The sequence below is a fragment of the Pseudoflavonifractor capillosus genome (assembly GCF_016902575.1).
Classification (GTDB): domain Bacteria; phylum Bacillota; class Clostridia; order Oscillospirales; family Oscillospiraceae; genus Enterenecus; species Enterenecus capillosus_A.
In genome coordinates this window covers 1-55670 of the sequence record NZ_JACSNZ010000011.1, presented here as the reverse complement: position 1 = coordinate 55670, position 55670 = coordinate 1, and the positions used below count along the sequence as shown (strand labels likewise).

Sequence of the window (55670 nt, the reverse complement as noted above, 5' to 3'; positions counted from 1 at the left end):
CCTGCGCTTACAGGCCCTGGGGGCCCAGGTGTGCATTCTGGCCCGCAGCCCCGCCCAGCGGGCCTTGGCTGCCAGCCTGGGACTGGAGGCGGAGCCCATCCGGGGCATGAGGGAGTGGCTGCACTGTCCCCATCTGGTGGTGAACACCGTGCCCGCACCCCTGCTGGGGGTGGAGGAGCTGTCCGCCCTGCGGGAAGGCGCCTGGGTGCTGGATCTGGCCTCGGAGCCGGGGGGCGTGGATGAAAAGGCCGCCCAGGCCCTGGGGGTGGAGGTGGTTTGGGCCCGGGGTCTGCCTGGCAAGGTGGCCCCCCACACGGCGGCGGAGTACCTCAAAGACACCGTCTATCACATTATGGAAGAATTGGGAGTGTAACGATGGAAGCAAAAAACATTGGGGTTGCCTTTTGCGGCTCCTTTTGCACCATGGCCCGGGCTCTGGACACCCTGGAGCAGCTGGCGGCAAGATACACCCAGATCTGGCCCATTGTCTCTGAGACGGTGGCCAATACAGATACCCGTTTTGGCAACAGCCACGACTTTATGCGGGAGATGGAGCGCATCTGCGGCAGGCGGGTCATTGGCAGCGTGGCAGACGCTGAGCCCATTGGGCCCAGAAAGCTGCTGGATGCTCTGGTCATCTGCCCCTGCACTGGAAACACCCTGGCCAAACTGGCCCACGGCATTACCGACGGGGCGGTGACCATGGCCGCCAAGGCCCATCTGCGCAACGGCAGACCCCTGGTGATCGCCCTGGCCACCAACGACGGCCTGGCCGCCTCCGCCCCCAATGTGGGCACTATGCTGGAGCGCAAAGGGGTGTACTTTGTCCCCTTCCGACAGGATGACTGCTACGAAAAGCCCACCTCTCTGGTGGCAGACTACTCCCTCACCGGGGATACCCTGGCCCTGGCTCTGGAGGGAAAACAGTATCAGCCCCTGCTGTTGGGGGCAAACTGACAAAAAACAGCTCCCGGTGGCGAGATTTTTAGGCTTGCAAACCACCGGGGGCTGTCATATAATGATGTGTGGCTGGACAAAACGTGGACTGGCCCGGAATATTTTTCCGTGTTACTGAAAGGATGTGACATACGCCGTGGCAGGTGACCCATTAAGTCGAAGTTGGAACAAATATGTGCGGCGTATGCGTTGAGACGGTGTCTCCACATCCGTGTTCAACCTTTTGCGCCCACCGTTGTGTGACCTTGCACGACAGATTTTGAGCGCAAGTGGCAGAGGGATTGGTATGCCCTGACACCGCTTGGGAAAGGTGTGAACAAAACATGATCAGCATTCACAAGACCATTGACGGGAAGATGACCAAGCTGGACACTGTAGAGGACGGCTGCTGGATCAACCTCATTTACCCCAGCGAGGACGAGCTGAAGACTGTGTCCGTGACCCTGGGCGTGGAGCTGCCCTTTTTGAAGGCTGCATTGGACGAGGAGGAGACCTCCCGTATCGACAGCGAGGATGGCCAGACCCTTATTATTGTAGACACCCCTGCCATGGAGCGGGATGAGACCGGTGTGGTGTATTCCACCCTGCCTATGGGCATCATTGTCACCGACAAGCACATTGTCACCGTGTGTCTGAAAGAGACCTCGGTGATGCGGGACTTGCAGGACGGGCTGGTGAAGGACGTGCGCACCCAGCAGCGCACCCGGTTTATCCTCAATATTCTGCTGCTGGTGGCCAAGCGCTACCTGCAATACCTGAAACAGATTGACAAGACCTACAACTACATGGAGCGGCAGCTGTACAAGTCCCAGCGGAACAAGGAGCTCATTCAGCTGCTGGACTTGGAGAAGTCTCTGGTCTACTTCAATACCTCTTTGAAGGCCAACGAGGTGACCTTGGAGAAGATTCTCCGGGGCCGCATTGTCACCCTCTACGAGGAGGATCACGACCTGCTGGAGGACGTGCTCATTGAGGTGCGTCAGGCCATTGAGATGGCTCAGATCTACTCCTCCATCATTTCTGGCATGATGGATGCCTTTGCCTCAGTGATCTCCAACAACCTGAACGTCATTATGAAGGTGCTCACCTCTATCACCATTCTCATGACGGTGCCCAACATCATTTTCGGCTACTTCGGCATGAACATCACCGGCGGGTTGCCCCTGGACCAGTTCTGGTGGATGCCTTTGCTGATGAGTGTGGCCATCATCATTGTGCTGGCCATCTTCCTGAAGAAGAAGGACTTGTTCTAAAAGAAAAATCCCTGGAAAACTCTCGCTTTCCAGGGATTTTTGTAATGAATAATGATAAATGAAGAATGAATAATTATGGTGTGCCACTTTGCGGCACGGATTTTGATAGAAAGCAAATGCAGGTCCTGAAAGGCGGGGAAGCCATCAGGACCTGCATTCTTCATTTTTCATTCTTCGTTATTCATTGGACGCATAGGCCTCCCGCAGGCGTTCACTGGCCTGCACCATCTGCCGCTGAAGGCTGGCGGGGGAGAGCACCTCCACACCGCCCCCGAAAGACAGCAGGTAGCTGGCCAGCCAGCCCCCGTCGGGGAACACCGTGGACACCAGCAGAGAGCCGTCAGGCTGAGGGGTGATACAGTGGCGGTCGAACTCGTCGTACACCCGGTGGGCCAGATTGGGGGCAAAGCGCAGCTCCACCTCTACCCGGAACAGGGGCGGGATCTCCCCGGACAGCTCCGGCTCAGGGGGATTCATCAGCCGATGGAAGGGCTGGTCGGTGATGGTCAAGTCCAAAAGACGGGTGAGGCGGAAGGTGCGGTAGCACTCCTGGAAGGGACAGTAGGCCTGGAGATACCAGCCCTGGCCCTGAAAGACCAGGCGCACCGGCTGCACCAGGTAGGGCATCTGCTCCCCCTGGGAGCTGGCGTAGGTAAACTGCACCGCCCGGCGCTGCAAAATGGCTTCCCGCAGCAGCTTGAAGTCGGCGGTGTCCCCTGCGGCAGTGCCCCAGTGGGTGAGGTAGACTTGCAGCCAGTCCTCCTCCGGGCGGTGGAACAGGGCGGAGAGCTTGGCCAGAGTGGCCTCCCGCTGGGCGTCCTCATCGTCGTCCAGGGCTGCCAGCAGCTGCTGCTGTTCTCCAGGGGTGAAGAGAGTGGGGTCGGGGGCGCACCCAGACATCAGGGTGATGCCGCCATTTTTCCCCGGGGCCGTGCACACCGGCACTCCCGCAGCCGACAGAGCATCAATTTCCCGGTAGACGGTACTCACCGACACCTGGAGCAGCTGGGCAAGCTGAGGGGCGGTGATGCGGTCGTGCTCCAGCAGCAGGGAGAGGATTTGAATGAGTCGATTGGCGGACATCTTTGGCACCTCCTAGGGTGTTTTCAGTATACCAGAACAGTTATACCATGTAAAGGAAAACGCCAAATCCAGGCGGAAACTGGCTAAAATAAATAGCCTCGCAGGGTGCAAATCGATCCCTGGAAAGGAACCTCCTTTCCAGGGACAAAAAGCGCCCGATTCCAGCGGAACCGGGCGTTTTTCAATTCAACTGAAATTAGGCCAGCTTGCTCTTGGCCAGCTCGGTGAGCTGCACGAAAGCAGCCTTGTCGTTGACAGCCAGCTCAGCGAGCATCTTGCGGTTGATCTCCACGCCAGCCAGCTTCAGGCCGTGCATGAAGGTGGAGTAGTTCATGCCGTTCATCTTGCAGGCGGCATTGATGCGGGCGATCCACAGCTGACGGAAGTCACGCTTCTTCAGCTTGCGGCCGGTGTAGGCGTACTGCAGGGACTTCATCACCTGCTCGTTGGCCATCTTGAAGTGCTTGCTCTTGGCACCCCAGTAGCCCTTGGCCAGCTTCAGGATCTTATTTCTTCTCTTACGGGTCATCATTGCGCCCTTAACTCTTGCCATTGTCGTTCAGCCTCCTATATGTGAGTGTATCCGTAAATTATTTGTAGGGGATCAAGCGCTTGACAGTGGCCTCATTGGTCACGTCAGCATAGGCGCCCTTGCGGAGGCCTCTCTTGAGCTTGGTGGTCTTGCCGTGGCCGTTGAGCAGGTGACGGCGCTTGGCACAGGCACGCTTAACACGGCCGCTCTTGGTCAGCGAAAAGCGCTTCTTAGCGCCGCTGTGGGTCTTGATCTTAGGCATGGTGGTTATCTCCTTTACTCTTTAGTTGGGGCAACGGGTGCCCTGAGAATTTACTTGTTGGTCTTGCTGCTTTTGGCGGAGAGGAAAATGCTCATATGCCGACCCTCCAGCTTGGGCTCCTTGTCCAGGTTGGCCAGCTCGGCACACTGCTGAGCAAAGTCCATGAGAAGATTCTTGCCGATGTCGGTGTGAGCCATCTCACGGCCACGGAATCGCACAGTGACCTTCACACGGTTGCCGTCAGCCAGGAACTTCTGGGCGTTACGCAGCTTGGTGTTGAAATCACCGATGTCGATGCCAGGGGACATGCGCACTTCCTTGATCTCGACGACGTGCTGGTTCTTCTTGGCCTCCTTCTCCCGCTTGGCCTGCTCGAACTTGAACTTGCCATAGTCCATGAGCTTGCACACAGGGGGAACGGCGTTGGGAGAGATTTTGACCAGATCCAAACCTGCCTCGTCGGCATGGCGCTGGGCCTGGGCAGCGGACATCACACCCAGCTGGTCGCCGTCGGCGCCAATCAGGCGTACCTCGCGGTCACGGATCTCCTCATTGATCTGATGGGTTGGGTTAGCTATGGCAAAGCACCTCCTGAGAAACAAAAAATGTGAGTGCAGCAATAGCACCCACATCCACAACAAAAAACGCAAATCTACACCAGACTGCGTGTTTTACCATGTTGACCTCTTTGCCCTGGGCTGGAGGTGAGGACGGCGGTGCCATTCCTACTTTCTTTTGCCCGAGTATTATATCAAGCGATACTGCTGGTGTCAAGAACTTTTTTGAAAATTACGGGGACAGATGGGTGGGAGGGGTTGCGGGGTGGTTTAGGTCAAAGAGATAAATGTCAAGCCGTCGCTCCATGGCATAGTTTAGGGTGTATTGGGTGCCGCCCCGGGTGCCGTTGAACACCGCCAGAAGGGCGGAGGACTGGTCCACCATGTATCGATCCCGGCGCAGCATACAGTGGCGGTCGTAGTGCTCTTGCACCAAGGTGGTCTTGTCACAGGCCTCCACCAGCCGGTGCCAGCGCATCCGATCCGCTTCGTTCCACTTGCTGGCCTGACCCAGACAGGGCAGCGCCCCCTCCAGCGTCACATCGCTGTGGGCCTCCCGCAGTGCCAGTACCCCCTCGGCAAAGTAAAAGTCCGCTCCCCGGGCCATGCCGCAGATGAAGTGGCGATAGCCCCGCTGATACACCGCCTCCAGCTGAGCTTGCAGGCTCTTTTTCAGCGCCACACAGTGGGGGTGGCCCTCCTGTTCCCCCCAGGGCAGCTTTTCCGGGCGGTGCCCGGTGAAACAGCAGGTTTGAAGTGGATTCATGGTGCACTCCTCCAATAGCACGTTTGTTCTATTTTACATGAGGAGAAGGGCTGCGTCAATGTTCTGGAGGAAAAAACATCTTGCAATTTTTATCCCCCGTGCTATAATGACGGGCAGAGACAAGTGAATACCATGTCTTCAGGGCGGGGTGAAATTCCCCACTGGCGGTATAGTCCGCGACCCGCAGAGCGTTGGCTCTGTGGCTGACTCGGTGAAACTCCGGGACCAACGGTGATAGTCCGGATGGAAGAGGATGTGCAAGGGCTCCAAGTGGGTTGTTGCGCCTGAACGGCATTGGCGTTTTGGCGTCTCAATATCATTTGGAGGTTTTTTATTATGTGGAACAACCTGACGGCACTGTGGAATACGGTGCAGGACAACGTGGGCTATGTGCTGGTGTGCCTGGCGGTATTTGCCGCTCTATTTGTGGTTGCAGTGCTGGTGGAACGGGTGTGGCTGAAGCTGCCCCGCCAGAGTGCAGCACGGCGGGCCGCTTACATCGGCATTTTTGCCGCCATGGGTGGGCTGCTGATGTACTTTGAATTTCCCCTGCCCTTTGCACCCAGCTTCTATGAGATCGACTTGAGCGAGGTGCCCGTACTCATCTGCTCCTTCTCCCTGGGCCCTGTGGCCGGCGTGGTGTGTGAGCTGGCCAAGATCATCCTCAAGCTGCTGCTCAAAGGTACCACCACCGCCTTTGTGGGCGACTTTGCCAACTTCGTGGTGGGCTGCTCCTTCATCCTTCCCGCCACCATCATCTATCACCGCTGTAAGACCAAGAAGGGTGCCCTGGTGGGTATGGTCACTGGAACCGTGGTGATGAGCGTCTTCGGCAGCTTCTTCAACGCCGTCTATCTCCTGCCCGCCTTCTCCGCCCTCTACGGCCTGCCCCTGGAGCAGCTGGTGGCCATGGGCACTTCCGTCAACGGCATGATCAACAGCGTGTCTACTCTGGTGCTCTTTGCCGTGGTGCCCTTCAACATTGTCAAAGGCGCCATCGTTTCCCTGCTCACCACCCTGCTCTATAAGCGGGTGGAGCGGCTGCTGCGGATGCGCTGACATCGATATGGAGAGCAACGAGACGAAAGTTTCGCTGCTCTCCTTTTTTCGCACCGAATAGAGAGATGGGAGCGGCTTTTTGAGCCGCTCCCAAGTTTTTATGTGTCTTTTCCAGTCCCCGTGCTCCGATTAGGAACACACTTCTTTGCTCTTCGCTGGAGTAGCCTTGCCAGTCTGGCGGGGACGCTACCCGCTGGGGGTTCCTTTTGTTCGGGCAAAAGGAACCAAAACCCGCTTAGGGCGTTCCCCCCTAAGTACCCCCCTTGGGGTACGGGACCGGATGTGCGTCAAGCCCGTTTTCGGCCCGTCACCTTTACGGTGGCGCCTATAGTGCCACTACACCAGGCCACCATGGCAGCTGGCCCTATGGCTGGGCGGTTCCCCCGTCCGGGCCTACTCTGGTGGTGCGGTGTAGCCACCGCCGGGAGCCAGTCCACCGGCAGCTGGGAACAGCTGCTCGCCAGAGGAAGGCCCTGGCGGTAGAAGTCACATCTACCAGAGAAGAAAGCAGTTCCTTTAGAGTTGCCAGGCCATCTATGTGACCCCACCGGTCCAAGGGCCAGAAAGAGAAGGACGCAGGAGCAGCCAGTACCAGCAGGGTGGATTCCACAAGGCGGGGGAAGGACCCGCCTTTGGCGATTCTTTCCCCCATTTCTCATCGTGGAGAAATGGGGCCCAGCGGAGCGCGTCTCCCCTGCCAGTGAAGAGGGAAGGGGCATGGGTTAGTCCCTGTGGAATATCTGTTTCAGGGTGATCTTGTGCGTCCGGGCGATGCGGGCCATGTCCTCGTATTCCGGTTTGGAGCGGCTGACCCCATAGCCCTGGGCCTTCTTCACCCGTACGGGGCCATAGGAGGTGTCCCGGGTGGTGATGGTATAGTCCAGCACATGCTTTTCACACACACGGACCCGCAGGCCGGTGGTGGAGGTCTGGGCAAACACCTGGCCAATCATGGCATCCTTCTGATCCGGACTGCACAGCACCGCCAGCTGCCAGCCCGGACGGCCCTTTTTCATGCACCCGGGGAGGGTGTACACGTCCAGCGCTCCCTCCTCCAGCAGCCGCTGGCAGGCAAAGGAGAGAGATTCCGGGGTCATGTCGTCCAGGTTGCACACCAGCTCCAAAATCTCGCCGCTCTGCTCCTGGGTGTGGCCCCACATGGCCCGGACACAGTTGGCGGCGGGAAATTCCTTTTTCCCCATGCCGTACCCGGTTTTCTCCAGCACCATGGGGGGCATGGGGCCAAAATGAGTGGCAAAGGTGGTCAGCAGCGCCGCCCCAGTGGGGGTACACAATTCCCCATGGATGTCCCCACCGTAGCAGGGCACCCCCTCCAGCAGGTGGGAGGTGGCAGGGGCGGGGACGGGGACAATGCCATGGGCGCAGCGCACCATGCCGCTGCCCACATGGACCGGGGAGACCACTACCTGATGGGGGTTGAGAAGATAGAGGGCATAGCAGGCCGCCGCCACATCTGCCACGGCATCCAGCGCCCCCACCTCATGGAAGTGTACCAGGTCTACCGGCTGTCCGTGGGCCTTGGACTCCGCCTGGGCCAGACGGTGGTATACCCCTCGGGCCTGTTCCAGCACCGGGGCGGGGAGATTCAGGTGGGAGATGAGATGTTCCACGTCATGGAGGGAGGTGTGGTGATGATGGTGCTGGTGGCTGTGCTCATGCTCATGGTGATGGTGCTCGTGGTCGTGGTCATGATGGTGGTCATGGTGGTGATCCACGCTCTCTTCCCGCTCCCCGTGGACCACCACATCCATATGGGTGCCGGTGATGCCGCAGGACTGGGCGGGGAGGGGGTGAAACTCCACCCCAGGCAGCCCCATATGGTTCAGGTCGTGGAGAAATTGCTCCGGATCGGGCAGCAGTTCATAGAGGGCGGCGGTGAGCATATCTCCAGCAGCGCCCATGTTGCATTGCAAATATAAGGTATTCATTGCGGCAGACCCTCCATTTGGTTGATGCGGCTGGCCAGGAACCCGGCCCCAAAGCCGTTGTCGATGTTCACCACGCTGCACCCCGAGGCGCAGGAGTTGAGCATGGCCAGCAGGGCAGACAGGCCACCGAAGTTGGCCCCATACCCCACGCTGGTGGGCACGGCGATGACGGGGCAGTCCACCAGACCACCCACCACCGAGGCCAAAGCCCCTTCCATGCCGGCCACGGCGATGACCACCCGGGCCTGCATCAGCACATCCAGGGAGGACAGCAGCCGGTGCAGCCCTGCCACCCCCACGTCGTAGAGCCGGGTGACCCGGTTGCCCAGCACCTCGGCGGTGAGGGCGGCTTCCTCCGCCACCGGCATATCGCTGGTGCCCCCGGTGGCCACCACGATGGAGCCCACCTGGGGGTGGGGCTTGGGGCTCACCACCCCGATGCGGGGGACAGGGTAATAGTCCATGGGCAGCTCCTGGGCCACCAGCGCGGCTTTTTCCTCATCCAGGCGGGTGACCAAAATGTTGTGGCTGCCGTTTTCCATCATGGCAGCGGCAATGCCCGCAATCTGCTGGGGGGTCTTTCCCGCCCCGTAGATCACCTCTGAGGCCCCCTGGCGCAGGGGGCGGTGGGTGTCCACCCGGGCATATCCCAAATTTTCAAAGGGGGAGCGTTTCAGCTCCAGCATGGCCTGTTCCGGAGTGACGGAGCCATCCGCCACCTCCCGCAGCAGGGAGAGCACATCCTGTTTATTGTCCATGAAGATCCTCCTTCTGCCGGGGCTGCAAGTCCAGCACCGTGTGGGAAAAGTAGGGGGAGAGGGCGTCCAGCAAGGTCTGGCGCTGGGCCACAGCCTGGGCCATCTGCGCTTCTGGCAGCTGGATGACACCGGTGTCGCCCCGCAGCCGGATGCGAAAATCAGTGTAGCCCAGGGAGAACAGGGCGTCCTCCCCAGCCTCCACCCGGGCCAAATCCTCCGCCACAATGGGGGTACCCGTGGGAATCCGGGTGGCAAGACAGGCGTAGGCGGGTTTGTCCCAGGTGAAAAGCCCCGCCTCACGGCTCAAGGTGCGCACTTGGGCCTTGGTGATGCCGCATTCCCGAAGGGGAGAGCGCACCTCCAGCTCACCCAGGGCCTTCATCCCCGGACGGTCGTTTGCGTCGTCCGAGGCGTTGGTGCCGTCCAGCAGCAGGGAGAAGCCGTCCGCCTGGGCCCGCTGGCGCAGGGCGGAAAAGAGGGCCTTTTTGCAGTGATAGCACCGATTTTTGGGGTTGGCGGCCACCTGTGGACAAGACAGCACGTCCAGCTCCACCACTGTTAAGGGCACACCCAGCTCTTGGGCCAGACGCTGAGCATCCCTGCGTTCCCAGGCGGGTTGGAAGGGAGTGGAGATATAGTAGGGCCGCACGTCCGCCCCCCAGGTGCGCCCGGCCCAGAGAAGATAGGCGGAGTCGGTGCCTCCGGAGAAGGCCAGGGCGGCCTTGGGGTGCTGTTGAAAAAATTCCTGTAATGTCATGGTGCACTCCTAAAAGGAAAAAGGTACGCCTTTGGGGCGTACCTTTTTGAACTCAAATCATGGCTCCGGATGGAGCCGGGTCGGTTACACAAAGACCCGCTATGTGAATGGTACAGGAAAGGGATGGAGAAGTCAAGCCCCCGATTTAGGCCAAAATCCGCCCGTCGGTGGAGATGGTCACCACCTGCCAGGGGATGAACTTGCCGCTGTCCTTCAGGGCCTGGGTGGCGGCGTGCTGGATGCCGCCGCAGCAGGGCACCTCCATGCGCACCACGGTGAGGGCGGTGATGTCATTTTCCCGGAGAATGGCGGTGAGCTTTTCGGTGTAGTCCACCATGTCCAGCTTGGGACAGCCGATGAGGGTCACCTTGCCCCGGATGAAGTCCTGATGGAAGCCCGCATAGGCGTAGGCGGTGCAGTCGGCGGCAATGAGCAAGTGCGCACCCTGGAAGTAGGGGGCGCTGACCGGGGCCAGCTTGATCTGCACCGGCCACTGGCGCAGCTGGGAGAGGGAAGGGGCGGGGGCGGCAGTCTCCGCCTGGGGCGAGAGGGCCCGGGCCATGCTGCCCGGACAGGCACAAGGGGAAGGGGCAGCCTTGGCGGCCATGTTGGCCTTGACCGCAGCCTCGTCGTAGGGGGCGGCCTCCCGCTCCACAAAGGTAATGGCCCCGGTGGGGCAGGTGGGCAGGCAGTCCCCCAGCCCGTCACAGTAGTCGTCCCGAATGAGCTGGGCCTTGCCGTCTACCATGGCGATGGCCCCCTCGTGGCAGGCCTTAGCGCAGGCCCCACAGCCGTTGCACTTATTCTGGTCAATTTCAATGATGCGTCGAATCATGGAAGTGTCCTCCTCATGTGGTGATTTTGATGACATTCTATCAGAGTGGAGGGTTGTTGTCTGTTGTAGTTCCAACAAAAGCGCAGATTCTGCCTGTGAAGTCTTGCCATAGAAAGAGAGGGGGTATATACTGAGTGAACATGAATTGAGATAGAGAAAGGAAATGAAAATGTCACGTACCACTCAGCCCATGACCCAAGGGGCCATTTGGAAACGAATTACCTACTTTGCCCTGCCCATTTTGCTGGGCAACTTGTTCCAACAGCTGTACAACACCGCCGACTCCCTGATCGTGGGAAATTTCCTGGGTAAAAATGCCCTGGCTGCGGTAAGTTCCACCGGCAGCCTTATTTTTATGCTCATTGGATTTTTGAGCGGCATCTCCATCGGCGCCGGTGTGGTCATTGCCCGCTACTACGGCGGCAATAAGGAGGAGGAGCTGCACATTGCTGTGCACACCACCGTGGCCTTCGGCCTGGTGGCGGGTGTGATGATGACGGCAGTGGGCGTGGGCCTCTCCCCCCAGATCCTGCGGTGGATGGACACCCCTGACAACGTGATGTACAACTCTCAGCTGTATTTGAGCATCTACTTCATGGGCTCCCTGGGCTCGGTGATGTATAACATCTGCGTGGGCATTCTCCAGGCCGTGGGTGACAGCCGCCACCCTCTGTACTACCTGATCATCTCCTCGGTGGTCAATGTGGTATTGGATCTGTTTTTCATTGCAGGGCTGGACATGGGGGTGGACGGGGCAGCTCTGGCCACCATCATCGCCCAGTATATCAGTGCCGTCTTGTGTATGTGGCAGCTGCTGCGGGTCAAGGAGAACTACCGGGTGGAGCTGCGGTGTATCCGTTTCAACTGGGATATGCTCAAGCGTGTGGTGCGCTTCGGCCTGCCCTCCGGCGTGCAGAACTCCATCATCGCCATTGCCAACGTGGTGGTACAGTCCAACATCAACCATTTTGGCGACGCCGCCATGGCCGGCGTGGGCGCCTACTCTAAAATTGAGGGCTTTGGCTTCCTCCCCATCACCAGCTTTACCATGGCCATGACCACCTTTGTGGGTCAGAATCTGGGCGCCAACGACATCGACCGGGCCAAACGAGGGGCCAGATTTGGCACCTTGGTGTCGGTGCTCATGGCAGAGCTCATCGGTGTGGCGGTATTTGCCCTGGCCCCCTACCTCATCGCCGCCTTTGACACCTCCCCTGATGTGATCCTCTACGGGGTGGAGAAGTCCAGAACCTCCGGTTTGTTCTACTTCCTGCTGGCCTTCTCCCATGCCATGGCCTCCATCCTGCGAGGTGCCGGCAAGGCCATGGTGCCCATGTTTATCATGATGGTGTGCTGGTGCATCATCCGGGTGGCCTTCCTGGCCATTGCAGTGCCCCTGACCGGGGATATTCAGATGGTCTACTGGGTCTATCCCCTCACCTGGGCCCTCAGCTCCATCACCTTCCTGTGGTATTACCGCCGCATGGATTGGAGCAGAACATTGGCTTAAATTGGTAATTTGTGAAAGGACGGCAACTTTTGCCGTCCTTTCGACATGTTTCGACTTCTTTCGATGAATTTATATGTTATCATACAAAAGTCCCAAAGAACGGACAATTTTAGGCAAGTTTTGACAGCTACCCTCTTGCAACAGAACAAATGTTCGATTATAATAAAACCATGACATCGCACACCATTGGGATGGGGGCCCCATCCCCAGCGCAGGGAGGAAGGAACATGGAACGTAAATGGATCACAGCGGCAATCGTAGAGTTGTTGAATCGAGCCGACGAGGCCCAGCTACGTGCCATTTTCCAATTTATTTCCCATTATTTAAGGCGATAAATGGGGAAAATCCCCGGTCATCCAAGTGATTTGCTTGGATGACCGGGGATTTTTTTATTCTTCGGGGGTGACCAGCTCCCTGGCCAGTCGCTCCAGCACCGCCCAGTCCTCATCGCTGAGCCGGGACAGAGCAGAGATGAGCCGGGTGCGGAAGCTGCTTTCCTTTGCCACATCGCCCAGAAAGCCCAACAGATCGTCGCTTTCCACCGGAAGCGAGGGAGATTGCAGCATCTCGCCCTCTCCAGTGCGCAGCCAGGCCTCATTGACATGGAATACCTGGCAAATGGACATCAGGGTGCGGTCACTGGGAACGGTTTTTTCAATTTCATAGGTGGCAATGGTGTTTTGCTTTAACCCCAGTTGGTCGGCAAAGGCCTGCTGGGTCAATGAATAGGTCTTGCGCACCTGGCGGATGCGTTGTCCAACACTCATACTAATCCTCCATTTCTCCAAAAGACACGGGGGGTATTCCAACACATTTTAACATGGACTTCCCAGAAGTACAAGAAGAAAGATTGACCAAATCAATAAAATCCTCTTGACAAATATCGGTGACCGATATATTATTATCGAGAAATCAATAAAAGGGAGGGCGAATATGGAAACAGTTGTTGAATCACTGTGCACCTGTCTGCCCCGGCTGGGACGGAAGGAGCGGGCCTATCTTCTGGGCTATGCCCAGGGATTGGCCGGGAGACACCAGAGAGAAGAAAGGGAGGAGAGAGACATGGAACGAGAAGAGATGGTCTATCACGGGGGCAAGCGCACCCAGCAGGCCAGGGTAAACATTGAACTGCACAAGGAGGAGGGGACAGATTGCTTCTGTCAGGTCATCGAGGCCTCATCCACCGCGGCGGCTATGGATGCGCTGGAGGCCCTCATTCGGGGGTATGAGGTGTGGCTGGGGGTGCCGGCCCACCACGTGCTGGCGGTATTGGCCACGGTGATGACCGTGCCGGGGGGAGGGAAGATGGAGCAGTGAGTGAGAAGCTTTATCAATATCGGGTGGAGTACCCGGGGCGCAAGGCGGTGACAGTGCGGGCGGTCAACCGCCTGGGGGCTGTGGAACAGGCGGCCAAAGTCTGGGAGGTGCCCTGGGTGGCCATTGCCTGGCAGTGCCGGGCAGTGCGGGAGAAGGAGGTGAGGTCCCGTGGCAGGGTTCACCGACCAGGAACTGGCGGAGATGGCGCAGGCAGACGCTGAAATTGAGCGGGAATTTGAGGAGCTGTGGCAGGAGCCGCCGCCCCGGATGTCCAATTTGGTGTGTGTGTCCCAGCTGGCCCGGCAGCATCACACCACCTACGGAAAATTTGTAGCCAGCCACAGCCAGGAGCAGATTCAAGCCCTGGTGGATGAGATGAGAGAAGGAGGACAAGCGCATGTTTCGCTATAAACCCAGCATCCCGCTGCCCTATGAGCGACAGGGATATATCTACTTCAAGTCTTTGACCTATCCGGAGATGACCGCTGCACAGCAAGCACGCATTCGCAGCCTGTGTGAGCGTACAGCGGGCACCCTGAGCCAGGCCCTGCTGGAATACGTCACCACCGGGGACAGTGTCAAGTCCGTGTGCCAGAGACACTATATTGCCTCGCCCACCAGCATCTACCGGGCGTTGAAACGATATTATGTGCACTTCCCCATGGATTTATAGGAGAAATGTGTACTTGCAGGCGGGATTGTGTAATCACGGCCGGGGCGGGGCTGATACCATAAATACAAGAGACAAGGAAAAGGAGGCGGGAACGTGGCTGCCAGACAGCGACAAACCAGTACATCCAAGGCCCTGATGCGGGAGGTGCAGCAGTACCTGGACTCCATCAGCCGCACCGTGGAAGTCACCGAGCAGGTGCCCACCGGGGAGGTGGACGAGAAAGGTCACCCCATCTATGAGCGCCGTGTGGTGTACAACGACCGGGGAGAGATCATCCACACCCGGGAGTATTTGATTCCACCCACCATCACCGGCATCTGCCTGCATTTGGGCATCACACCGGGGAAGTGGAAACAGTGGTGTGACCATCAGGCCCACCCGGAACTGGAGGAGGCCACCGAGTGGGTGGAGGGCATTTTGCGGGCGTGGAGCGAGGAGCAGCTGCTCACCCGGAAGGATGTGCGAGGGGTGGTGTTCCACCTGCAAAACAACTACGGCTATGCCCAGAAAGTGGAGGTGGAGGCAGGGCCCCAGACCCGGCAGGTTCAGGCCCTGTCCACCCAGGAGAAGCTGGCCCTGCTCCAGGAGCTGTGGGAAGGAGGGGGGCAGGTGACCCTGCCCGACCACCATGGTTGAGGACAAGCTGGATCAGGCCCTGGAGGTCACTCAGTGGTACAAGGGCCTGAAGGAGACCAACAATGAGACCTTTATGCCCCTGTTTTTCGATCAGCATCGGTTCCTGGTGCTGAAAGGGGGCGGCGGCAGCGGCAAGAGCATTTTTGCCGGGCGAAAGGTGCTGGAGCGGGTGACCAGTGAGCCGGGGCACCGATGGCTGGTGTGCCGCAAGGTGGCCCGCACCCTGCGGGAGAGCTGCTGGGCCCAGCTGGTGGGCCAAATTGGGGACTTTTACCCCGACGCCGGGGCGAAAACCAACAAGTCCGCCATGACCATCACCTTCCAAAACGGCAGCGTCATCCTCTTTGCAGGGCTGGACGACGTGGAGAAGCTGAAATCCATCTTCAACATCACCGGCATCTGGATCGAGGAGGCTTCGGAACTGGAGGAGGGGGACTTCAACCAGCTGGACATCCGTCTGCGCACCGACTTCAACCAGTATTTGCAGATGATTTTGACCTTCAACCCCATCAGCATCACCCACTGGCTGAAAAAGCGATTCTTTGACCGGAAAGACCCCCGGGCCACGGTGCATGAGAGCACTTACAAGGACAATCGTTTCCTCACCCCTGAGGCGGTGGCCACCCTGGAGAGCTTCAAGGAGACCGACGAGTACTACTACATGGTCTATTGCCTGGGCCAGTGGGGTGTCACGGGCAAGACGGTATTCAACGGGAAAGCCGTGGGAGAACGGCTGCAACACATTCCACAGCCGGAGCAGGAGGGGCTGTTTGAGTACGACCTGGCCGACGACGGCATCCACCTGACCAACATCCACTGGGTGGAGGAGAAGGGCGGGCCGGTGAAGATTTATGCCAAGCCCCAGCAGGGCCGCCCCTATGTCATCGGCGGGGACACCGCCGGGGACGGCTCCGACTGGTTTGTGGCTCAGGTGCTGGACAATATCACCGGGGTGCAGGTGTGCACCCTGCGCCACCGCTATGACGAGGACACCTACACCCGGCAGCTGTACTGCCTGGGACTGCATTACAACCGTGCTCTGGTGGCCCCCGAATGCAACTTCTCCACCTACCCGGTGAAGCTGCTGGGGCTGATGGGCTATCCCAAGCTGTATGTGCGGGAGGTGGAGGACTCCTTTGACGGGCAGATCCACCACGCCTACGGCTTCCGCACCGACCGACTCACCCGCCCGGTGATTTTGGCCGAGCTGGTGCGGGTGATGCGGGACCACTTGGGCGGGGTCAACGACCGGGCCACCCTGGAGGAAATGCTCACCTTTGTGCGCAACGACCAGATGAGACCGGAGGCGGAGCCGGGGGCCCACGACGACTGCATCATGGCCCTGGCCATCGCCCACTATGTGCGCCCCCAGCAGTCCATGCGTCTGGAATGTCCCCAGCCCGGCGGCACCGTCCGGTGGAGCCCCGATATGTGGGAGGACTGGAACCGGGCCAGTGCAGAGGAGCGGGAGATGCTGCTGGGGCTGTGGGGCAGGCCCAGTGAGAGATAAGGAGGATGAATATGAAGGGAAAACGCCAAGCAAAGGCGGAGAAAAAGCTGAAGCTGTGGCAGCAACGGCTCTGCGACAGCAACGCCGCCTATTCCGCCGAATATGCCCGCATGGATCAGCGGGAGCGCATCTACAACGGAGATGACCAGCTGCGCCCCCTGGTACCCGGAGACACGAGAAGGGACGGCGGCCCCCGCAAGACCAGCCATGTCCGCAACATTGTCTTTGAAAACGTGGAGACCCAGGTCTCCAGCGCCATTCCCCAGCCTAAGGTGATCCCTCGCCGTCAGGAGGATGAGAAGCTGGCGGAAATCCTGGAGCACTTTTTGCGCAACGAGCTGGAGCGGCTGCCCTTTGCCCAGCTCAATGACCTGGCAGAGCGCACCGTGCCCATTCAGGGGGGCGTGGCCTTCCTGGTGGAATGGGACAACCGGGAGCGCACCCACGACACCGTGGGCACTCAGGTGGTGCGCATGCTCCACCCCAAGCAGCTGGCCCCCCAGCCCGGGGTATTCACCTCCATCCAGGACATGGACTGGGTGATCGTGAAGATCCCCACCACCCGGGACGCTATCTTCCGGGAATACGGCATCTGGGTGGAGGAGGACGGAGAGTCCGAGCCAGAGGTGCGGGGGGTGGACGGGGTAAGCCCCGCCCAGGATGCCCTGACCCGCTATGTGGGCTATGAGAAAAATGCCCAGGGCGGAGTCAACCGCTACTGCTGGGTCAACGACACCCCCTTGGAGGATCTGGAGGACTACCAGGCCCGGCGTCAGCCGGTGTGTAAGCAGTGCGGGCGGGTGCGCCCCCTGCCCGGACAGCTCATCCAGCAGTCCACGCCCCCCACGCAGTCCGGGCTGGAGGAGCAGCTGCGGGCTGAGGTGGCAGGTCAGCGGCTGGCTCACACCCTGGCCCAGGAGGCCATGGCGGGGGGCGGGGGTCTGGATGGTCTGCCGGTGCAGGCAGATCCCCACGATGCGCCCCGGGAATACCAGGGGGGCCCCTGTCCCTGGTGTGGTTGTGAGGAGTTTGAAGACCAGGTGCAGGAGTATGAGCAGGTACTTCTGCCCATGGTCACCGGCAAGGGACTGGAGATTCCAGGCGCTACCCCGGATCTGGACGAGGCTGGCAACCCGGTACTGCGGCCCACCCTCATCCCCTTCTTCAAGCCAGGGGTGTTCCCCATCGTGTTGCAGCGCAGCGTGTCGGTATACGGCCAGCTGCTGGGCAACTCCGATGTGGATATGATCGCAGACCAGCAAAATACCATCAACCGCCTGGAGCAGAAAATCATTGATCGGCTCATCAAAGCGGGCACCCGCATCACCCTGCCCGACAACGCCTCCCTCCGGGTGGACAGCCAGGACGGGGAGCGGTGGTACATCGGCTCGGCGGCGGATAAGGCCATGATCGGTGTGTACGACTTCAAGGGCGATTTGGAGTATGAGCTTTTGTACCTGTCCAACGTCTACGAGGAGGCCCGGCAGATCCTGGGCATCACCGACTCCTTCCAGGGCCGCTCTGACTCCACCGCCACCAGCGGCAAGGCCAAGGAGTTTTCCGCCGCCCAGGCCGCCGGACGGCTGGAGAGCAAGCGGGTGATGAAAAACAAAGCCTATGCCGACCTGTTCCGTATGATGTTTGAGTTCTGGCTGGCCTATGGGGACGAGCCACGGCCTGTGACCTACAAGGACTCCCGAGGCCACACCCGGTATCAGCAGTTTAACCGCTACGACTTTTTGGAGCGGGACGAGGACGGCCAGTACTACTGGAACGACCAGTTCCTGTTCTCCGTGGACACCACCGACACCCTGGCCAATAACCGGGAGGCCATGTGGCAGGAGACCCGCCAGAATCTTCAGACCGGAGCGTTTGGCGACCCCGCCGCCACCGAGACACTGATCCTGTTCTGGACCAAGATGGAAGAACTTCACTATCCCGGGGCAGGGGCCACCAAACAGGCACTGGAACAGCGTGCCCAGCGGGAGGCCCAGGCCCAAATGGGACAAACCAACATATTGACGCAAGGCGACAGCGGGAACATGCCAAACCAAAGCGGAGGGGAGGGATTGAGATGAAGGAGCAGAAAGGGTACATCGGCCGCATTCAGAACACCGGCACCCAGGTGGTGAAGGCACCCCACCAGATCACTGCCACCAAGACCGGCACGGTACACACCGGCGGTGACCTGAGACAGGGCAAGAAGTAAGACCCAAAACCAAAAATACGCAGGGACAGCGGGAACATCCAATCGCCTCACCATGGGGCAGGAAGGAACGAGATATGGAAGTCAACGAACAACAGGTCTATGAGGCCCTGGGGGTGGAGCAGCCCCAGCAGGAGCAGGGGCAGACCCCCCAGCAGCAGGAACAGCCCACGCAGCAGCCCGCCCAGGGTGAGATGAGCCTGGAGCAGCGCCGGGAAAACGCCGCCCGCAGACGCCGGGAGGAGACCCGGGCCGCCATCCGGGAGGCGGTGGAACAGGAGCGTACCCACGCCCGAAGGGATGTGGAGCAGGTGCTCCAGGATGCTGGTCTGAAAAATCCCGCCGACGGCACCCCCATTACCAATTTGGAGCAGTACCGGGCCTGGAAGGAGGGGGAGCAGCAGCAGCCCGTCGCCCAGTCCGCTCCCCGGCCCAACCCGGCCATGGAGGCCCAGGTGGCCTCTGAACTGGCCCAGATCCGTCAGATGGACCCCAACATCCGCAGCGTGGCCGATCTGCTCACCATGCCCCGGGCCCGGGAGTTCTACCAGCTGGTGCGCCGGGGCAACAGCTTTGTGGATGCCTACAAGCTGGCCAACTACGACCAGCTGACCCAGAAGGCCGCAGCAGCTGCCCGGCAGCAGGCCCAAAACCTGGCCCGGAGCAAGGGCCACCTGTTTGCCGCCTCCCAGCGGGGGAAGGGCGGGGCCACGGTGCCCGTGGAGGAGATGAACCTGTTCCGGGCCTTCAACCCCCAGGCCAGTGAGACGGCCATTCAAGCCTACTACAACAAATATCAAGGAGGAATTTGATCGTGTTTGTACCCATCAAACGTGACACCGGGGCCATGCTGCCCTGGGAATACCTGGGCGCAGCCGCCGGTACTTACCAGGCAGGCCAGATGCTCACCGTCACCGACGGCAAGCTCTCCGCCCTGGACGGCCCCAGCACCACCACACCCCCCTACCTGTGCATGGCGGATGTCACTGCTGCCGAGGGCCAGGTGATCCCCGTGACCCGGGTGGAGGGAGACTGCATCTATGAGACAACCCTGAAAGCCCAGTATGAAGCCGCCAAGGTTGGCGTGAAGATGCAGGTGGACGGCGACGCCCTCACCGCCAGCGAGGGCGCAGGAAACTTTGAACTGGTGGAAGTGTCCGGCACCCAGGCCGGCGACACCGTTCGGGGCAGATTTGTGTAAAGGAGGATAACCCATCCCATGAAAATTATTTTCTCTGAAGGCTCCGGCCTCAACGACAGCATTTACGGCAAGTGTCAGGCCCCCATCCGCATGTTTCTGGAGCAGCGGGGAGAGCAGTTTGAAAAGCAGTCCGTGCTCAAGAACCTCTTCCTCATGGGCCAGAGTGAGAACTACGGCGACCTGATGACCACCATGACCGCCATGAGCGGCTTCGAGCCCGTGGGTGAAAACGGCGCCTATCCCCTGGATGGCATGCAGGAGGGCTACCAGAAGCTGCTGGTGTATGACACCTGGAAGGACTCCTTCTCCATCTCGGCCGAGATGATGGAGGACTCCAAGGTCATGGACATGAAAAAGCAGCCCGCTGCCTTCATCACCAGCTACAACCGTACCCGGGAGCTGTTTGGTGCAGCCCTGTACGGCGGCGCCATTTCCGGCAAGGAGAAGGTGCTCTACAAGGGCCGGGAGTTTGACATCAAGAGCGCCGACGGCGTGACCATGTTCCACACCGCCCATCCCCCCAAGGTCTCCGGTGAGACCCAGTCCAACAAGTTCAGCGACGCCTTTTCCGCCGATGCCCTGGGCAAGATGGAGACCGCCATGCACCTGTTCCGAGGTGACAACGACGAGATCCTGGACGTGGCCCCCGACACCATCCTCATCCCCGAGGTGGGCGGCCTGAAAAAGGAGGTCTTTGCCGCCATCGGCGCCGACAAGGAGCCCACCACCGCCAACAACGCCTTCAACTACCAGTACGGCCGCTGGAATGTGATTGTATGGAGCTACCTCAACCAGTTTGTGGATCTGGCCACCAATAAGGCACCCTGGATCCTGCTGGACAGCAAGTACAACCAGACCTACGGCGGTGCGGTGTGGAATGACCGCATCCAGCTGGCTGTGCGCTCCACCGTGGACGAGAACACCGACGCCAACGTCTGGCGTGGCCGCAGCCGCTTCAACGCCACCTTCAACGACTGGCGCTTTGCAGCGGTGGGCGGTGTGTCCGACGGCGATGAGCTGCCCGACTAATATGAACCCCGCCCCGGCTGCTTGCCGGGGCGGGAGAAGGAGAGAGGGGGATTCACCTTGGCAGACACCAGCCGAACCTTGACCGCCCAGGAGGTGGTGGGACAGGTGGATCTGCTCTGCCCCAACCAGTACACCCAGGAGCAGAAGCTGGGGTGGCTGGGGGAGTTGGAGGGGCGGATCTGCCTGGATGTACACCTGATGCGTGAGGAGCAGCTGGAGCAAGTGTGGCAGAGCTGGCCGGGGACGCTGCTGGTGGGCTGGCCCCACAGTGATCTGTACGCCCACTGGCTGCTGGCCAAGCTGCACCAGGCGGATGGGGAGCTGGAGCTGTACCAAAACCGCATGGAGAGCTTCAACGCCAGCTATCAAAACTATGTCAACTGGTACATCCGCACCTACGATCCCGCCCATGCCCCGGCACCGGAAGGGGGTGGAGAGGCTGCGCAACCTGGTGGATAAGTGGCTGGAACGTCTGTTGGGGCCCAGCCTGGAGCGTATGATGCAGAGGAGAGGAATGGAATGAACGGGGAGGAGTTTCTGGCAGCGGTGCTGGTGGGCCTGGCCGGAGGCAGCGGCATCACCGGTTTGGCCATGGGATATCTGCGGCGGTATATTGACCGCCGCCTGGAACAGGGTGAGGCAGAGGCCCAACTGCGGCAGGAGCACCGCCAGCGGCGGCAGGAGGTGGAGGATCAGCTGCACCACGCCTACGGTCGGTGCATATTCTGGCTTAACCACGCTGTGACCAAGCCGCCCGCCAACGGCGAGCTGGCCCAGGCCATGGACAAACTCACCCAGGCCGAGGAGGCCAAAAAGAAGCTGGATCGGGAGATCCTGGCTGCTTATGAGAAGGAGTGAGCGTGTGTGAAGGAAGTTTTGAAAAAGCTGTCCAGCCGTAAGTTGTGGACGGCCCTGGCCGGCATTGCCGCTGGATTGGCCCTGGCCTTTGGCCTAGACCAGGAGGCAGTGGCCAGCACAGCGGGGGCTGTGGTGTCCGTGATCTCGGTGGTGACCTACATCGTCACCGAGGGACGCATCGACGCCGCAGCGGTAAAGACAGCCATTGAAGACGTACAAGAGGCCGTGGAGGAGGTAACTACCATTGAGACTCATTGAGTGTATTTTGACCGCCAACGACTGCTATAAAGCTGGGCGTACCATCACCCCCAAGGGCGTGATGGTGCATTCCACCGGGGCCAACAACCCCCTGGTGGCCCGGTATGTGCAGCCCCTGGAGGGACAGGCTGATGAAGCCAAGCTGAAGGCACAGATCGGCACCAACCGCAATGCCAACGACTGGAACAACCCTGGACTGGACGTGTGCGTCCACGCCTTTTTGGGCAAGCTGGCCGACGGCAGCGTGGCTACCGTCCAGACCTTGCCCTGGAATCACCGGGGCTGGCATGCGGGCACCGGCACCTCCGGGGGCAGTGCCAACAATACCCACATCTCCTTTGAGATCTGTGAGGATGCCCTCAGCGATGCCGACTATTTCGGCAAGGTGTATCAGGAGGCGGTGGAGCTCACCGCCATGCTGTGCAAGCAGTATGGCCTCAACCCCCTGGCCGACGGTGTGGTCATCTGCCACAGCGAGGGCTACCAGCGGGGCATTGCCAGCAATCACGCCGATGTGATGCACTGGTTCCCCAAGTTTGGTAAGTCCATGGACACCTTCCGCTCTGACGTGTCCAAGGCCATGGGTGCCACCCAGACCAAGCCCTCAGTTCCGGCCATGGGCCCTGCCACAGAGATCGTCAAGGGCTCCGTCGTCCGCCTCAAGCAGGGCGCTAAGACCTATGACGGAGGCAGCCTGGCATCCTTCGTGTATGAGCGGGACCATGTGGTCAGCGAGGTGTCCGGTGACCGATGCGTCATCACCTACGACGGCGTGGTGGTGGCCGCTGTGCGCAAGTCTGACCTGACTCTGGTGAGTGGTGGGAGCGTATCGAAGCCCTCTGGCTTTACGCCCTACACCGTGAAGGTGTCCGTCACCCAGCTGCGCATCCGCAGCGGCCCCGGCACCGACAATGCCAGCAAGGGCTTCATCGCTCCCGGTGTGTACACCATCGTGGAGGAGGCCGACGGGCAGGGCGCCAAGCGCTGGGGCAAGCTCAAGTCCGGCGCTGGCTGGATCAGCCTGGACTACACCGAAAAGGTGTAATACGTCACAAAAACAGGGCATCACTGCACTGCGGTGGTGCCCTGTTTGAGAAAGGAGGAGAGAGGATATGCCGGCAAACTGGCTGTATATGGACGCCAATTTTCCCAACTTCAACGGGGACGAGTCCACTGAGGACAAGCTGGCTCAACTGCAAAACTATCTCTATATGCTGGTGGAGCAGATGCGCTACACCACCCAGAACCTGGACACCACCAACATGAACCAGACCGCCCTGGCCGGGTGGGAAAACGCCCTGACCCAGCCCATCTATGCCCAGATCGAAGGGGTGGGGGAGCGCATCACCCAGCTATCTGTCACCGCCGATGGGCTTACTGCCACGGTGGCCAACCAGGGTCAGCAGATTTCAACCCAGGAGGCCCGCATTTCCAACCTGGAGGTCAATGCAGATGCCATCTCTGCTACGGTGCAGCGGGTGCAGACGGATACCAAGGAGTCTCTGGACAGTGTCAACCAGTCCATCAGTGAATTGAGTGAGAAGGTGAGCCTCACCCTTACTCCAGAGCAGGTAGATATCGTCATTGACCAAAAGCTGGCCCAGGGTGTGGAGACGGTGCGAACCTCCACAGGCTTTACCTTTGACGAGGAAGGCCTGACGGTGAGTAAGACGGGCAGCGAGATGTCCACCCAGGTCACCGAAAACGGCATGACCATCAGCCGCAGCGGAACTGAGGTGCTGGTGGTGGACAACCAGGGGGTGCAGGCCACCAACCTCAACGCAAACACCTTCCTCATTATCGGCGGAAAAGCCAGATTTGAAAAGTATGGAGCAGGCCGCATCGGCTGCTTCTGGATCGGAGGATAGACATGGCACTATCAGGCAGCTTAACCACCAACGCCTATAACGGCGTGCGTTCCCTGACCCTCAACTGGAGTGCGACCCAGAATATATCTGCCAACACGTCCACCATCAACTGGACGCTGATTGGATCTGGCAGCGGAACGAGTTGGTATATGACCGGCCCAACCAAGGTTGTGATTGATGGAGCTCAGGTTCACTATTCAACCAACCGTATTCAGCTGCGCAATGGTACCGTGGTGGCCTCCGGCTCCCATACCATATGGCACAACACGGACGGAACCAGGAGTTTCTCCGTTGGCATCGAGGGCGCTATTTACAGCTATTCCATCAACTGTACCGCCCAGCAGAGTTTCACCCTCAACCAGATCCCCAGAGAGGCAAAACTCACCAGTGCACCCAATTTCACCGACGAGGACAATCCAACCATCCAGTATTCAAATCCTGCCAACCTGCCGATCTATGCCTATATCGAGGTGGTAAACCAGTCCCGTCCTATCGCTGAGCGGAAAATCACCGGGTCGTCGTACACCTTCCAGTTCACGGAAGCGGAACGCAATGTTTTGCGTTCCCTCAACACCACATCCAACACCCAGCCTGTGCGGTTTGTGGTGCGCACAGACATGGGGGGATATCCCCTGTACGCATGGATAGATAGAACCCTGACCATCAAAAACCCAAACCCCACACTGAACCCCAAGGTGGTGGACACCAACAGCCAAACCACTGCCTTGACAGGAAACAGCTCCTGCTTTGTGAAGTACTACTCCAACGCCAAGGTCACCTTTGGAGCACAGGCGGTAAAAGGTGCATCTCTGGTGGCGAGCCTTGTGGTCTGTGGCGGAAAGTCTCGCACATCAGATGGCACCATAAAAGGTGTGGAATCAGGTGATTTTGTATTTGCAGTTGGAGACAGCAGAGGAAACAAGACCACCAAAGGGGTGTCACGCACTCTGGTCAACTATGTCAAGCTGTCCTGCAACATAGGCAACAGTACACCAGACGCATCTGGTGGGTATGACATGGAGATCACAGGTAATTACTTCTATGGCAGTTTCGGTGCGGTGAACAACACCCTGGCGGTGCAGTACCGCTATCGGGTACAGGGGACGAGTACGTGGGGGGCGTGGACGGCGGTGGACAGTGTGCAGCCCATAGGGTTTACCTACCTGGCACGGGCTAAGGTGGAGGGGCTGGACTACCAGACCACCTACGAGTTCCAGGCCAGGGCCACGGACAAGCTGGCCACGGTGACCACATCGGCAAAGGCAGTGAAAAGTCTGCCCACCTTCGATTGGAGCGAGACGGACTTTAACTTCAATGTTCCGGTGATTGCCCAGGGGCATCATCTGGTGGGGGCAGCCAAGGCGCTGGGCACGACCTATAAGCTACCCATTTCTATTACGCCAAAGACGGGGTATTCCAACATGGCTGGCATAGCAAAGCTGATGGGTTCCAATCTGGTGGTGGACATCGACGCAACCAGGACAACCCCATCAGGCGTTGGCAATATTTCCAATGAGCAGGTGTGCTATGTGGAAATTCGCCATGGAGGCAAGATCAAAGGCATTTACGGGCAGGGATTCCCCACCGCAAACACAGGAGGAATGGGGGTTTTTGCCGCCCTGGGAGCCAAGACAAACAGCGAAACGTGTACATTTACCGTGACGCTGGCTTCAACAGCGCAGTCTTTGACCACCTTCAACGTGATTTTTTCTCTGCCGGTATCGTTGGATCTGTCGAAATATTAGACACCCAACATCAAAGTGCCCTATGGGTGAAAATCAAACTAGGAACAGACGGCAGAGAGAGGAGGATAAAATGTGAAACTACCATCTATGGCCTATTCCAATGGGATGTCATCTGCCACCCAGACCGCCTTTGGGGGGCTCAACCATACACCAGGGGCGGGGGATGGGGAGCTGTACCATATGGAAAACCTCACCGGGGCGGACTATCCGCTTCTCTCCAGTCGCCCGCCCCGGTGGAAGGTACGCACCCTCACCCAGCCCGGTGGGCTGTTTGCCCACACGAAGCTGTGCTGGGTGGATGAGAATGGATTTTGGTACGACGGGGAGCGAAAAGGGGATGTGACGGCGGGGGAAAAGCAGTTTGCCGCCCTGGGGGCATATCTGCTCATCTGGCCGGACAAGGCCTACTACAACACCCAGACCGGGGCCTTCGGCTCCCTGGAGTCCACATGGACAGGAACAGGGCTGTCCTTCCAAAACGGCACCATCTACGAAAAGGAGGCCCAGGCCAACACCATCCAGGTTCCTGGAGTCAACTGGGGAGACTATTTCAAGAAGGGGGATGCTGTGACCATATCCGGCTGCACCGTCCACCCGGACAACAACAAGAGCCTGGTGATTCGGGACATCCAGGAGGACAAGTTGGTGTTCTACGAGTACTCCTTCGTCCTAAACGGGGAGAAAGGGGACGAGGCCTACACTGAGACAGGGACAGTGACCATCTCCCGCACCTTGCCCAATCTGGATTTCGTGTGCGAAAACGAAAACCGGGTATGGGGGTGTAAGGGCAACACCATCTACTGTTCCAAGCTGGGGGACCCCTTCAACTGGAACGTCTTTGACGGACTGGCCACCGACGCCTACGCCGTGGACACTGGATCTGCCGGAAACTTCACCGGTTGTGTGTCCTACCTGGGCTACCCCATCTTCTTCAAGGAGGATCACATCTACAAGGTCTACGGCACCATGCCCTCCAACTTCCAGGTCATGGGCACCTCCACCCTGGGGGTGATGGCCGGCTGCGGCAAGAGCCTGGCGGTGGCAGGAGAGGTGTTGTTCTACGTCTCCCGGGCAGGGGTGATGGCCTATTCCGGCGGCGTGCCCCAGTGTGTCAGCCGTGCGCTGGGGAACCAGCGGCTGGGCCAGGCTGCCGCCGGAGCGGAGGGACTGCGCTACTACCTCTCTGCCCAGGGGGAGGATGAGGGGTGGCATTTACTGGTGTATGACACCCAGACCAAGCTGTGGCACCGGGAGGACGAGACCCAAGCCACCCATTTTGCCTTCCACGGCGGCATCCTGTATCTGCTGAATCAGTCGGGGGAGATTTGGACGGTGGGAGACGTGGCCCAGCCCCCGGCAGAGGCAGAGCAGGAGCCTCAGGTGACATGGGAAGCGGAGTTTGCCGACTTCACCGACGGGAGCCCGGACAAAAAGGGGCTGTTCCGCCTCCATATCCGTCTGGAGGTGGAGGAAGGGGGCCAGGTGCAGGCTTGGGCCCAGGTGGACAGCGACGGGGTGTGGCATCCCATGGGCCAGCCCATTGGCCCCACCCCCAAGCGCAGCTTCCAGCTGCCCATGATCATCAGGCGGGGAGATCACTACCGACTCAAGCTCACCGGCACAGGCAGGTGCCGCATTTACAGCATCACCAGAGAGCGGTATGGCGGCTCGGCGTACAACGCCACCCCCGGCCGCATCTAAAAGGAGGGAGAACCTATGGCATATACGTACAACGATTTTTTGAAAAAAGCCACCGACAACGGCACCCTGTCCAGCTTCACCGCCCAGGAGTTGAGCCTGGCAAAGGCATTCCCTGAGTACGGCATCTCGGCAGCCAGCCTGAAGCAGGAGCAGAACACCGCCGCCACCAGTGCCCAGCGAGCCATTGCCAACCAGGCCGCTGCCCAGCTCAGAGCCAGTTACAATGGCTTTACCGGCAGCAAGCAGGATGAAATTGACAATGTTTTGGGCCAGATCGGCAGCTTCCCTGACTTCTCTTGGGATCAGGAGGCCCCCACCTACGAGAACAAGTATGAGGAGGAGCAGGACGCCATTCTGGATCAGCTGGACAAGTACCCCGACTTCTCCTGGGATCAGGAGGCGCCCACCTACGAAAACCCCTATGAGCAGATCCAGCAGGATCTGCTGGACAAGATCTTGAACCGGGAGGACTTCACCTGGGACAAGGACACTGACCCGGTATTTGGGGCCTACCAGAAGCAGTACCTGCGGGAGGGGGAGCGGGCCACCGCCAATGCCCTGGCTCAGGCGGCAGCGGCCTCCGGGGGCCAGACCTCCAGCTACGCTGCCACCGCAGCGGCCCAGGCGGGCAACTACTACGCCGCCCAGCTCAGTGACAAGATCCCCGAGTTGTACAACCAGGCCTACCAGCGATACCTCAGCGAGTATGAGCAGCTGGCCAACGACCTGGGTCTGGTGAACAACCAGCAGCAGATTGGCTACAAAGAGTACTTGGACAAGCTCAGCCAGTACAACACGGACAAGAATTTCGCCTATCAGCAGTATCTGGACGACTACAACAAGCTCTTGAGCTATCTGGATGCTGTCAACGGCCAGGAACAGATGGACTACCAGGAGTACAAGGACAAGCTGGGCCAGTTCAACGTGGACAAGGAATTTGCATACCAGCAGTATCTGGATGACTACAACAAGCTGCAAAGCTACCTGGGCAACCTGCAAAGCGAAAACCAGTCTGAGTATGAGCAGTACTTGGACGAGCAGCAGCGCATGGACAGCCAGAACCAGCAGAACAAGGAGATGGCTCAGACCCAGGTGGATGGAATCCTCAAGGCGGGGGTTATGCCCTCCTCCGACCTCATCGCCAAATCCGGGTACTCCCAGGAGTATGTCAACGCCATGCTCCAGTACTATCGCCAGCAGGCGGCTCTGGCCGCACGAAAAAGCAGTGGCGGCAGTGGCAGCAGCGGCACAGGCAGCAGTGGCAGCAGTTCTGGCGGCAAGCAGACATCGTCCGGCACCAAGCCTGCCATGAGCTCCAGCACAGGCAGACTGGTGTCGGTACCGAAGTACGGAGAGATCCCAGTGACAGATGCTGAGCGCCTTGTCTCGGCTGGGCTGCTTCGCCGGACAGGCGTGGACAAATACGGACAGCCCACCTATATACCCACCGCCAAAAAGCCCACCGAAAATATCCTGGTTACCCGGTGATCTGACCCCGGCGGTTTTCATTTGACCCCGGCTGCCAATGCGGGTATAATACCAGGAGAATACCTGCTGCCAGGGCAGAGAACAGGGAGGACAAACATATGTGGTTTGACCAATCAGTCATTTATCAAATTTACCCTCTGGGGCTGTGTGGGGCGCCTGAGGACAATGACGGTGTGCAGCAAAGCCGCATCTTGCGTCTGCTGGACTGGGTGGAGCATGTGAAAAAGCTGGGTGCAGACACCGTGCTGCTCAATCCGGTGTTTGAAAGTGACCGACACGGCTATGATACCCGGGATTATTTCCACCTGGACTGTCGTCTGGGCACCAATGAGGACTTTGCCCAGGTGTGTGACGCTTTTCATCAGGCTGGGATCCGGGTGATGCTGGACGGCGTGTTCAACCACGTGGGCCGTGGCTTCTGGGCCTTCCGGGACGTGCAGGAAAAGCGGTGGGACAGCCCCTACAAGGACTGGTTCCGCATCGACTTCAACGGAAATACCAACTATAACGACGGCTTTTGGTATGAGGGCTGGGAGGGCCACAACGAGCTGGTGAAGCTGAATCTGGACAACCCGGCGGTGGTGGAGCATCAGTTTGACGCCATCCGGGCTTGGGTAGAACAGTTCGGCATCGACGGGCTGCGCTTGGATGTGGCCTACTGCCTGCCCCAGCACTATCTGCGCCGTCTGCGGGAGTTTACCGCCTCTCTCAAGCCGGACTTTGCCCTAATGGGAGAGACCCTCCACGGGGACTACAAGCAGTGGATGGGGCCAGATCTGTGCCACTCGGTGACCAACTATGAATGTTATAAGGGGCTGTGGTCCAGCTTTAACTCCATGAACCTCTTTGAAATCGGCCATTCCCTGGCCCGGCAGTTTGGCCCCGAGCCCTGGACTCTGTACAAGGGTGCCCACCTGCTCTCCTTCCTGGACAACCACGATGTCACCCGCATTGCCAGCCAGCTCACGGACAAGCGACACCTGGAGCCTGCCTATGCCCTGATGTTTGGAATGCCCGGCGTTCCGGCAGTATACTACGGCAGTGAGTGGGGCTTGGAGGGAAAGAAGGAGCCATGGGGTGACGCTCCCCTGCGTCCCGCCCTGGAAAAACCGGAGTGGAACACCCTCACCGACTGGATCTCCCACCTGGCCCAGGCCAAGCGGGAGAGTCGGGCCCTGTGCTATGGCGGCTACCGCAATGTGGTGCTCACAAACCGCCAGATCATCTTTGAGCGGGCCTGTGACGGGGAGCGGGTACTGGTGGCGGTGAATGCCGACAGCCAGCCCTATACCGCCCATTTCGACGCCGGGTGCGGACAGGCGGTGGATCTCATCACCGGAGAACTCCACGACTTCGGCGGCGGCAGCCTTCTGCCGCCTTACAGCGCATCCTTCTGGAAGATGGAGCGATAAAAACCACGAGAAAACGTCCTGTGTTCTCCGCCTGAAAAGCGGAAGAACACAGGACGTTCTTTTTGGGCTGCAACAGCCATATACTGGGGTAAAAACGCTGTGAAAAGGGGAGAACCGCATGAAAATTTTGGTGCTGCGCCGACGCATCCTGGCCCCCATTGGGGTGGCGCTGGCGGTGGTATTGATCCTAAAGCTGGTGGGAGATCCCAAGGTGGTGGGAGCATCCGCCACCACCCGACAGCTTCCGGTATATTGTGTGCAGGCAGACTATCCAGTGGTGTCCCTGTCCTTTGATGCTGCCTGGGGCAATGAGGACACCCAGACACTCATTGATATTTTGGGCAAATATCAGGTGAAGGCTACCTTTTTTGTGGTGGGAGATTGGGTGGATAAGTACCCTGAGTCGGTAAAAGCCCTCCACGATGCGGGACATGAGATCATGAGTCACTCTGACGACCATGCCCACTTCAACAGCCTTACCCCCCAAGAGATGCGGGACAATCTCACCGCCTGTGGGGAGAAGATTGAGGCCATCACCGGGGAGTTTCCCACCCTCTTCCGCTGCCCCTACGGGGAGTACGATGACCATGTGATTACCACCGTGCGCAGCATGGATATTCAGCCCGTACAGTGGGATGTGGACAGTCACGACTGGATGGATATTTCTGCCTCTGAGATCACACAGCGGGTTACCAGCCGGGTGGGGCCGGGGAGCATTGTACTGTTCCACAATGCGGCCCTCCACACCCCCGAGGCCCTGCCAACCATTATTGAAACATTGCTCCAGGATGGGTATACCTTCCTGCCCATTTCCCAGCTGCTTTTGGAAGGAGAGTATGGAGAGGACTACACCATCGATCACACTGGGCGACAATGCCCTGTGACCTGAGTCCATGTCAAACGCCGATGCAGACAAATCTAATGTCTGCATCGGCGTTTGACGTGGGGAGTATTGTGGCTCAAAGAGGAGATTTATGAAGGATATACCGCTCAATGGCAATGGCGGCCCCATCCTGGTCATAGGGCAGGGTGACAGCGTCGGCCACGGCCTGGATATCAGGGGCGGCGTTGCCCATGGCCACAGAGAACCCGGCGGCCTGGAGCATGGACACGTCATTGCCGCTATCCCCCATGGCCATGGCATGGGCGGGATCTATCTCCAGCATCCGGCATACCTCCAGCATGGCGTTGCCTTTGGTGCTCATGGGGTGGGTGATTTCAATATTGTGAGCGCCGGTGATGAAGTGATTCACGGGCAGCTGGGAGAGCCGGGCAGTCAGGGAGGGAAACGTAGAGGTGGGAATACAGGGCAAATTGATTTTATCAATGTTCAGCCCCGGTGTGTAGGCCGTGCGGGCCAGATCCTCCACCACAACGCCTCGACAACTCAGCTCCTTTTCCAGGTGGTAGGCAGCGTATTGCGGCTGGCTCTGTTCCCGTTCCCAGCTCTCTGCCGTCAGGTATATATGGCCACTGGCAGACAGTTCCACCGGCAGACCAAACTCACCCGCCACTTTCACCACCTGCTCTGCTGCCTGAGGGGGGATGTAATGGCTCAAAAGCACCTCGCCTGTGGGAATGCGGCGGATTTCTCCGCCGTTGCACATAATGCACAGGTTTTCCCAAGCCGCCCCAGTGCGGACCGGGGCGGGAAGGGAAAAGTGCGGCCGTCCGGTGGTGGGGATAATTTTCACACCCAGGGCGTGGGCATCTGCCAGAGCTTGGTGCAGCCGGGGCGTGAAGCTGGCATGGTCGGCTTGCAGGGATGTGCCGTCCAAATCTAAGGCCAAAAGTTCAATATTCATAGAGATGGTTACCTCCTGAAAAAACTCCCCCTTTACTGCGGCAGAGGGGGAGCTTTTGAAGTGGATTACAGGGAAAGCAGGTGCTGACCGTACTCGGTCATGGACAGCTCCTGGCCCAGCTTCTGGAGCTGGTCATGGGAAATCCAGCCCTCACGGTAGGCGATCTCTTCGATGACACCTACATACTGGCCCTTGCTTTGCAGGTCGTAAATGGTTTGGGCGGCCTGGAGCATACTGTTGGCGTTTCCAGCGTCCAGCCACACATAATTCTCTTCCATGGCAATGACCTGGAGTTGCTCCCGGTGCAGATATTCCAGGTTCACGTCAGTGATCTCCAGCTCGCCCCGGGCGGAGGGGGTGAGGTTGGCGGCAATGTCCATAGCCTGTCCATCGTAGAAGTAGAGACCGGGCACGATGTAGTTAGACTTTGGATTCTGAGGCTTCTCCTCAATGGAGATGGCCTTGCCGTCCTGGTCGAACTCCACCACGCCGAAGGGGCGGGGATCGTCCACATAGCAGCCAAAGACGGTGGCGCCGTGGTTGTTGTTGGCGGCTTTTTTCAGCAGCTGCTGGAAGTTGGGAGACCAGAAGATGTTGTCACCCAGTACCAGACACACATCGTCTCCATCTGCGAAGTCACGGCCGATGAGCAGGGCGTCGGCAATGCCCCGGGCCACAGGCTGGACGGTGTATTGGATGGACATACCCAGCTGGGATCCATCCCCCAGCAGGGCGGAGAAGGTGTCAGTCTCTCCGGGGGGGACAATGACCAGAACGTCACGGATGCCGGCCTGCATAAGCACCCACAGGGGATAGTAAATCAGCGGCTTGTCATAGACAGGCAGCAGGGGTTTGCATACGGGGCGGGTCATAGGATACAGGCGAGTGCCACGTCCTGCGGCCAAGATAATACCCTTCATAGTTCATACCTCCATGCCTTAATCAGGCGTAATGAGACAAATCCCATAGCAAGAGAAGGACTTGTGTCGGCTACAGTATATCGAAGATGAGGGGAAAAGTCAACAAAGGGGGGAACATGGAGTTTTTACAACTTCCAGTATGTGTTAACCATATCTTAATGGATTGGGTGGTTGCAACTTAAGGGTAAGATTGGTAGTATAGAGAAAAGTAATACGGAAGATGGGGAGGAATTGGGTATGTATAAGATCTTGATATGTGACGATGACCGGGATATCGTTTCCGCACTGAAAATTTATCTCACCAGCGAGGGCTACGAAACCGTAGAGGCGTATAACGGTCAGGAGGCGGTGGAGGCGGCCAAGGCCGGGGACATCGACCTGGTACTCATGGACGTGATGATGCCCAAGATGGACGGCATCCGTGCCACAGCCCAGCTGCGGGAGGAGGGGAATATCCCCATCATCCTCCTCACAGCCAAGGGCGAGGACAGCGACAAGGTGTTGGGGCTGAACATTGGGGCAGACGACTACATTACCAAGCCCTTCAACCCCATTGAGGTGTTGGCCCGGGTGAAAAGCCAGCTGCGCCGCTACACCACCCTGGGCGGGAAACAGAGCGGAGACGAGCATGGGGTGCTGCGCAACGGCGCTCTGGTGCTGGATGATGCGGCCAAGATGGTGCAGGTGGACGGGGAGGTCATCAACCTCACCCCCATTGAGTACAATATCCTCCATCTGCTGATGAAAAATCCTGGGCGGGTGTATTCCACAGCACAAATTTACCAGCTGGTGTGGAATGACCCGGTGCTGGGCTCAGAGAGCACTGTGGCGGTGCATATCCGGCACCTGCGGGAGAAGATCGAGATTGACCCTGCCAATCCCTGCTACCTGAAGGTGGTGTGGGGACTGGGCTATAAGATGGAGAAAATGGGATGAAAGTCGGGAAACATTTGTTGCTTAAGCCTCTGGCTTTTGTGTTGGCTGTGGTTTGCTTTGCCACGGCAGCGATGTTGGGCTGCTACCAGCTGGCCAATTTGGATGTGATCTGGGGGGAAACCTCCGCCGCTGGGGGTTACACCATCCACCACCTGCAAGGCCAAGATATTCAAGATATCAGCTATTTGCTGGATCTGCGCTATAGGGAACAGGAGAACGGCTCTCTGACCAGCTATGAGCAGCAGACCAAGACAGATCTGGAGCAGAAGTACAGCGCAGATAAGACCAATTTGCGCTGGCAGCTGCTGGATCCGGAGGGCAACGTGCTCTACGGCAACTGGCAGGAGAAGCGCCCGGTGCAGCCCCAGGGTCTGTACTGGGGGGAGTACTATGTCTCCAACATGACCATGGTTGTGCGCAACGATCTGGGTGTGACATGGGAGAGCGTGGTGGACACCATCCGTAACCCGCCCCGCAGCACCAGTACCGTCCGCTCCCAGCAGTGGCGCACCCAGCTGAACAAGGCTGTGCAGGATTACTTGGAAAACACCGACAGTGTGGATCGCTACCAGGTGTACCTGGATGAAGATGGCACAGGAGATCTGCTGCGCATTGCCACCAACTTCGGGGTGTTCGTCTACGCCCCCTCGGTGGAAAATGTCATCAGTCCCAATGCCTTTGGCTTCCAATACGACCTGGATACTGGAGGCTGGACGCAGAACCCGGAAACCGGTTGGAGCGACGGAGCGGTGGCATTGGATTTGATCCTGTGGGTTCAGACCCCCCTGACTGTCACCGGAGACCGGTATGAGAAGGTGTATTCCGGCCTGAACTGGTGGAAGGAACACAATGCGATGTTGTTGGCTTTCACCCTGGTGCTGGTGACGGCGGGGGTGGCTTTGCTGGTGTACCTGTGCCTGGCTGCCGGGCACCGTCGAGGCCAGGAGGAAATCTATTTGAACTGGTTCCACCGCATACCTGGGGAACTGGTGGCGGCAGCGCTGGTATTTCTGGGCTATTACCTGCTGGTGTGGCTGATAGAAGGGGTGCTGGTGGACCTGGCGTACAGCGAGATGCCCATCAGCTATCCGCTGATGATGGTGGGAGCTGGGGTGGCGGCATTGTCTGGGCTGGTGGTTTTGCTGCTGATGACGGTGAGTGCCCGGGTCAAGAGCCATACACTGGTGAGAAACACATTGATTTGGCGAATCTGTTCCTGGGTTTGGAACATGTGGCAGCGGATGCGCCGGGCGATTCCGCTGGTTTGGCGGGTGGCCATGGGAGGTTTGATCTACATGCTGTTATCTATGGGACTGTTGCTGGGCGGCGCAGTGCTGCTGTGGCTGGTGCTCAGTACGGTTTTGGTGGCATATTTGTGCAGCTGGGCCCACTGCTGGAAGCAGATCCGCCGCTCCACAGGTGAACTGCTCAAGGGGAACCTGGATGTGCAGATCCCCTGCGGGAAGATGCCCCACGATCTCCAGGAGCACGCCCAGCAGCTGAACAATCTGGGCCAGTCCATCTCCCAGGCGGTGGCGGAGCAGATGCGCAGTGAGCACTTCAAAGCAGAGCTCATCACCAACGTGTCCCACGATCTGAAGACCCCGCTTACCTCCATCATCAACTATGTGGATCTGTTGAAAAAGGAGCCTATGCCCAATCAGCGGGTGGAGGAGTACATCAATATCTTGGAGCGCAAGAGCAACCGGCTGAAAAAACTCACAGAGGACCTGGTGGAGGCGTCCAAAGCCTCCACGGGGGTGTTGTCCGTGGAGCTGGGACGGCTGGATCTGGCGGAGCTGGCAGACCAGGCCCTTGGCGAGTATGAGGAGCGGCTGCAAGGGGCCGGGCTGGCAGTGGTGCGCACCTTACCTGACCATCCGGTGTGGGTGGTGGCAGACGGACGGCGGCTGTGGCGGGTGCTGGACAATCTGCTGTCCAACTGCGCCAAATATGCCCTGGAAGGTTCCCGGGTGTATATGGAGATCTACTACGACGATAAGAAAGCCACGCTGTCTCTGAAAAATATCTCCCGGGAGGCATTGAATGTCCCGGTGGAGCGGCTCATGGAGCGGTTTGTCCGGGGAGATGAGTCCCGTTCCACCGACGGCAGCGGCTTGGGGCTGTCCATTGCGCAGTCCATGACCGAGCTGCAAAAGGGCAGCTTCCAGGTGGAGATCGACGGGGACCTGTTCAAGGCCATGGTGACCCTGCCGTTGGCTCCCTCGGAGGAGTTGGCAGAAATACAAGGATAAAAAATGACTGGAAGGCCATTTGATTGGGCCTTCCAGTCATTTTTTATCACTCAGCTGTGACAGATTGGTTGTTGGGGATGATGCACACGAAGCTCTTGCCCACACCCAGGGTCAGAGGCTCGCCGTCGGTGGTGTAGTAGCGCACCTGATCGTAGTGGCCGCCCTTCTCCCACTTGATGGGGATCATCTTGCCGCCGCAGGCAAAGTAGCCGGAGCCGGAAGTGAGCTTGACGTCGCTGTAATAACCGTCGTCCATGAAGGAGTAGTCGGTTTTCATCACCAGCACATTGGTGGTGGAGATCTGGGTGTTGTCGTTGCCGTCGATAAAGGCTTCTCCATACTGTTCCACCATGTACACCTTTTTGGCGGTGTCGTACCGGAAGGTGGTGCTCTTGTAGCCGGAGAAGTCCACGGTGACGGTGTTGGCGCTCTCCCCGTCGGCGGGCGTGCCGTCGGCAGTGAACTCCATCTCGTACTCATAGCCGTCGCTGTGGGGACCCATGATCCCCTTGGCGGTGAGGTTTTCCACCATGGCCGCTCCATCTGCCATCATGGTGTGCTCCAGGGCATAGGACACACCGGGGGTACGGTTGGGATCCCGGTAGAAGATGCCGGAGGCGTTGGTGCCCTTCACGCCGTCCACATCCTTGACCCCCAGCTGTTTCAGGGTATCGTAGACGTAGTGGCTGCCGCCGGCGTGGACAAACACACCATCATGGCCCAGAGCCAGGTCCAGGAAGCAATCCCGGGCGGAGCGCACCGAGCCGATGGTGGTCAGATCATTGGGGTCTTGGTATACCGCCAGCATCCGGGTGATGCCGCCCTCTGCCACGGCCTCATAGATGATGTCGGCGGTGGAGTTGCCCTGCTGGGGCATGGCGGCTTTGATGTTGTTGATCACCACGGTGACAGGCTTTTGACCGCTGAGATCGGTGTCTGTGGCCTCTCCGGTGAGGGGATTTGTGTACAAAGGCGGGGTGGGGGTAGGCTCAGCTGTGGGAGTGGGTTCCACCGAGGGGGAGGGAGAGGGGGTGGAGCCGCCAGAGCAGGCACTCAGTGCAAAGAGCATGGCACTGCTGAGAAGAAGACAAGCGAGACGTTTCATGAGAATCCTCCTTTGAATCTGTCATGATTGGCTTTTTTCAGTATAGCAAGGATCGTAATGTTTGTAAAGAAATCATGTTGCTTCTTCCGGGGGAAGAAAGGTATAATGATGTGAAAAATTGTGATTGGAGTAGATGGAAATGCGAAAGGTAGCGGCCATCCATGACCTGTCCTGTTACGGGCGGTGTTCTCTGGCGGTGATTTTGCCGGTGCTGTCGGTGATGGGGGTGCAGTGCTGTCCGCTTCCCGGAACGGTGTTGTCCACCCACACGGGAGGCTTTGGGGCAGTGCAGCGTACCGATCTCACCCACCAGGTGGCAGGTACCCTGCGCCACTGGGAGCGGCTGGGTCTGGGGTTTGATGGCATTTACACCGGGTATATGGCCAGTGCAGATCAGATTTTCCAGGCTGTGGAGGCGGTGGAGCGTCTGTCCGCTCCCCATGCCCAAGTGGTGGTGGATCCTGTGCTGGGAGATCACGGCAGGCTGTACACCTCCATCACCCAGGAGATGGCCCAGGCTATGGGTCAGCTGTGTGCAAAGGCAAGGGTCATCACTCCCAACCTGACCGAGGCAGCCATTTTGCTGGGCTTGGCTCCGGATGCACTGCTCAATGAGCGGGGGGTGGATATGGCCGTGGAGCTGTCTGCCCAGGGGCAGCGCTCGGTGGTGGTCACAGGGGTGACCCCGGAGCCGGGGTACACCGGGGCGGTGTGGTTCGACGCTGCCACGGGCCAGACGGGCACCACTGTGGCAGTGCGGGCGCCTGGCGACTATCCGGGCACCGGAGATCTGTTCTCCGCCGTGCTCACCGGTGGGCTGGTGATGGGGGAGAGCCTGGAGCGGGCAGCGGGCCGAGCGGCTCACTTCATCAGCCGCTGTGCGGCCTTCACCGCAGCCCAGGGCGGAGACACCCGGGAGGGTGTGTTGTTTGAGCCTCTGCTCCCCCTTTTGTTGGGGGATGGGCTTGCCATGGACGACAGAATTTGATATACTACCCCCTTGGAAAGACTGCATGAGGCAGCCAATGAGATGTAACGACTGTGAAGGAGTACAACATGGAACACATGGATGCAGCAGTTCCCATATTTCAGCGGCGGGTGGGCCCCTTGGGGCTGGATATCCCGCCTGCCGGAGAGGCGGAGTTTGACCACCTGGTGGAGCGGTACCGTGCCCAGCTGGGGCCGGGACAGGGGCCTGTGCACATCAACTGCATGATTGGTATGGCCGAGTGCCGGGCCGCTCTGCTGGCCGCCCGGGAGCTTGGCTATGGGCCGGTTTGGGTGTCCTGGGCGTGTAATGAGGACGGCGAGTCGGTCACCCGGGTGCATATGCTGGCCGCTCTGTTTGTGGCAGAGGGCATGGGTGCAGCCGCTTTTGGCCTCAACTGCCCCAAGGAGGTGGCTTTGGAGCTGCTGGACGAGTTGAAGGAGTACGCCAGTGTGCCGCTGTTTTATGTGGTGGACGGAAGTGTCATCACCTACCCCTATGTGGTGCGGGAGAAAGACCCTGATGTCATCCCCTGTGCCACGGGCACATCTCCCTGCTTTGTCACCCGCACCGTGGATGTGGGGGAGGAGCTGGAGTGCACCCCCAAGCTGCTGGAGGACATCATTGAGGCGGAGGACGACCCGGTGGGGGCGGTGAAGATCTCCATTTTGGAGCAGGACGACGTGGACATCTTTGCCCAGCACCAGTATGCGGTGAACAAGGCCCTGTGTCTGTGGTCGGACGTGCCCCAGCTGCTGGAGCAGGCACTGCGCTACTATCAGGGCCGGGCCTTTTACGACGGCACCGGCGACCTGGACGCCCAGGAGCTGAAGGTACTCAGCAATCGCTACGGCCTGATCGTGCTGTGAGATACAGGCCCAGACAAGCCTATGCAAGTGGAAGGAGAATAGAACCATGAAAACCATTCACTATATTCCCCGGGGAGTTTGCTCCCGGGAGATGGAGATCGACCTGGACAACGATGTCATTCAGGCTGTGCGTGTGGTGGGCGGCTGCAACGGAAACCTCCAGGGCATTTCCTCTCTGCTGGTGGGTATGAAGCGTGAGGAGGCTATCGCCCGTATGGAGGGCATCCACTGCGGAGCCAAGGCCACCTCTTGTCCCGATCAGCTGGCCCAGGCCCTGAAGCAGGGTTAAGTGCTGGATAAAATACCCAAAAAATTCTGTCCGTCAGACCGGTGATATGCTCCCTATGACGGACATTTTTTATAGACAAACACAAGGCTATGTGGTATGCTGTGGGAAAGAGAAAGGAGAGGTTCCTATGAGTCAAAACAGAAGCATCGCCAAGTGTATTGTACTGTCCGTGATCACCTGCGGCATCTATGGTTTGTACTGGTGGGTGGTGGCCACCAACGATGTCAACCAGGTTACCAACCGTCCCGGCACCTCCGGCGGTATGTCCCTGGTGCTGTCCATCATCACCTGTGGCATCTATGGCCTGTACTGGGCCTGGACCATGGGAGACAAGCTGGATGCAGCTCGGTCTGAGCACGGTGTGGCTCCCGGCTCTTTTAGCATCATCTTCCTGCTGCTCAACCTCTTTGGCCTGAGCGTCATCACCCTGGCTCTCATCCAAAACGAGCTGAACAAGTACACCCCTAATTTCTAAGATGACACCCCAGCAGCGGTTGCGCCGGTTGTGTATTGGGCTGGCTCTGGTGCTGGCGGCAGGGGTGGGGTATGCCGGGTGGGTGTACCTGACCCATCTGTCCGTCCCGTGCCTCTTCCACATGGTCACTGGGCTGCAATGCCCGGGGTGCGGGGTGAGCCGCATGTGTCTGGCACTGATGCGGCTGGATATCACCTCAGCTTGGCAAGCCAACCCGGTGCTGCTTTTGCTGCTGCCTCTCATCGGTGGACTTCTGGCCTACCGGGCTGTGGTGTATGTACGCCGGGGCCACGTCCCCACCCAACGCTGGGAAACCCTGGTGTGGGGCGGCCTGGCTGTGGTGCTGCTGATCTGGGGCATTGTTCGAAATGTGATATAAAAAGTCCGTTGCAGAACCATCTGCAACGGACTTTTTTTCGCTTATTCCAGAACAGCGCCCCGGCTGGCGGAGGTCACCAGCTTGGCGTACCGGGCCAGATAGCCCGTGGTCACCTTGGGGGGAGGGCACACCCATGCGGCCTTCCGGGCGGCCAGGGTCTCCTCGTCCACATGGAGGGTGATGGCACAGCCCGTGATATCCACGGTGATGAGGTCGCCGTCTTCCACCAGGGCGATGGGGCCGCCCTGAGCGGCCTCGGGGCACACATGGCCGATGGCAGCGCCTCGGGTGGCACCGGAGAAACGGCCGTCGGTGATGAGGGCCACGGAGGAGCCCAGACCCATGCCCACAATGGCGGAGGTGGGATTGAGCATCTCCCGCATACCAGGGCCGCCCTTGGGGCCTTCGTAGCGGATGACTACCACATCTCCAGGGACGATTTTGCCGGCGTAGATGGCCTCAATGGCCTCGTCCTCGCAGTTGAACACCCGGGCGGGGCCCTGGTGGGTCATCATCTCAGGGGCCACGGCGGAGCGCTTGACCACGCAGCCCTCGGGGGCCAGATTGCCCTTGAGAACGGCGATACCGCCGTCTGCGGAGTAGGGAGTGTCGATGGGGCGGATGGTGTTGGGGTCACGGTTGACCACACCCACCAGGTTCTCACCCAGGGTCTTGCCAGTGACCGTCATCACGTCGGTGTTCAAAAGGCCTTTCTTGGTCAGCTCGGCCATGACGGCGTACACGCCGCCGGCCTGCTCCAGGTCCTCCATGTAGCTGTCTCCGGCGGGAGCCAGGTGGCACAGGTTGGGGGTCTTGGCGGAGATGTCGTTGGACTTGTCCAGATCCAGCTCAATGCCGCACTCGTGGGCGATGGCGGGCAGGTGGAGCATGGTGTTGGTGGAGCAGCCCAGAGCCATGTCCACGGTCTCGGCGTTGTGGAAGGCCGCAGGGGTCATGATGTCCCGGGGCTTGATGTCCTGTTCCACCAGACGCATCACCTGCATACCGGCGTGCTTGGCCAGGCGCAGACGGGCAGACCACACGGCGGGGATGGTGCCATTGCCACGAAGGCCCATACCGATGGCCTCGGTGAGACAGTTCATGGAGTTGGCGGTGTACATACCAGAGCAGGAGCCGCAGGTGGGGCAGGCGGCGTTTTCGTATTCCTCCACCCCGGCCTCGTCCAGCTTGTCGGCGTAGTAGGCGCCCACTGCCTCAAACATGTGGGACAGACAGGTGCGGCGGCCATCGGGCAGCTTGCCCGCCAGCATGGGGCCACCGGAGCAGAAGATGGTGGGGATGTTGACCCGGGCGGCGGCCATCAGCAGGCCGGGGACGTTCTTGTCACAGTTGGGGATCATCACCAGACCGTCAAACTGGTGGGCCATGGCCAGGGCCTCGGTGGAGTCGGCAATGAGATCCCGGGTGACCAGGGAGTACTTCATGCCCACGTGGCCCATGGCGATGCCGTCACACACGGCAATGGCGGGTACCTCCACGGGGGTACCGCCAGCGGCACGGACACCGGCCTTGACAGCCTCGGCGATCTTGTCCAGGTTCATATGGCCGGGGACAATTTCATTGTAGGAGCATACCACGCCGATGAGAGGCCGCTCCAGCTCTTCCTTGGTGTAACCCAGGGCGTAAAGCAATGAGCGGTTGGGTGCGGCGGGGATGCCTTTTTTCACAACATCAGAGCGCATAAGGAAAACTCCTTTATCAATTTTAGTGGTTCAATCACAATCTTCGTGTCGAGTTATGGGAATACCATTTGCGATAAGAAGTTGTACAATTTCAGCAATATAATAGAAACATTCAGGGTCAGATAGGGAATTGTCATTGATGATCTCGACAATTTGACTCAGGATTCGTGTAGACTCCAATTCCTCATATGTAGCCAGTGTGTTTGGGGTCAATGCCTGCATGTATTCAACCATTGCCTGACCAACGGCGTTCCGGTACAAGATGTGACGGAATTGTTTATAGTACTCGTCCATAGTATCACCTCACCCACATTTTAGGTCAAATATACCCTAATTTCAATAGGTCAATTTGCCATAATACTAGTGGGTGATACTATGAAGCGGTTACAAGAATTGCGAAAAGCCAAGGGATATTCTCAAATCAAAATGCAAATGCTCACGGGGATAGACCAAAGCGACTATTCCAAAATTGAGACGGGGAAGCGTGGCGTATCTTTTGAGCAGTGCAAGCGGCTGGCGGTGGTGCTGGAGACCAGTATGGACTATTTGGCTGGTCTCACCGACGACCCTAGACCCTATTCCCGGGCAACGGACAAAAACTAATCGTTTGCCTCGCAGAGTTCCGCCACTTGTGGTGGCGGAATGAATGGAAATCAATTTTCTCCCGCGACATGTGCGTGGGAGAAAATACTTCTCGCCCTGCAAGTGTGGATTTTCTCTGCCAACGGCAGAGAAAATATGCGCGCGGCAGGGTGTAAATATTCCGTAGGGAAAAGGCTGTGCCTTTTCCCTACGAGTAAGCGGCCTGGCCCTAGGGGGTCAGGCCGCTGTTTTTACGACGATCTTAGTTGGAAGCGGTGTCGGGATCGGCGTCGTCGCCCCACAGCATATTGCGGCGCAGCTCGGCACCCACGGTCTCCATGGGGTGCTTGGCCAGCTGACGGCGGGAGGCGTTGAAGAAGGTGCGGCCGTTCTTGTTCTCGGCGATCCAGGCCCCGGCAAACTTGCCGTTCTGGATGTCAGTAAGTACAGCCTTCATGTTGGCCTTGGTCTCCTCATAGGGCAGAACACGGGGGCCGGAGACATACTCGCCGTACTCGGCGGTGTCGGAGATGGAGTAGTTCATCATAGCCACACCGCCCTTGTTGATGAGGTCGATGATGAGCTTCATCTCGTGGATGCACTCAAAATAGGCGTTCTCGGGGGCGTAACCGGCCTCCACCAGGGTCTCAAAGCCCAGGCGCATCAGCTCCACCACGCCGCCGCACAGCACGGCCTGCTCACCAAACAGGTCGGTCTCAGTCTCGTCGGCGAAGGTGGTCTCCATCACGCCGCCACGGGCGCCGCCAATACCGGCAGCGTAGGCCAGGCCGATCTGGTAGGCCTTGCCGGTGGCATCCTGCTCCACGGCGATGAGGCAGGGCACGCCCTTGCCAGCCACGAACTGGGAGCGCACGGTGTGACCGGGGCCCTTGGGGGCGATCATGAACACGTCCACGTCGGCGGGAGGCTTGATCTGGCCGTAGTGGATGTTGAAGCCGTGGGCGAAGGCCAGAGCCTTACCAGCGGTGAGGTAGGGGGCGATGTCCTTCTTGTACATATCGGCCTGACGCTCATCGTTGATGAGGATCATGATGATATCGGCGACCTTGGTGGCCTCAGCGGTCTCCATGACGGTGAAGCCGTCCTTCTCGGCCACGGGCCAGCTCTTGCCGCCCTTGTACAGGCCGATGATCACGTCGCAGCCGGAATCCCGCAGGTTCATAGCGTGGGCGTGACCCTGGGAGCCATAGCCCACAATGGCAATCTTCTTGCCGGTGAGGTAGTTCAGGTCGCAATCCTTTTCGTAGTACATCTTAGCCATGATAAACACTCCTTCGATAGAATATATATAAATTAGAGAATATTTTTACCTAAATCGAACTCATCCGTTTCCTTGTTGTCGTCGTTGTCGTTGATGGTGGCCTCACCACGCTCCAGGGCGACCATACCGGTGCGCACCAGCTCCAGGATGCCGAACTCGCACAGGAGCTTTTCCAGAGCGTCATCCTTGGACTCCTGGCCAATGACCGCCAGGGTCAGGCTCTTGGTGGACACGTCGATGATGGTGGCCCGGAAGATGTTGGCGATCTGGATGACCTCGTTGCGCACATCCCGGCCCTCGGCCCGGACCTTAATGAGCACCAGCTCCCGTCGGATGGAGGAGTTGGGGGGGAGCAGGCGCACGGAGTAGACACAGAAGAGTTTGCGCAGCTGGTTGATGATCTGCTCCACCATGAGGTCGTCGCATTTCACCTCGATGGTGATGCGGGAGACCACGGGATCATCGGTGGTGCCCACGGCCAGGGACTCGATGTTATATCCCTTGCGGGAGAAGAGCCGGGAGACCTGGGAGAGAACACCGGGGGTGTTTTCCACCAGCACAGACAGGGTGTGACGGGTGATGAAGTGATTCATAGTGGCCCTCCTCTCAGTCCAAGATGAAATCGGTGACGGGGGTACCGGCACTGACCATGGGGTGCACCATGGCGTTCAAACGGATGGTGCAGTCGATGACGCAGGCGCATCCGGCCTGGAGCGCTTGGCGGAAGGCTTCTTCAAACTCCGCCTGGGTCCCGGCCCGGAAGCCCTTGAGGCCGTAGGCCTCTGCCAGCTTGACAAAGTCGGGGCCACGATCCAGATCCGTCTGGGAGAACCGCTTGTTGTAAATGAGGTTTTGCCACTGGCGAACCATGCCCAGGGTGCCGTTGTTGAAGATGACGGTAATGACCGGGATGTGGTAGTGCTCCAGGGTGGCCAGCTCGTGGCAGTTCATGCGGAAGCAGCCGTCCCCGGTGCAGTGCACCACGATTTGGTCGGGGTTGCCCACCTTGGCCCCCATGGCGGCGCCCAGGCCGAAGCCCATGGTGCCGAAGCCGCCGCTGGTGAGCAGCTGGCCGGGGCGGGAGAAGTGGTAGTATTGGCAGGACCACATCTGGTGCTGGCCCACGTCGGTGGCGATGATGGCCTGGCCGTGGGTGAGATCCTGAATGGTCTCCAGCACCTCGTGGGCGTGGAGCACGTCATCCTTTTTCAGGGGCAGCTCCTTGTGGGAGAACACGTCTGCCTTCCAGGTGGAGTAGTCGTGGCGAGGCAGCTTTTCGTTGAGCAGCTCCAGCACTCGACGGGCATCGCCGATGATGTGGTGGTAGGTCAAGACGTTTTTGTCAATTTCCGCCCGGTCGATGTCGATATGTACGATTTTGGCCTGCTTGGCGAAGGTGGCGGGATCGGTGGCCACTCGGTCAGAGAAGCGGCAGCCGATGGCGATGAGCAGGTCGCACTGGGTGGTGGCGATGTTGGAGGCGTGGGAGCCGTGCATACCCACCATTCCGGTGAACAGGGGGTGGTCGCCGGGACAGGCGCCGCCACCCATGATGGTGGAGCCCACCGGGGCGTCCAGCGTTTCAATGAACTTACGGAACTCAGGCACTGCGCCCCGGGAGCGGATGACGCCGCCTCCCACCAGAACCATGGGGCGCTGAGACTGGGCGATGAGATCCAGCAGCTTCTGGATGTCCTCGTGGTCAGGCTCGGGAGTGCCCAAGTCCCGTCCGGCCCGGCGCAGCATGTCTGCCAGACGCCCGTGGTTGGCGTGCTCAGCCACGGGCAGGGGAGTATATTCCGCTGAGGCGGCGGTGACGTTCTTGGCGATGTCCACCAGCACCGGGCCGGGACGGCCGGAGCGGGCAATGGCGAAGGCCTCTCGAATGATATCCGCCAGCTTGGTTACATCCTTCACCAGGTAGTTGCACTTGGTGATGGGCATGGTGATGCCGGTGATGTCCACCTCCTGGAAGGAGTCCTTGCCGATGAGGTTTTCGTTGACGTTGCAGGTGATGAATACCACGGGGGAGGAGTCATAGTAGGCGGTGGCGATGCCGGTGACCAGATTGGTGGCGCCGGGGCCGGAGGTGGCGAAGCACACCCCCACCTTGCCGGTGGAGCGGGCATACCCGTCCGCAGCGTGGCTGGCTCCCTGCTCGTGGGAGGTCAGGTAGTGGTGGATCTTTTCCTTATAGCCGTGCAGCTCAAACTCATCGTAAATGTTGAGAATGGTGCCGCCGGGATAACCAAAGACCGTATCAACTCCTTGCTCCAGCAGACACTCCATGACGATCTGGGAACCTTTCATGAACATTCATAACCCTCCTTTGGATCGTGGATAGAAAAAGAGCGCAGCTTCATCCTGCATTAGGACGAAGCAGCGCTCCGCGGTACCACCTAAATTCCCCACATGGGGGCACTTATTCCCGATAACGGCGGGGGCCGGTTCTGCCTACTGCCTCTTGGGGTTTCAGCAGAACTGCTTCCAGGGGAGATTCACCGCACCATACAGCAGGAAGGACTTGCACCCACCGCCTTCTCTCTGAGCTGCCGCCAAGGGGGCTACTGACCTGATCATCGCAGTTATTTGCTTTAGACTATTAAAGCCATGATAGTCCCTTTCCCCGGATTTGTCAATGAGAAAAATAGGCGGGAGCAAAAATTTTGCACTCTACCAAAATAGTGTGGTGATGTAAATGGAATTTTGGTAAAATGGGCTAAGCCCTGGATGTGTGCTCACATCCAGGACTTAGCCTCGCAGAGTTTCCCCGCCCGCAGGCGGGGAAATAAATTGAGACATATTTTCTCCCAGGACATGCGCCTGGGAGAAAATACTTCTCGCCCTGCAAGTGTGAATTTGGCTGCGCCTTTTGCAGCCAAACTTTGCGCGCAGCAGGGTGCAAAACCGGTGGGAAAAGGCTATGCCTTTTTCCGCCAGTTTTTAGTGGCAGCTGCTGGTGCTCCCCAGCTGGAAGGAGGCGCACTTGGTGTCCTGGCAGCAGTCCACCTTGGACTGGCAGCAGCCCACCTGGATCTCATTGAGGGTGCAGGCCTGGTTCTTGAAATGGGCACAGCTGGACACGGTACACTTGATGCTGGGATTGGCTTGTTCGTACATAACATTGACCTCCTGGTTTTAGATTCCAAGAGAAGTATGCACCAAAGGCTCGTGAATTATTCCTCCTGGGAGGAGGTTTCTTCCGGGAGCACCTGGGGGATGAATCGGGGGGCAAAGCGGCTGCGGCCCCGGCCCTTGACATAGAAAAAGCCGATGATGGAGAAGATGACAGCCCCGATGAAGTTGACGAACAGGTCTACCATGGTGTCCACAATGCCGATGTCCAGGTAGCCGCCCAGTCCCAGAGATTTTTGGGTACCGTCCTCCAGCACCAAGATCACATCCTGAATGCCGTCCACCACCACCGCTGTAGTGCCGTGGTTTGGGTCTAGATTTACCGTGGAGATCACGTTCAAAATGGTGTCTTTTTGCATATCGAAGTGGAGGAAGTAGTCCATGGAGAACTCAAAAAATTCCCACAGCACCCCCACGGTCATGGAGAAGCAGAAGGCCACCACCGCCATGTAGAAGGGGCTCAGATTCAGAGACACTCGTTCCGTACGATTGAGAATGTCCACCAGGGCAAAGCCAATGGCGGCGCATAAAAAGCCGTTGGTGGTGTGGAGCATGGTGTCCCAGTAGGGAAAGGTGATGTAGTAGTCTTGAATTTCCCCCAGGATCTCTGCGGCGAAGATAAACAGGAGAATGATGATTTCCAGGGTATCGGGCAGGTCGATGCGCAGCCGCCGTTCAAAGGCAGAGGGAAGCATAAAGAGAAAGAGTGTGAGCACGCATAAGGTGACATTTGCATAGCTGCGGTTCAGGACCGCCCCCACCAGCATCAGGATCACCAGTGCACGCAGCACAAAATACACCGTGTAAACCAGCCCCTTGCGTTGCAGCGGATGGGGCTTTGGGCTGGGGGAGGGAGAATGGGGATGTTTGGACATGGCAATGCCTCCAGTCAAAATTCACGGGATGGGTGCATAGGATGGCAGAGAGGTGATGAATATGGATTTGCGCAACAATCAGATTACATTGGGAGAGCTGTGGGACGATCCCCACAGCAGAGCTGTGTTTCAGCGGAAGATCCCCATGCTCTCCAAGCATCCGGTGCAGGGTGCTGCCCGCACCGTGACGTTGGAGCAGCTCACCGCCTTTCTCTCCAGCTGGGTGCCGGAGAGCATGATCCGCAGTGTGGTGGGAGATCTGAAGAAGCTGTAACCGCTCAGGGAGCGGGGGCGGTGTGCTGCTGGGCAATGGCCCGTCCGGCGGGGGTGGCGGCCAGGCCGCCCTTGCCGGTCTCCCGCAGGGCAGCGGGGAGGGAGCGGCCCACGGTGTTCATGGCGTCGATGACCTGGTCGCAGGGAATGACGCCCACGATGCCGGCCAGGGCCATGTCGGCGCAGGCCATGGCGTTGACAGCGCCCATGACGTTGCGCTTCACGCAGGGCACCTCCACCAGACCTGCCACGGGATCACACACCAGACCCAGTACATTTTGCAAAGCCATGGCGCAGGCGGCGGCCATCTGCGCTCCGCTGCCCCCTCGGGCGTGTACCAGAGCGGCGGCGGCCATGCCGGAGGCGGAGCCGATCTCCGCCTGACAGCCGCCCTCGGCCCCGGAGATAGAGGCTCGGGTGGCAATGACCTGGCCAAAGCCTGCTGCCACATACAGGCACTCCACCATGGTCTGGGTGGACAGGCCCTGCGCCTTCCACAGAGGGAGGAGCACGGCGGGCATCACGCCACTGGCCCCGGCGGTGGGTGCGGCCACAATGCGGCCCATGCAGGCGTTGTGCTCGCCAACCTTCAGAGCGGTGGCGATGACCTGCTGCATGAACTCGCCGCACAGGGTATTTTGGGCCTGGGCCATTTTTTCGCCCTGGCCACCGGACAGGCCGGAGGCAGAGCGGCGCTGGGGGTCGTAGTGCTCCACCGAGTCCACCATGGCCTGCCACAGGGTTTCCATGCGGGAGAAGCTATCCTGTTCCGTCACGTCCCGGTCTTGGCAGTCGTCCAGCAGCACTGCTTTCCAGAGGGGCTGGCGGGCAGCGCAGGAGAGAAGATGTTCCACAGATTGAAAAGCCATATCAGCAGCCCTCCATGTTGAGATAGGTACACCGCTCCACCCCGTCCAGATGGGACAGCTCGTCCACCAGAGCGGGAGAGAGGTGGTTGTCGCATTCCAGCACCATCACAGCCAGGCCACCCCGGCGATCCCGATAGAGCTGCATGGTGGCGATGTTGGCCATGTGTCGGGAGAGCATCTGGCTGACCTGGGAGACGATGCCCGGGCGATCCTGGTTGCGGATGATAAGGGTGGGCAATTCCCCGGAGAAGGAGGCCTCCATGCCGTCAATGGCGTTGACCCGGATGCGTCCGCCCCCCAGGGAGGAGGCGGAGACGGTGAGGGTGCGGCCCTGGGCATCGGTGAGGTGGAGTACGGCAGTGTTGGGGTGCGCCCCAGGCAGATCCACCGGGCGGATGGATACCTCCATCCCCGCATCTTTGGCCAGCTGGAAGCTGCGGGGGATGTCCGGATGATCGGGGGCCAGATCCAGCAGTCCGGCCACAATGGCCCGGTCAGTGCCGTGGCCGGAGCCGGTGGCGGCAAAGGAGCCGTGGAGTTGGATGTCCGCTTTCACCGGCTGGCTGCCCAGCAGATGCCGGGCCACCCGACCCATGCGGGCAGCTCCCGCAGTGTGAGAGCTGGACGGACCGACCATGATGGGGCCCATGATGTCAAAGATATTCAAAGGCGTGAACCTCCATATTCAAAAATAGCACGAAGGGGGACAGTGGTACACCGTCCCCTTTTTCAGACTGTGGAAAACTCTCGGGGTTCGGAGCCTCGCAGAGTTCCGTCATCCGCAGATGACGGAATAAATTGAAATCTCGTCATTTCCACGGACATGTGCCGGGGAAATGACACTTCTCATGACGGGTGGGGTGACTTTTTCGTAAGAAATCGAGCCCCATCCGTCATGCGATCTTTTTCGCCAAAGAAGTCCTGGGACTTCTTTGCAAGATCACGAAGGGGGACGGTGGTACACCGTCCCCCTTTAGTATGGCAATATGAAATTACTTTACAACCTGAGCCTTGATCAGGTTGGTGGAGCCGCTCTTGCCGATGGGCACGCCAGCGGTGATGACCACGGTGTCACCCTCCTGGACCACGCCTTCCTTCTTGGCGGATTCCACGCACAGAGAGAACAGGCGGTCGGTGGAGTCCACGGTGCCGGACAGGAAGGGAGCCACGCCCCAGGTGATGGCCAGCTGACGGCGGACACGCTCGTTGGTGGTCAGAGCAACCACCAAGCAGCCGGGACGGTACCGGGTGGTCATACGGGCGGTATGGCCGGTCTCGGTGGCGGTGAGGATGGCAGCAGCCTTCAGATCCATAGCGGTCAGGCAGGCGGTGTGGCTGATGGCATCGGTGATGCTGGAGGTGTGGTCCACGGTGGACTTGCGGAAGCGCTTCCAGTAGTTGGTGGCGTTCTCAGCGGTGGTGACGATGTCCACCATGGTCTTCAGGGCCTCCACGGGGTGCTTGCCGGAGGCGGTCTCACCGGAGAGCATCACGCAGCCGGTGCCGTCGAACACGGCGTTGGCCACGTCGGACACCTCAGCACGGGTGGGACGGGGATTGCGGATCATGGAGTCCAGCATCTGGGTGGCGGTGACCACGTGCTTGCCCTGGGCAATGGCGGCCTTGATCATGCGCTTCTGGATGACGGGCACGTCCTGAGCGGGAATCTCCACACCCAGATCGCCACGGGCCACCATCAGGCCGTCGGCCACACGGAGGATCTCCTCCAGGTTGTCCACACCCTCCTGGTTCTCGATCTTGGCAATGATGCCGATGTTCTGGCCGCCGTGGGAGTCCAGAACGGCACGGATCTCCTCCACGTCGGAGGCCTGACGCACAAAGGAGGCAGCGACGAAGTCAAAGTCGTTCTCCACGGCGAACTTCAGATCGCCCTTGTCCTTCTCGGTGAGGGCGGGCAGGGAGATGTGGGTGTTGGGGATGTTGATGGACTTGTTGTTGGACAGGGGGCCGCCGGTAACCACACGGCAGATGATGTCCTGACCCTTGATCTCGGTGACCTCGATGTCCACCAGACCGTCATCGATGAGCAGGTGGGTGCCCACGGACACCTCGTTGTGCAGGTTGGCATAGGTAACGGAGACGATGGTGTTATCGCCCTCCACCTCACGGGTGGTCAGGGTGAAGGTGTCGCCCTCGGCCAGCTCGATCTTGCCGCTGGCAAAGGAACGAATGCGGATCTCGGGGCCCTTGGTGTCCAGAATGGTGGCCAGAGGACGGCCCAGACGGTCCCGGACGTTCTTGACCCGGGTCAGCAGGGCCAGGTGAGACTCATGAGTACCGTGGGAGAAATTGAAACGGGCGGCATCCATACCGGTGAGGATCAGCTTTTCGATGACCTCTTCACTCTCGGAAGCGGGGCCCAGGGTGCAAATAATCTTTGTCTTTCGCATAGAAATATTTCCTCCGTTCTTTGATTGGTACAGGGTGAGGAGAGTGTGGGAGATCCACACCCATGCTGAGAAAATCTATTTAGAATAACAAGGCCAAAAGCCCTGCTCATCTACAAAAGGGTTCAGTGACTGGAGTGATCCTCTGGCTGAGGGGAGAGCTTGGAGACCAGGGCCAGCTCCACACGCCGATCGGTGAAGTTGAGCACCTTGATGTGCAGCCCGTAGGCATCCAGCTCCAGCTGTTCTCCGTCGGATGGGATGACGGACAGCTGAGCAAAGACCAAGCCGCCCAGCGTGTCAAACTCCTGGTCGTCGGGGAAGGTGATACCCAGGGCCTGAGAGAGCTGCTCTAAGTCGCAGGAACCGGAGACCTGCCAGAGATTGTCCTCCAGCTGTACCAGTTCGGCCTCCTCCTGGGGATCGAACTCATCATATATGTTACCCACAATTTCTTCCAGCAAGTCCTCCATGGTCACCAGACCAGAGGTGCCGCCGTATTCATCCACCACAATGGCCAGGTGCACCTTTTTGCTCTGCATATCCCGGAACAGCACGTCAGTGCGCACGGACTCGGGGACAAAGTAGGCGGGGTAGAGCAGCTCCCGCAGGGGCTTGGGGTGAGCCTGTTGGGTGTTGAGCAGATAGACCCGGGTGGAGAGGATGCCCACGATGTCGTCAGCGTCCTCCTCATAGACAGGGAACCGGGAGAGACCGGACTGCCGAATGGTGTTCAAGATCTCCTCGGCGGAGTCGCCTGCCCAGATCATCACCATATCGGTGCGGTGGATCATCACGTCCTCAGCGGTGGAGTTGTTAAACTCAAAGATGTTCTCAATGAGCTCCTTCTCGGCAGTTTCAATGGTGCCTCGCTCTTCGCCCAGATCCACCATCATGCGGATCTCATCCTCGGACACCTCTTCCTCGTCGGCCTTGGGGTCAATGTGCAGCAGGCGCAGCACGCCGTTGGTGGACTTGGACAAAAGCCAGATCACCGGCCGGCACACAGTAGCCACCACACTCACAGCGCCCACCGTCATGCGGGCCACCTGCTCGGTCTTCTTCATGGCGATGCGCTTGGGCGCCAATTCGCCCAGCACCAGGCTGAAGTAGGACAGAACGATGGTGATGACAATGACCATCAGGGTGTTGAGGGTCGCTTCGGGGATTTGGGTCACACCTCGTGCCACCAGAAGCTGCACCAGGGGGTCAGAGAAGCTGTCAGCGGCGAAAGCCGAGGACAGAAATCCGGCCAGGGTGATGGCGATTTGGATGGCGGAGAGGAAATGGTCGGGCGCCTGGGTCAGGGCCAGGAGCTTCTTGGCCTTTTTATCTCCCTCCTCGGCCTGCTTTTTCAGCTTGGTCTCGGACAGAGAGATGACGGAGATCTCGGCAGCAGCAAAAAATGCGTTGACCAGGATCAGCAGCATCAAAACCAGAAGTTGAGGCAATAAAGATGGGTCGTCCGGCAAAATGAGTAACCTCCTAATTTACGGTTGGGGTGGTTGGATTCGCAACAGTTGGCGTAAACCCCAACGCCTTACAGTATAGCATCTTTTTGTAAAAATGCAACTGGAAAAGGGGTAGCATCCTGAGTGGAAATAAATTGCTCAATTTATGCAAAATCCCTGGAAATAGACGCATCTATTTCCAGGGACTGAAAAATTAGTTAAATTTGTAGATCTTACGTGCCATGCGATAGAGTGAAACCGACAACTTTCGGCCCTGGTAACCGGGGATGTTGGTGGCGGCATTGGTGGCACGATATCGGCATCGGCGGTATAGGGCGGGATCTTTTTGACGCAGGTACTCCCACAGCTCGGTGCGCATCCCCAGAGACTCCGGAGTGTTGGCGATGACAGCAAAGATGGAGGAGATGGTCATCATCATAGAAAGATAGTTCAGCATGTACCGGCCCAGGCGGGGCTGACTGGCCTTGATGGCCAGCACATCGTGGGCGGCGATCATCAGCCGGGTGACCCGCACCTGCTGGTCAATGCGTCCTGCCATCACCGACTCGTTGACGCTCTGGTCGGCACGACCGATGAAGTAGCGGTACAGATCCACATTGAGGTAGTAGATGGTCTTCACAAAGGGCAGGGGCTGGTAGACAAAGATATTGTCCACGTAGAAGGTGTGTTTGGGCAGCTCCAGACCGCAATCCCGCAGCATCTGGGTGCGGTAGATCACCGAGTGCATGAGCAAGAACTGGGAGGTGCGGAAGTGGTGAATCTCATCCCAGGTGAAGATGCGGCCGGTGGGGAACACATTTTTGTAGTTGATTACCTTTTGGGTGTTGTCCTCCACATGCTCGTAGACGTAGTTGGCCACCACCATGTCTACCGGGGCGGGCATCTGGGCAAACTGGCGCAGTTGGGCCATGACCGTGCGGAGAGACTCCTCATCCAGCCAGTCGTCCGAGTCCACAATTTTCAAATACAGGCCCCGGGCATTGCGGATCCCTTGGTTGACCCCCTCGCCGTGGCCACCGTTTTCCTGGTGGATGGCCCGGATGATGTCGGGGTACTTGGCAGCCCATTCGTCGCACTTTTCCGCTGTGTTGTCCTTGGTAGAGCCGTCGTCCACCAAAATGATCTCAATGTCCTCGCCCCCTGCCAGCAGGGTCTCCACACAGTGGTCCATGTAGGCCGCTGAGTTATAGCAGGGAACGGCAAAGGTAATGATCTTATCCATGGAATCGTTCTCCCTCTTCCGTATTATAATATGCCATATGGCTAGGAAATGTCCCAATGATGGGGGATGGCTTCCGCTGTCCGGCTCGGTGATGTGGCACACGGCTGACGCTCCTTGTGAAAAAAGGTGTGCCAAGCGGAAACTCTGGCCTATTATATCGTAATTGCTGATAAAAAACAACAGGTGCCAGGTAAATGGGGAGAAAAACATTGTCACATAGGGTGAAATGTGGTAAAATGTCCCCAAAGCGGGTCTGGAGCATGGGAGAACCAATGAACCAGACCAATTTTTTGGGGAAAGGGGAACCTGTATGGAACCCGTAATTGAAAAATTCCGCACGGCTCTGGCCGGTTTTCACCGGGGAGATGTGCTCCGCTACATGGACAAGATGGCCACTGATCACCGCAACCAGATGGCGGAAATGGAGGCACGGCTGCAACATTCCCGGGAACATGAGCAGCAGCTTCAGGAGGAGATCGAGTCTCTGCGCCAGGCCCACGGCAGCGTGTCTGCCGAGGAGGCGAAGGTGCGGGCCTCTCTGGAGGAATCCACCCGCACTCTGACCCGTCTGCGGGGGGAGCTGAGCCAGACCGAGACCAAGCTGGCTACCGCCCGGCTGGAGCTGGGGCGGCTCCACGGCCAGGTGGATGAGATGGAGCCCATGGCCCAGAAATACGGCAAGCTCAAGGACTATGTGGCCACCGTGGAGCTGGATGCTCACCACAAGGCCCAGGAGACCATCAGCCAGGCCCAGGAAAAGGCGGAGCAGATCCAGAGCGATACCCGCCAGTGGCTGGAGCAGGTGCTGGAGGGATATGCCAACCTGCGCAGCGAGATGGATCGGCTGTTCCAGCAGATGCGGGAGCTGAGTGAGATGGGAGTCCAATTCGACCAGACCGCCCAGAGACTCCAGGAACAGGGCCAGCAGGGGGACAAGGAGCAGGAGGAGCACCATGAGTGAGGCCAAGAGAGTGACCACTGCCCAGCTGCCCCAGGTGGTGGGTCAGCTGAAAGCGGGTGACCGGGTGCTTCTATCCGGCACCATCTACACTGCCCGGGATGCCGCCCACAAGCGCATGTTTCAGCTGCTGGATGAGGGAAAACCTCTGCCTTTTGAACTCCAGGGTGCGGTGATCTACTACGCCGGTCCCACCCCGGGCCAGCAGGGCATGGCGGTGGGAGCCTGTGGCCCCACCACCGCCGGACGCATGGACGGCTTTGCCCCCCGGCTGCTGGACTTGGGACTCACCGCCATGATCGGCAAGGGGGAGCGGGCCCAGAGCGTGGTGGACGCCATTGTGCGCAGCGGGGCCTGTTACTTTGCCGCCGTGGGCGGAGCGGGAGCCCTCATTGCCAAGTGCATCAAGACTGCCCAGGTCATCGCCTTTGACGAGCTGGGGTGCGAGTCGGTGAAACGCATGGAGGTGGAGGATCTGCCCCTCACCGTGGCGGTGGACAGCCGGGGCAACGACCTGTTCAAGCTGGGGCGCAGCCAATATGCAAAATAAAAAGCTGGGAGCAACGCAGTGCTCCCAGCTTCAGACTGTCAAAGAACATAAAAGTCATGCAAGAAGTCTTGACCATCTTGCATGGGGAGAAGCTCTCGGCAGAGTTTTCCCGCCCGCAGGCGGGAAAATAAATTGAAAAT

The 55670-nt window shown here is 59.0% G+C and carries 62 protein-coding genes, 1 riboswitch and 1 other annotated feature (1 of these 64 running past the window's edge); of the genes, 37 read left to right on the top strand and 25 right to left on the bottom strand.

Translation table 11 applies throughout. From position 1 onward, the window contains the following. The 3 genes from H9X86_RS05895 to H9X86_RS05885 form a co-directional block, all read left to right on the top strand. Positions 1–373 carry the 3' portion of a dipicolinate synthase subunit DpsA gene (locus H9X86_RS05895; protein ID WP_204900638.1) on the top strand. The gene continues 476 nt to the left of window position 1, outside the view, so only the last 373 of its 849 coding nucleotides appear in the window; its start codon lies beyond the left edge, outside the window; it ends in the stop codon at positions 371–373. 2 nt (positions 374–375) lie between these two features. Then, positions 376–957 (top strand): dipicolinate synthase subunit B, encoded by a 582-nt coding sequence (locus H9X86_RS05890; RefSeq protein WP_204900637.1) that lies wholly within the window; start codon positions 376–378, stop codon positions 955–957. 323 nt (positions 958–1280) lie between these two features. Beyond that, entirely contained in the window at positions 1281–2210 is a 930-nt protein-coding gene (locus tag H9X86_RS05885; RefSeq protein WP_204900636.1) for a magnesium transporter CorA family protein, read from the top strand. A gap of 177 nt (positions 2211–2387) precedes the next feature. On the opposite strand, the gene H9X86_RS05880 is transcribed toward H9X86_RS05885, so the two are convergent. From H9X86_RS05880 to H9X86_RS05860, 5 genes are all read right to left on the bottom strand, one after another. Continuing rightward, positions 2388–3293: a helix-turn-helix transcriptional regulator gene (locus H9X86_RS05880; protein WP_204900635.1), complete on the bottom strand. Its 906-nt coding sequence runs from the start codon at positions 3291–3293 to the stop codon at positions 2388–2390. A gap of 196 nt (positions 3294–3489) precedes the next feature. Next, positions 3490–3846: a 50S ribosomal protein L20 gene (rplT, locus tag H9X86_RS05875; protein ID WP_204900634.1), complete on the bottom strand. Its 357-nt coding sequence runs from the start codon at positions 3844–3846 to the stop codon at positions 3490–3492. 37 nt (positions 3847–3883) lie between these two features. Continuing rightward, entirely contained in the window at positions 3884–4087 is a 204-nt protein-coding gene (gene rpmI / locus H9X86_RS05870; protein WP_204900633.1) for a 50S ribosomal protein L35, read from the bottom strand. Positions 4088–4137: 50 nt separating this feature from the next. After that, positions 4138–4719, bottom strand: coding sequence for a translation initiation factor IF-3 (gene infC / locus H9X86_RS05865; protein ID WP_204900646.1), 582 nt, complete (start codon positions 4717–4719; stop codon positions 4138–4140). A 157-nt stretch (positions 4720–4876) separates the two neighbouring features. Then, positions 4877–5410 carry an SLOG family protein gene (locus H9X86_RS05860; protein ID WP_204900632.1) on the bottom strand — a complete coding sequence of 178 codons (534 nt, stop codon included), beginning with the start codon at positions 5408–5410 and terminating at the stop codon, positions 4877–4879. A 130-nt stretch (positions 5411–5540) separates the two neighbouring features. Beyond that, a riboswitch (FMN riboswitch) is annotated at positions 5541–5669 on the top strand. Positions 5670–5746: 77 nt separating this feature from the next. On the opposite strand from H9X86_RS05860, the gene H9X86_RS05855 reads away from it, so the two are divergent. After that, the gene (locus H9X86_RS05855; protein WP_204900631.1) at positions 5747–6469 is read left to right on the top strand and encodes an ECF transporter S component; all 723 of its coding nucleotides are present in this window, start codon (positions 5747–5749) and stop codon (positions 6467–6469) included. A 722-nt stretch (positions 6470–7191) separates the two neighbouring features. On the opposite strand, the gene larC is transcribed toward H9X86_RS05855, so the two are convergent. The 4 genes from larC to H9X86_RS05835 form a co-directional block, all read right to left on the bottom strand. Then, positions 7192–8418, bottom strand: a complete 1227-nt coding sequence (gene larC, locus H9X86_RS05850) for a nickel pincer cofactor biosynthesis protein LarC (protein ID WP_204900630.1) — start codon at positions 8416–8418, stop codon at positions 7192–7194. Then, positions 8415–9176 (bottom strand): nickel pincer cofactor biosynthesis protein LarB, encoded by a 762-nt coding sequence (gene larB / locus H9X86_RS05845; protein ID WP_204900629.1) that lies wholly within the window; start codon positions 9174–9176, stop codon positions 8415–8417. The genes larC and larB overlap by 4 nt, the downstream gene beginning before the upstream one ends. Further along, the gene (gene larE, locus H9X86_RS05840) at positions 9166–9933 is read right to left on the bottom strand and encodes an ATP-dependent sacrificial sulfur transferase LarE (RefSeq protein ID WP_204900628.1); all 768 of its coding nucleotides are present in this window, start codon (positions 9931–9933) and stop codon (positions 9166–9168) included. Before larE ends, larB begins: the two co-directional genes overlap by 11 nt. Before the next feature lie 145 nt (positions 9934–10078). Continuing rightward, positions 10079–10768, bottom strand: coding sequence for a 4Fe-4S binding protein (locus H9X86_RS05835; protein WP_204900627.1), 690 nt, complete (start codon positions 10766–10768; stop codon positions 10079–10081). 163 nt (positions 10769–10931) lie between these two features. Between H9X86_RS05835 and H9X86_RS05830 the strand changes: the two genes are divergently transcribed. Then, positions 10932–12278 (top strand): MATE family efflux transporter, encoded by a 1347-nt coding sequence (locus H9X86_RS05830; protein WP_430736094.1) that lies wholly within the window; start codon positions 10932–10934, stop codon positions 12276–12278. A 389-nt stretch (positions 12279–12667) separates the two neighbouring features. Here the strand turns inward: H9X86_RS05830 and H9X86_RS05825 are convergent, their stop codons facing one another. Beyond that, positions 12668–13045, bottom strand: coding sequence for a helix-turn-helix domain-containing protein (locus tag H9X86_RS05825; protein ID WP_204900625.1), 378 nt, complete (start codon positions 13043–13045; stop codon positions 12668–12670). A gap of 166 nt (positions 13046–13211) precedes the next feature. Here H9X86_RS05825 and H9X86_RS05820 point away from each other — a divergent pair, with 166 nt between their 5' ends. The 21 genes from H9X86_RS05820 to H9X86_RS05725 all read left to right on the top strand — a co-directional run bounded on the left by H9X86_RS05820 (position 13212) and on the right by H9X86_RS05725 (position 31069). Continuing rightward, the gene (locus H9X86_RS05820; protein ID WP_204900624.1) at positions 13212–13595 is read left to right on the top strand and encodes a hypothetical protein; all 384 of its coding nucleotides are present in this window, start codon (positions 13212–13214) and stop codon (positions 13593–13595) included. Beyond that, complete coding sequence (locus H9X86_RS05815) at positions 13592–13816, top strand: hypothetical protein (protein WP_204900623.1); 225 nt, start codon at positions 13592–13594, stop codon at positions 13814–13816. Before H9X86_RS05820 ends, H9X86_RS05815 begins: the two co-directional genes overlap by 4 nt. Continuing rightward, entirely contained in the window at positions 13764–14006 is a 243-nt protein-coding gene (locus H9X86_RS05810; RefSeq protein WP_204900622.1) for a hypothetical protein, read from the top strand. Before H9X86_RS05815 ends, H9X86_RS05810 begins: the two co-directional genes overlap by 53 nt. Next, positions 13993–14268: a hypothetical protein gene (locus H9X86_RS05805; protein WP_204900621.1), complete on the top strand. Its 276-nt coding sequence runs from the start codon at positions 13993–13995 to the stop codon at positions 14266–14268. Before H9X86_RS05810 ends, H9X86_RS05805 begins: the two co-directional genes overlap by 14 nt. Before the next feature lie 93 nt (positions 14269–14361). Continuing rightward, positions 14362–14904 (top strand): terminase small subunit, encoded by a 543-nt coding sequence (locus tag H9X86_RS05800; RefSeq protein WP_204900620.1) that lies wholly within the window; start codon positions 14362–14364, stop codon positions 14902–14904. Continuing rightward, complete coding sequence (locus H9X86_RS05795) at positions 14897–16414, top strand: PBSX family phage terminase large subunit (protein WP_204900619.1); 1518 nt, start codon at positions 14897–14899, stop codon at positions 16412–16414. Before H9X86_RS05800 ends, H9X86_RS05795 begins: the two co-directional genes overlap by 8 nt. 11 nt (positions 16415–16425) lie before the next feature. Further along, entirely contained in the window at positions 16426–18492 is a 2067-nt protein-coding gene (locus H9X86_RS05790; protein ID WP_204900618.1) for a portal protein, read from the top strand. Further along, positions 18489–18623: a hypothetical protein gene (locus H9X86_RS12730; protein WP_275962222.1), complete on the top strand. Its 135-nt coding sequence runs from the start codon at positions 18489–18491 to the stop codon at positions 18621–18623. The genes H9X86_RS05790 and H9X86_RS12730 overlap by 4 nt, the downstream gene beginning before the upstream one ends. Positions 18624–18697: 74 nt before the next feature. Then, a complete protein-coding gene (locus H9X86_RS05785) occupies positions 18698–19432 on the top strand; it encodes a hypothetical protein (RefSeq protein ID WP_204900617.1) in 735 nt (244 codons plus the stop codon). 2 nt (positions 19433–19434) lie between these two features. Continuing rightward, positions 19435–19821 (top strand): hypothetical protein, encoded by a 387-nt coding sequence (locus H9X86_RS05780; RefSeq protein WP_204900616.1) that lies wholly within the window; start codon positions 19435–19437, stop codon positions 19819–19821. 18 nt (positions 19822–19839) lie between these two features. Further along, positions 19840–20850: a phage major capsid protein gene (locus H9X86_RS05775; protein ID WP_204900615.1), complete on the top strand. Its 1011-nt coding sequence runs from the start codon at positions 19840–19842 to the stop codon at positions 20848–20850. Positions 20851–20907: 57 nt separating this feature from the next. Further along, positions 20908–21309: a hypothetical protein gene (locus H9X86_RS05770; RefSeq protein WP_204900614.1), complete on the top strand. Its 402-nt coding sequence runs from the start codon at positions 20908–20910 to the stop codon at positions 21307–21309. 60 nt (positions 21310–21369) lie between these two features. Continuing rightward, positions 21370–21708 carry a hypothetical protein gene (locus H9X86_RS05765; protein ID WP_204900613.1) on the top strand — a complete coding sequence of 113 codons (339 nt, stop codon included), beginning with the start codon at positions 21370–21372 and terminating at the stop codon, positions 21706–21708. 6 nt (positions 21709–21714) lie between these two features. After that, positions 21715–21966, top strand: a complete 252-nt coding sequence (locus H9X86_RS05760; protein WP_204900612.1) for a hypothetical protein — start codon at positions 21715–21717, stop codon at positions 21964–21966. Beyond that, positions 21953–23011 (top strand): N-acetylmuramoyl-L-alanine amidase, encoded by a 1059-nt coding sequence (locus H9X86_RS12995; protein ID WP_430736093.1) that lies wholly within the window; start codon positions 21953–21955, stop codon positions 23009–23011. The genes H9X86_RS05760 and H9X86_RS12995 overlap by 14 nt, the downstream gene beginning before the upstream one ends. Before the next feature lie 67 nt (positions 23012–23078). Continuing rightward, positions 23079–23834, top strand: a complete 756-nt coding sequence (locus tag H9X86_RS05750) for a hypothetical protein (RefSeq protein ID WP_204900611.1) — start codon at positions 23079–23081, stop codon at positions 23832–23834. A 2-nt stretch (positions 23835–23836) separates the two neighbouring features. Beyond that, on the top strand, positions 23837–25579 hold the full coding sequence (locus H9X86_RS05745; protein ID WP_204900610.1) for a hypothetical protein: 1743 nt from the start codon (positions 23837–23839) through the stop codon (positions 25577–25579). Positions 25580–25651: 72 nt separating this feature from the next. Next, positions 25652–27280, top strand: coding sequence for a hypothetical protein (locus H9X86_RS05740; protein ID WP_204900609.1), 1629 nt, complete (start codon positions 25652–25654; stop codon positions 27278–27280). Between the two features lie 15 nt (positions 27281–27295). Then, positions 27296–28768 (top strand): hypothetical protein, encoded by a 1473-nt coding sequence (locus tag H9X86_RS05735; protein ID WP_204900608.1) that lies wholly within the window; start codon positions 27296–27298, stop codon positions 28766–28768. Positions 28769–28866: 98 nt separating this feature from the next. After that, positions 28867–30180 (top strand): alpha-amylase family glycosyl hydrolase, encoded by a 1314-nt coding sequence (locus H9X86_RS05730; protein WP_204900607.1) that lies wholly within the window; start codon positions 28867–28869, stop codon positions 30178–30180. Between the two features lie 118 nt (positions 30181–30298). Further along, positions 30299–31069 carry a polysaccharide deacetylase family protein gene (locus H9X86_RS05725; protein WP_204900606.1) on the top strand — a complete coding sequence of 257 codons (771 nt, stop codon included), beginning with the start codon at positions 30299–30301 and terminating at the stop codon, positions 31067–31069. Between the two features lie 70 nt (positions 31070–31139). Here the strand turns inward: H9X86_RS05725 and H9X86_RS05720 are convergent, their stop codons facing one another. Together H9X86_RS05720 and rfbA are read right to left on the bottom strand one after the other, a co-directional pair. After that, positions 31140–31985, bottom strand: a complete 846-nt coding sequence (locus H9X86_RS05720; protein WP_204900605.1) for an HAD hydrolase family protein — start codon at positions 31983–31985, stop codon at positions 31140–31142. A 65-nt stretch (positions 31986–32050) separates the two neighbouring features. After that, on the bottom strand, positions 32051–32905 hold the full coding sequence (rfbA, locus tag H9X86_RS05715) for a glucose-1-phosphate thymidylyltransferase RfbA (RefSeq protein ID WP_204900604.1): 855 nt from the start codon (positions 32903–32905) through the stop codon (positions 32051–32053). A gap of 237 nt (positions 32906–33142) precedes the next feature. On the opposite strand from rfbA, the gene H9X86_RS05710 reads away from it, so the two are divergent. Both H9X86_RS05710 and H9X86_RS05705 read left to right on the top strand, forming a co-directional pair. Next, a complete protein-coding gene (locus tag H9X86_RS05710; RefSeq protein WP_204900603.1) occupies positions 33143–33841 on the top strand; it encodes a response regulator transcription factor in 699 nt (232 codons plus the stop codon). Further along, complete coding sequence (locus H9X86_RS05705; protein WP_204900602.1) at positions 33838–36096, top strand: sensor histidine kinase; 2259 nt, start codon at positions 33838–33840, stop codon at positions 36094–36096. The genes H9X86_RS05710 and H9X86_RS05705 overlap by 4 nt, the downstream gene beginning before the upstream one ends. A 46-nt stretch (positions 36097–36142) precedes the next feature. Here the strand turns inward: H9X86_RS05705 and H9X86_RS05700 are convergent, their stop codons facing one another. Further along, positions 36143–37201: a DUF3048 domain-containing protein gene (locus tag H9X86_RS05700; RefSeq protein ID WP_204900601.1), complete on the bottom strand. Its 1059-nt coding sequence runs from the start codon at positions 37199–37201 to the stop codon at positions 36143–36145. A 139-nt stretch (positions 37202–37340) separates the two neighbouring features. Here H9X86_RS05700 and H9X86_RS05695 point away from each other — a divergent pair, with 139 nt between their 5' ends. The 5 genes from H9X86_RS05695 to H9X86_RS05675 all read left to right on the top strand — a co-directional run bounded on the left by H9X86_RS05695 (position 37341) and on the right by H9X86_RS05675 (position 40201). After that, a complete protein-coding gene (locus H9X86_RS05695) occupies positions 37341–38189 on the top strand; it encodes a pyridoxamine kinase (RefSeq protein ID WP_243416857.1) in 849 nt (282 codons plus the stop codon). A gap of 68 nt (positions 38190–38257) precedes the next feature. After that, positions 38258–39058 carry a homocysteine S-methyltransferase family protein gene (locus H9X86_RS05690; RefSeq protein ID WP_204900599.1) on the top strand — a complete coding sequence of 267 codons (801 nt, stop codon included), beginning with the start codon at positions 38258–38260 and terminating at the stop codon, positions 39056–39058. Positions 39059–39104: 46 nt separating this feature from the next. Next, positions 39105–39347, top strand: coding sequence for a TIGR03905 family TSCPD domain-containing protein (locus tag H9X86_RS05685; RefSeq protein WP_204900598.1), 243 nt, complete (start codon positions 39105–39107; stop codon positions 39345–39347). 127 nt (positions 39348–39474) lie between these two features. Continuing rightward, positions 39475–39822 carry a DUF4234 domain-containing protein gene (locus H9X86_RS05680; protein ID WP_204900597.1) on the top strand — a complete coding sequence of 116 codons (348 nt, stop codon included), beginning with the start codon at positions 39475–39477 and terminating at the stop codon, positions 39820–39822. A 28-nt stretch (positions 39823–39850) separates the two neighbouring features. Next, on the top strand, positions 39851–40201 hold the full coding sequence (locus tag H9X86_RS05675) for a DUF2752 domain-containing protein (protein WP_243416856.1): 351 nt from the start codon (positions 39851–39853) through the stop codon (positions 40199–40201). A 41-nt stretch (positions 40202–40242) separates the two neighbouring features. Here H9X86_RS05675 and ilvD read toward each other — a convergent pair whose 3' ends face one another. Both ilvD and H9X86_RS05665 read right to left on the bottom strand, forming a co-directional pair. Then, positions 40243–41904 (bottom strand): dihydroxy-acid dehydratase, encoded by a 1662-nt coding sequence (gene ilvD / locus H9X86_RS05670; RefSeq protein WP_204900595.1) that lies wholly within the window; start codon positions 41902–41904, stop codon positions 40243–40245. 30 nt (positions 41905–41934) lie between these two features. Then, on the bottom strand, positions 41935–42198 hold the full coding sequence (locus H9X86_RS05665; protein WP_204900594.1) for a hypothetical protein: 264 nt from the start codon (positions 42196–42198) through the stop codon (positions 41935–41937). Positions 42199–42279: 81 nt separating this feature from the next. Here H9X86_RS05665 and H9X86_RS05660 point away from each other — a divergent pair, with 81 nt between their 5' ends. Beyond that, on the top strand, positions 42280–42507 hold the full coding sequence (locus H9X86_RS05660; RefSeq protein ID WP_204900593.1) for a helix-turn-helix domain-containing protein: 228 nt from the start codon (positions 42280–42282) through the stop codon (positions 42505–42507). 241 nt (positions 42508–42748) lie between these two features. Here the strand turns inward: H9X86_RS05660 and ilvC are convergent, their stop codons facing one another. The 5 genes from ilvC to H9X86_RS05635 all read right to left on the bottom strand — a co-directional run bounded on the left by ilvC (position 42749) and on the right by H9X86_RS05635 (position 47778). Continuing rightward, the gene (gene ilvC / locus H9X86_RS05655) at positions 42749–43768 is read right to left on the bottom strand and encodes a ketol-acid reductoisomerase (protein WP_204900592.1); all 1020 of its coding nucleotides are present in this window, start codon (positions 43766–43768) and stop codon (positions 42749–42751) included. A gap of 32 nt (positions 43769–43800) precedes the next feature. Further along, positions 43801–44361: an acetolactate synthase small subunit gene (gene ilvN / locus H9X86_RS05650; protein WP_204900591.1), complete on the bottom strand. Its 561-nt coding sequence runs from the start codon at positions 44359–44361 to the stop codon at positions 43801–43803. A 13-nt stretch (positions 44362–44374) separates the two neighbouring features. Then, positions 44375–46084, bottom strand: coding sequence for a biosynthetic-type acetolactate synthase large subunit (gene ilvB / locus H9X86_RS05645; RefSeq protein ID WP_204900590.1), 1710 nt, complete (start codon positions 46082–46084; stop codon positions 44375–44377). Positions 46085–46135: 51 nt separating this feature from the next. Then, positions 46136–46357 (bottom strand) — a binding site (T-box leader). Positions 46358–46711: 354 nt separating this feature from the next. Then, complete coding sequence (locus tag H9X86_RS05640; RefSeq protein WP_204900589.1) at positions 46712–46888, bottom strand: DUF1540 domain-containing protein; 177 nt, start codon at positions 46886–46888, stop codon at positions 46712–46714. 56 nt (positions 46889–46944) lie between these two features. Next, on the bottom strand, positions 46945–47778 hold the full coding sequence (locus tag H9X86_RS05635) for a DUF2238 domain-containing protein (protein WP_204900588.1): 834 nt from the start codon (positions 47776–47778) through the stop codon (positions 46945–46947). Between the two features lie 61 nt (positions 47779–47839). Here H9X86_RS05635 and H9X86_RS05630 point away from each other — a divergent pair, with 61 nt between their 5' ends. Then, positions 47840–48052, top strand: coding sequence for a hypothetical protein (locus H9X86_RS05630; RefSeq protein ID WP_204900587.1), 213 nt, complete (start codon positions 47840–47842; stop codon positions 48050–48052). Positions 48053–48056: 4 nt separating this feature from the next. Here H9X86_RS05630 and sdaAA read toward each other — a convergent pair whose 3' ends face one another. From sdaAA to H9X86_RS05605, 5 genes are all read right to left on the bottom strand, one after another. Beyond that, positions 48057–48920, bottom strand: coding sequence for an L-serine ammonia-lyase, iron-sulfur-dependent, subunit alpha (gene sdaAA / locus H9X86_RS05625; RefSeq protein ID WP_204900586.1), 864 nt, complete (start codon positions 48918–48920; stop codon positions 48057–48059). A gap of 1 nt (position 48921) precedes the next feature. Beyond that, positions 48922–49587 (bottom strand): L-serine ammonia-lyase, iron-sulfur-dependent subunit beta, encoded by a 666-nt coding sequence (gene sdaAB / locus H9X86_RS05620; RefSeq protein WP_204900585.1) that lies wholly within the window; start codon positions 49585–49587, stop codon positions 48922–48924. A gap of 325 nt (positions 49588–49912) precedes the next feature. After that, the gene (gene pyk, locus H9X86_RS05615; RefSeq protein WP_204900584.1) at positions 49913–51331 is read right to left on the bottom strand and encodes a pyruvate kinase; all 1419 of its coding nucleotides are present in this window, start codon (positions 51329–51331) and stop codon (positions 49913–49915) included. Positions 51332–51453: 122 nt separating this feature from the next. Further along, positions 51454–52800 carry a hemolysin family protein gene (locus H9X86_RS05610; protein ID WP_243416855.1) on the bottom strand — a complete coding sequence of 449 codons (1347 nt, stop codon included), beginning with the start codon at positions 52798–52800 and terminating at the stop codon, positions 51454–51456. Positions 52801–52993: 193 nt separating this feature from the next. Continuing rightward, the gene (locus H9X86_RS05605) at positions 52994–54022 is read right to left on the bottom strand and encodes a glycosyltransferase family 2 protein (RefSeq protein WP_204900583.1); all 1029 of its coding nucleotides are present in this window, start codon (positions 54020–54022) and stop codon (positions 52994–52996) included. A gap of 310 nt (positions 54023–54332) precedes the next feature. Between H9X86_RS05605 and H9X86_RS05600 the strand changes: the two genes are divergently transcribed. Both H9X86_RS05600 and H9X86_RS05595 read left to right on the top strand, forming a co-directional pair. Next, positions 54333–54983 (top strand): hypothetical protein, encoded by a 651-nt coding sequence (locus H9X86_RS05600; protein WP_204900582.1) that lies wholly within the window; start codon positions 54333–54335, stop codon positions 54981–54983. After that, entirely contained in the window at positions 54976–55530 is a 555-nt protein-coding gene (locus H9X86_RS05595; RefSeq protein WP_204900581.1) for a Fe-S-containing hydro-lyase, read from the top strand. Before H9X86_RS05600 ends, H9X86_RS05595 begins: the two co-directional genes overlap by 8 nt. The last annotated feature ends 140 nt before the right edge of the window (positions 55531–55670 follow it).

Bases quoted from the DNA above. Each gene is read 5' to 3' on its own strand.
- H9X86_RS05835 (WP_204900627.1), bottom strand. From the start codon at position 10,768: ATGATTCGACGCATCATTGAAATTGACCAGAATAAGTGCAACGGCTGT.
- ilvC (WP_204900592.1), bottom strand. From the start codon at position 43,768: ATGGCTAAGATGTACTACGAAAAGGATTGCGACCTGAACTACCTCACC.
- H9X86_RS05790 (WP_204900618.1), top strand. From the start codon at position 16,426: ATGAAGGGAAAACGCCAAGCAAAGGCGGAGAAAAAGCTGAAGCTGTGG.
- larE (WP_204900628.1), bottom strand. From the start codon at position 9,933: ATGACATTACAGGAATTTTTTCAACAGCACCCCAAGGCCGCCCTGGCC.
- larB (WP_204900629.1), bottom strand. From the start codon at position 9,176: ATGGACAATAAACAGGATGTGCTCTCCCTGCTGCGGGAGGTGGCGGAT.
- H9X86_RS05700 (WP_204900601.1), bottom strand. From the start codon at position 37,201: ATGAAACGTCTCGCTTGTCTTCTTCTCAGCAGTGCCATGCTCTTTGCA.
- H9X86_RS05860 (WP_204900632.1), bottom strand. From the start codon at position 5,410: ATGAATCCACTTCAAACCTGCTGTTTCACCGGGCACCGCCCGGAAAAG.
- H9X86_RS05885 (WP_204900636.1), top strand. From the start codon at position 1,281: ATGATCAGCATTCACAAGACCATTGACGGGAAGATGACCAAGCTGGAC.
- H9X86_RS05665 (WP_204900594.1), bottom strand. From the start codon at position 42,198: ATGGACGAGTACTATAAACAATTCCGTCACATCTTGTACCGGAACGCC.
- ilvB (WP_204900590.1), bottom strand. From the start codon at position 46,084: ATGTTCATGAAAGGTTCCCAGATCGTCATGGAGTGTCTGCTGGAGCAA.
- H9X86_RS05880 (WP_204900635.1), bottom strand. From the start codon at position 3,293: ATGTCCGCCAATCGACTCATTCAAATCCTCTCCCTGCTGCTGGAGCAC.
- H9X86_RS05710 (WP_204900603.1), top strand. From the start codon at position 33,143: ATGTATAAGATCTTGATATGTGACGATGACCGGGATATCGTTTCCGCA.
- H9X86_RS05680 (WP_204900597.1), top strand. From the start codon at position 39,475: ATGAGTCAAAACAGAAGCATCGCCAAGTGTATTGTACTGTCCGTGATC.
- H9X86_RS05630 (WP_204900587.1), top strand. From the start codon at position 47,840: ATGGATTTGCGCAACAATCAGATTACATTGGGAGAGCTGTGGGACGAT.
- H9X86_RS05705 (WP_204900602.1), top strand. From the start codon at position 33,838: ATGAAAGTCGGGAAACATTTGTTGCTTAAGCCTCTGGCTTTTGTGTTG.
- rplT (WP_204900634.1), bottom strand. From the start codon at position 3,846: ATGGCAAGAGTTAAGGGCGCAATGATGACCCGTAAGAGAAGAAATAAG.
- sdaAA (WP_204900586.1), bottom strand. From the start codon at position 48,920: ATGGCTTTTCAATCTGTGGAACATCTTCTCTCCTGCGCTGCCCGCCAG.
- H9X86_RS05640 (WP_204900589.1), bottom strand. From the start codon at position 46,888: ATGTACGAACAAGCCAATCCCAGCATCAAGTGTACCGTGTCCAGCTGT.
- H9X86_RS05825 (WP_204900625.1), bottom strand. From the start codon at position 13,045: ATGAGTGTTGGACAACGCATCCGCCAGGTGCGCAAGACCTATTCATTG.
- H9X86_RS05855 (WP_204900631.1), top strand. From the start codon at position 5,747: ATGTGGAACAACCTGACGGCACTGTGGAATACGGTGCAGGACAACGTG.
- H9X86_RS05745 (WP_204900610.1), top strand. From the start codon at position 23,837: ATGGCACTATCAGGCAGCTTAACCACCAACGCCTATAACGGCGTGCGT.
- H9X86_RS05785 (WP_204900617.1), top strand. From the start codon at position 18,698: ATGGAAGTCAACGAACAACAGGTCTATGAGGCCCTGGGGGTGGAGCAG.
- H9X86_RS05600 (WP_204900582.1), top strand. From the start codon at position 54,333: ATGGAACCCGTAATTGAAAAATTCCGCACGGCTCTGGCCGGTTTTCAC.
- H9X86_RS05635 (WP_204900588.1), bottom strand. From the start codon at position 47,778: ATGTCCAAACATCCCCATTCTCCCTCCCCCAGCCCAAAGCCCCATCCG.
- rpmI (WP_204900633.1), bottom strand. From the start codon at position 4,087: ATGCCTAAGATCAAGACCCACAGCGGCGCTAAGAAGCGCTTTTCGCTG.
- H9X86_RS05735 (WP_204900608.1), top strand. From the start codon at position 27,296: ATGGCATATACGTACAACGATTTTTTGAAAAAAGCCACCGACAACGGC.
- H9X86_RS05805 (WP_204900621.1), top strand. From the start codon at position 13,993: ATGTTTCGCTATAAACCCAGCATCCCGCTGCCCTATGAGCGACAGGGA.
- H9X86_RS05660 (WP_204900593.1), top strand. From the start codon at position 42,280: ATGAAGCGGTTACAAGAATTGCGAAAAGCCAAGGGATATTCTCAAATC.
- H9X86_RS05730 (WP_204900607.1), top strand. From the start codon at position 28,867: ATGTGGTTTGACCAATCAGTCATTTATCAAATTTACCCTCTGGGGCTG.
- H9X86_RS05830 (WP_430736094.1), top strand. From the start codon at position 10,932: ATGAAAATGTCACGTACCACTCAGCCCATGACCCAAGGGGCCATTTGG.
- H9X86_RS05685 (WP_204900598.1), top strand. From the start codon at position 39,105: ATGAAAACCATTCACTATATTCCCCGGGGAGTTTGCTCCCGGGAGATG.
- H9X86_RS05595 (WP_204900581.1), top strand. From the start codon at position 54,976: ATGAGTGAGGCCAAGAGAGTGACCACTGCCCAGCTGCCCCAGGTGGTG.
- ilvN (WP_204900591.1), bottom strand. From the start codon at position 44,361: ATGAATCACTTCATCACCCGTCACACCCTGTCTGTGCTGGTGGAAAAC.
- H9X86_RS05690 (WP_204900599.1), top strand. From the start codon at position 38,258: ATGGAACACATGGATGCAGCAGTTCCCATATTTCAGCGGCGGGTGGGC.
- H9X86_RS05720 (WP_204900605.1), bottom strand. From the start codon at position 31,985: ATGAATATTGAACTTTTGGCCTTAGATTTGGACGGCACATCCCTGCAA.
- H9X86_RS05605 (WP_204900583.1), bottom strand. From the start codon at position 54,022: ATGGATAAGATCATTACCTTTGCCGTTCCCTGCTATAACTCAGCGGCC.
- infC (WP_204900646.1), bottom strand. From the start codon at position 4,719: ATGTGGGTGCTATTGCTGCACTCACATTTTTTGTTTCTCAGGAGGTGC.
- H9X86_RS05775 (WP_204900615.1), top strand. From the start codon at position 19,840: ATGAAAATTATTTTCTCTGAAGGCTCCGGCCTCAACGACAGCATTTAC.
- H9X86_RS05795 (WP_204900619.1), top strand. From the start codon at position 14,897: ATGGTTGAGGACAAGCTGGATCAGGCCCTGGAGGTCACTCAGTGGTAC.
- rfbA (WP_204900604.1), bottom strand. From the start codon at position 32,905: ATGAAGGGTATTATCTTGGCCGCAGGACGTGGCACTCGCCTGTATCCT.
- pyk (WP_204900584.1), bottom strand. From the start codon at position 51,331: ATGCGAAAGACAAAGATTATTTGCACCCTGGGCCCCGCTTCCGAGAGT.
- H9X86_RS05765 (WP_204900613.1), top strand. From the start codon at position 21,370: ATGAACGGGGAGGAGTTTCTGGCAGCGGTGCTGGTGGGCCTGGCCGGA.
- H9X86_RS05695 (WP_243416857.1), top strand. From the start codon at position 37,341: ATGCGAAAGGTAGCGGCCATCCATGACCTGTCCTGTTACGGGCGGTGT.
- ilvD (WP_204900595.1), bottom strand. From the start codon at position 41,904: ATGCGCTCTGATGTTGTGAAAAAAGGCATCCCCGCCGCACCCAACCGC.
- H9X86_RS05750 (WP_204900611.1), top strand. From the start codon at position 23,079: ATGCCGGCAAACTGGCTGTATATGGACGCCAATTTTCCCAACTTCAAC.
- H9X86_RS05820 (WP_204900624.1), top strand. From the start codon at position 13,212: ATGGAAACAGTTGTTGAATCACTGTGCACCTGTCTGCCCCGGCTGGGA.
- larC (WP_204900630.1), bottom strand. From the start codon at position 8,418: ATGAATACCTTATATTTGCAATGCAACATGGGCGCTGCTGGAGATATG.
- H9X86_RS05725 (WP_204900606.1), top strand. From the start codon at position 30,299: ATGAAAATTTTGGTGCTGCGCCGACGCATCCTGGCCCCCATTGGGGTG.
- H9X86_RS05890 (WP_204900637.1), top strand. From the start codon at position 376: ATGGAAGCAAAAAACATTGGGGTTGCCTTTTGCGGCTCCTTTTGCACC.
- H9X86_RS12730 (WP_275962222.1), top strand. From the start codon at position 18,489: ATGAAGGAGCAGAAAGGGTACATCGGCCGCATTCAGAACACCGGCACC.